Origin of the sequence: Bradyrhizobium sp. 45 (assembly GCF_023073155.1) — a bacterium.
GTDB lineage: Bacteria > Pseudomonadota > Alphaproteobacteria > Rhizobiales > Xanthobacteraceae > Bradyrhizobium > Bradyrhizobium canariense_D.
This window is the reverse complement of sequence record NZ_JADPIX010000143.1, coordinates 56,654-114,008: the sequence shown is the minus strand read 5'-3', so window position 1 is coordinate 114,008 and position 57,355 is coordinate 56,654. Positions and strand designations below refer to the sequence as shown.

General features: G+C 63.8%; 51 protein-coding genes (2 of these 51 cut by a window edge). 20 read left to right on the top strand and 31 right to left on the bottom strand.

Translation table 11 applies throughout. The annotated features are described in order from the left end of the window. The 5 genes in view from IVB42_RS33075 to IVB42_RS33055 are tightly spaced (at most 45 nt apart) and all read right to left on the bottom strand, a layout consistent with a single transcriptional unit that may run on beyond the window. Positions 1-1,171, bottom strand: partial view of a cytochrome P450 gene (locus IVB42_RS33075; protein ID WP_247454653.1) — the start only. It extends 2,063 nt beyond the left edge of the window; 1,171 of the gene's 3,234 nt are visible here — the first part of the coding sequence; the start codon lies at positions 1,169-1,171; its stop codon lies beyond the left edge, outside the window. A 45-nt stretch (positions 1,172-1,216) separates the two neighbouring features. After that, a complete protein-coding gene (locus IVB42_RS33070; RefSeq protein ID WP_247394399.1) occupies positions 1,217-2,212 on the bottom strand; it encodes an alpha/beta hydrolase in 996 nt (331 codons plus the stop codon). A 10-nt stretch (positions 2,213-2,222) separates the two neighbouring features. Next, positions 2,223-3,773: a wax ester/triacylglycerol synthase family O-acyltransferase gene (locus IVB42_RS33065; protein WP_247394401.1), complete on the bottom strand. Its 1,551-nt coding sequence runs from the start codon at positions 3,771-3,773 to the stop codon at positions 2,223-2,225. Positions 3,774-3,818: 45 nt separating this feature from the next. Then, positions 3,819-4,619, bottom strand: a complete 801-nt coding sequence (locus IVB42_RS33060) for an alpha/beta hydrolase (protein ID WP_247394404.1) — start codon at positions 4,617-4,619, stop codon at positions 3,819-3,821. After that, positions 4,619-4,876 (bottom strand): DUF6489 family protein, encoded by a 258-nt coding sequence (locus IVB42_RS33055; protein WP_007593837.1) that lies wholly within the window; start codon positions 4,874-4,876, stop codon positions 4,619-4,621. The genes IVB42_RS33060 and IVB42_RS33055 overlap by 1 nt, the downstream gene beginning before the upstream one ends. A gap of 304 nt (positions 4,877-5,180) precedes the next feature. Between IVB42_RS33055 and IVB42_RS33050 the strand changes: the two genes are divergently transcribed. The 12 genes from IVB42_RS33050 to IVB42_RS32995 all read left to right on the top strand — a co-directional run bounded on the left by IVB42_RS33050 (position 5,181) and on the right by IVB42_RS32995 (position 18,997). Then, positions 5,181-6,776 (top strand): ABC transporter substrate-binding protein, encoded by a 1,596-nt coding sequence (locus IVB42_RS33050; RefSeq protein ID WP_247394407.1) that lies wholly within the window; start codon positions 5,181-5,183, stop codon positions 6,774-6,776. 104 nt (positions 6,777-6,880) lie between these two features. Further along, positions 6,881-7,861 carry an ABC transporter permease gene (locus IVB42_RS33045; RefSeq protein WP_085362290.1) on the top strand — a complete coding sequence of 327 codons (981 nt, stop codon included), beginning with the start codon at positions 6,881-6,883 and terminating at the stop codon, positions 7,859-7,861. A gap of 10 nt (positions 7,862-7,871) precedes the next feature. Continuing rightward, positions 7,872-8,843, top strand: a complete 972-nt coding sequence (locus IVB42_RS33040) for an ABC transporter permease (RefSeq protein ID WP_018457036.1) — start codon at positions 7,872-7,874, stop codon at positions 8,841-8,843. 88 nt (positions 8,844-8,931) lie between these two features. Next, positions 8,932-9,918, top strand: a complete 987-nt coding sequence (locus IVB42_RS33035; RefSeq protein WP_247394409.1) for an ABC transporter ATP-binding protein — start codon at positions 8,932-8,934, stop codon at positions 9,916-9,918. Beyond that, positions 9,915-10,904: an oligopeptide/dipeptide ABC transporter ATP-binding protein gene (locus IVB42_RS33030; protein WP_018457038.1), complete on the top strand. Its 990-nt coding sequence runs from the start codon at positions 9,915-9,917 to the stop codon at positions 10,902-10,904. Before IVB42_RS33035 ends, IVB42_RS33030 begins: the two co-directional genes overlap by 4 nt. 81 nt (positions 10,905-10,985) lie before the next feature. Continuing rightward, a complete protein-coding gene (locus tag IVB42_RS33025; RefSeq protein ID WP_247394411.1) occupies positions 10,986-12,791 on the top strand; it encodes a gamma-glutamyltransferase family protein in 1,806 nt (601 codons plus the stop codon). 9 nt (positions 12,792-12,800) lie between these two features. Beyond that, the gene (locus tag IVB42_RS33020) at positions 12,801-13,511 is read left to right on the top strand and encodes a DUF1028 domain-containing protein (protein WP_085362288.1); all 711 of its coding nucleotides are present in this window, start codon (positions 12,801-12,803) and stop codon (positions 13,509-13,511) included. Beyond that, a complete protein-coding gene (locus IVB42_RS33015; protein WP_085362287.1) occupies positions 13,508-14,497 on the top strand; it encodes an ABC transporter ATP-binding protein in 990 nt (329 codons plus the stop codon). Before IVB42_RS33020 ends, IVB42_RS33015 begins: the two co-directional genes overlap by 4 nt. Continuing rightward, positions 14,497-15,597, top strand: coding sequence for a dipeptide ABC transporter ATP-binding protein (locus IVB42_RS33010; protein WP_247394414.1), 1,101 nt, complete (start codon positions 14,497-14,499; stop codon positions 15,595-15,597). Before IVB42_RS33015 ends, IVB42_RS33010 begins: the two co-directional genes overlap by 1 nt. A 23-nt stretch (positions 15,598-15,620) precedes the next feature. Beyond that, positions 15,621-17,132, top strand: coding sequence for an ABC transporter substrate-binding protein (locus IVB42_RS33005; RefSeq protein WP_247394416.1), 1,512 nt, complete (start codon positions 15,621-15,623; stop codon positions 17,130-17,132). A 31-nt stretch (positions 17,133-17,163) separates the two neighbouring features. After that, positions 17,164-18,105: an ABC transporter permease gene (locus IVB42_RS33000; protein ID WP_247394418.1), complete on the top strand. Its 942-nt coding sequence runs from the start codon at positions 17,164-17,166 to the stop codon at positions 18,103-18,105. Between the two features lie 4 nt (positions 18,106-18,109). After that, positions 18,110-18,997 (top strand): ABC transporter permease, encoded by an 888-nt coding sequence (locus tag IVB42_RS32995; RefSeq protein WP_085352146.1) that lies wholly within the window; start codon positions 18,110-18,112, stop codon positions 18,995-18,997. Here IVB42_RS32995 and IVB42_RS32990 read toward each other — a convergent pair. The 9 genes from IVB42_RS32990 to IVB42_RS32950 form a co-directional block, all read right to left on the bottom strand. Continuing rightward, the gene (locus IVB42_RS32990) at positions 18,994-19,740 is read right to left on the bottom strand and encodes a hypothetical protein (RefSeq protein ID WP_085352145.1); all 747 of its coding nucleotides are present in this window, start codon (positions 19,738-19,740) and stop codon (positions 18,994-18,996) included. The two genes, IVB42_RS32995 and IVB42_RS32990, sit on opposite strands and share 4 nt — an antisense overlap. Before the next feature lie 9 nt (positions 19,741-19,749). Next, positions 19,750-21,000, bottom strand: coding sequence for an adenylate/guanylate cyclase domain-containing protein (locus IVB42_RS32985; protein WP_018457047.1), 1,251 nt, complete (start codon positions 20,998-21,000; stop codon positions 19,750-19,752). Then, positions 20,997-21,386: a response regulator gene (locus IVB42_RS32980; RefSeq protein WP_018457048.1), complete on the bottom strand. Its 390-nt coding sequence runs from the start codon at positions 21,384-21,386 to the stop codon at positions 20,997-20,999. Before IVB42_RS32980 ends, IVB42_RS32985 begins: the two co-directional genes overlap by 4 nt. Continuing rightward, positions 21,383-23,980, bottom strand: coding sequence for an ATP-binding protein (locus IVB42_RS32975; protein ID WP_247300240.1), 2,598 nt, complete (start codon positions 23,978-23,980; stop codon positions 21,383-21,385). The genes IVB42_RS32980 and IVB42_RS32975 overlap by 4 nt, the downstream gene beginning before the upstream one ends. Positions 23,981-24,121: 141 nt before the next feature. Then, on the bottom strand, positions 24,122-27,217 hold the full coding sequence (locus tag IVB42_RS32970; protein ID WP_026233289.1) for a MexW/MexI family multidrug efflux RND transporter permease subunit: 3,096 nt from the start codon (positions 27,215-27,217) through the stop codon (positions 24,122-24,124). Positions 27,218-27,293: 76 nt separating this feature from the next. Next, complete coding sequence (locus IVB42_RS32965; protein ID WP_018457051.1) at positions 27,294-28,487, bottom strand: efflux RND transporter periplasmic adaptor subunit; 1,194 nt, start codon at positions 28,485-28,487, stop codon at positions 27,294-27,296. Position 28,488: 1 nt separating this feature from the next. Next, positions 28,489-29,190 carry a TetR/AcrR family transcriptional regulator gene (locus tag IVB42_RS32960; RefSeq protein ID WP_085352143.1) on the bottom strand — a complete coding sequence of 234 codons (702 nt, stop codon included), beginning with the start codon at positions 29,188-29,190 and terminating at the stop codon, positions 28,489-28,491. Between the two features lie 89 nt (positions 29,191-29,279). Then, positions 29,280-29,870 (bottom strand): thiamine pyrophosphate-dependent enzyme, encoded by a 591-nt coding sequence (locus IVB42_RS32955; protein WP_247394422.1) that lies wholly within the window; start codon positions 29,868-29,870, stop codon positions 29,280-29,282. Then, positions 29,867-30,421: a phosphonopyruvate decarboxylase gene (locus IVB42_RS32950; protein WP_247394424.1), complete on the bottom strand. Its 555-nt coding sequence runs from the start codon at positions 30,419-30,421 to the stop codon at positions 29,867-29,869. The genes IVB42_RS32955 and IVB42_RS32950 overlap by 4 nt, the downstream gene beginning before the upstream one ends. 107 nt (positions 30,422-30,528) lie before the next feature. Here IVB42_RS32950 and IVB42_RS32945 point away from each other — a divergent pair, with 107 nt between their 5' ends. Next, positions 30,529-31,749, top strand: coding sequence for a cytochrome P450 (locus IVB42_RS32945; RefSeq protein WP_204510601.1), 1,221 nt, complete (start codon positions 30,529-30,531; stop codon positions 31,747-31,749). Between the two features lie 136 nt (positions 31,750-31,885). Here the strand turns inward: IVB42_RS32945 and IVB42_RS32940 are convergent, their stop codons facing one another. The 9 genes from IVB42_RS32940 to IVB42_RS32900 form a co-directional block, all read right to left on the bottom strand. Continuing rightward, a complete protein-coding gene (locus tag IVB42_RS32940) occupies positions 31,886-32,749 on the bottom strand; it encodes a sugar phosphate isomerase/epimerase family protein (protein ID WP_247394426.1) in 864 nt (287 codons plus the stop codon). After that, positions 32,749-33,939, bottom strand: coding sequence for a dihydrodipicolinate synthase family protein (locus tag IVB42_RS32935; RefSeq protein ID WP_247394429.1), 1,191 nt, complete (start codon positions 33,937-33,939; stop codon positions 32,749-32,751). The genes IVB42_RS32940 and IVB42_RS32935 overlap by 1 nt, the downstream gene beginning before the upstream one ends. A 10-nt stretch (positions 33,940-33,949) precedes the next feature. Beyond that, the gene (locus IVB42_RS32930) at positions 33,950-35,101 is read right to left on the bottom strand and encodes a Gfo/Idh/MocA family oxidoreductase (protein WP_247394657.1); all 1,152 of its coding nucleotides are present in this window, start codon (positions 35,099-35,101) and stop codon (positions 33,950-33,952) included. Further along, positions 35,098-36,495 carry a hypothetical protein gene (locus IVB42_RS32925; RefSeq protein WP_247300248.1) on the bottom strand — a complete coding sequence of 466 codons (1,398 nt, stop codon included), beginning with the start codon at positions 36,493-36,495 and terminating at the stop codon, positions 35,098-35,100. The genes IVB42_RS32930 and IVB42_RS32925 overlap by 4 nt, the downstream gene beginning before the upstream one ends. A 4-nt stretch (positions 36,496-36,499) precedes the next feature. Continuing rightward, on the bottom strand, positions 36,500-37,348 hold the full coding sequence (locus tag IVB42_RS32920) for an ABC transporter ATP-binding protein (RefSeq protein ID WP_247394446.1): 849 nt from the start codon (positions 37,346-37,348) through the stop codon (positions 36,500-36,502). Next, positions 37,345-38,337 carry an ABC transporter substrate-binding protein gene (locus IVB42_RS32915; RefSeq protein ID WP_204510597.1) on the bottom strand — a complete coding sequence of 331 codons (993 nt, stop codon included), beginning with the start codon at positions 38,335-38,337 and terminating at the stop codon, positions 37,345-37,347. The genes IVB42_RS32920 and IVB42_RS32915 overlap by 4 nt, the downstream gene beginning before the upstream one ends. Positions 38,338-38,399: 62 nt before the next feature. Then, a complete protein-coding gene (locus tag IVB42_RS32910; protein WP_007593901.1) occupies positions 38,400-39,209 on the bottom strand; it encodes an ABC transporter permease in 810 nt (269 codons plus the stop codon). A gap of 289 nt (positions 39,210-39,498) precedes the next feature. Next, entirely contained in the window at positions 39,499-40,158 is a 660-nt protein-coding gene (locus tag IVB42_RS32905) for a TetR/AcrR family transcriptional regulator (RefSeq protein WP_018457063.1), read from the bottom strand. A 221-nt stretch (positions 40,159-40,379) separates the two neighbouring features. After that, positions 40,380-41,228, bottom strand: a complete 849-nt coding sequence (locus IVB42_RS32900; protein WP_247394449.1) for a VOC family protein — start codon at positions 41,226-41,228, stop codon at positions 40,380-40,382. Between the two features lie 210 nt (positions 41,229-41,438). Here IVB42_RS32900 and IVB42_RS32895 point away from each other — a divergent pair, with 210 nt between their 5' ends. Together IVB42_RS32895 and IVB42_RS32890 are read left to right on the top strand one after the other, a co-directional pair. Next, positions 41,439-42,332, top strand: coding sequence for a sugar kinase (locus tag IVB42_RS32895; protein ID WP_247394452.1), 894 nt, complete (start codon positions 41,439-41,441; stop codon positions 42,330-42,332). Positions 42,333-42,350: 18 nt separating this feature from the next. Continuing rightward, complete coding sequence (locus IVB42_RS32890) at positions 42,351-43,268, top strand: ribokinase (RefSeq protein ID WP_018457065.1); 918 nt, start codon at positions 42,351-42,353, stop codon at positions 43,266-43,268. Here IVB42_RS32890 and IVB42_RS32885 read toward each other — a convergent pair whose 3' ends face one another. Then, entirely contained in the window at positions 43,269-44,489 is a 1,221-nt protein-coding gene (locus IVB42_RS32885; protein WP_247394455.1) for an FAD-dependent oxidoreductase, read from the bottom strand. Between the two features lie 225 nt (positions 44,490-44,714). Here IVB42_RS32885 and IVB42_RS32880 point away from each other — a divergent pair, with 225 nt between their 5' ends. Next, positions 44,715-45,509, top strand: a complete 795-nt coding sequence (locus tag IVB42_RS32880) for an enoyl-CoA hydratase/isomerase family protein (RefSeq protein ID WP_018457067.1) — start codon at positions 44,715-44,717, stop codon at positions 45,507-45,509. 17 nt (positions 45,510-45,526) lie between these two features. Here IVB42_RS32880 and IVB42_RS32875 read toward each other — a convergent pair whose 3' ends face one another. The 4 genes from IVB42_RS32875 to IVB42_RS32860 all read right to left on the bottom strand — a co-directional run bounded on the left by IVB42_RS32875 (position 45,527) and on the right by IVB42_RS32860 (position 50,395). Continuing rightward, positions 45,527-46,867, bottom strand: a complete 1,341-nt coding sequence (locus tag IVB42_RS32875; RefSeq protein WP_026233292.1) for a TRAP transporter large permease — start codon at positions 46,865-46,867, stop codon at positions 45,527-45,529. Further along, positions 46,864-47,445, bottom strand: a complete 582-nt coding sequence (locus IVB42_RS32870; RefSeq protein ID WP_085362278.1) for a TRAP transporter small permease — start codon at positions 47,443-47,445, stop codon at positions 46,864-46,866. The genes IVB42_RS32875 and IVB42_RS32870 overlap by 4 nt, the downstream gene beginning before the upstream one ends. Before the next feature lie 149 nt (positions 47,446-47,594). Continuing rightward, complete coding sequence (locus IVB42_RS32865) at positions 47,595-48,602, bottom strand: TRAP transporter substrate-binding protein (RefSeq protein ID WP_247394458.1); 1,008 nt, start codon at positions 48,600-48,602, stop codon at positions 47,595-47,597. A 62-nt stretch (positions 48,603-48,664) separates the two neighbouring features. Then, complete coding sequence (locus tag IVB42_RS32860; protein ID WP_247394460.1) at positions 48,665-50,395, bottom strand: IlvD/Edd family dehydratase; 1,731 nt, start codon at positions 50,393-50,395, stop codon at positions 48,665-48,667. Between the two features lie 176 nt (positions 50,396-50,571). Between IVB42_RS32860 and IVB42_RS32855 the strand changes: the two genes are divergently transcribed. Next, positions 50,572-51,273 (top strand): GntR family transcriptional regulator, encoded by a 702-nt coding sequence (locus tag IVB42_RS32855; protein WP_085352224.1) that lies wholly within the window; start codon positions 50,572-50,574, stop codon positions 51,271-51,273. Positions 51,274-51,454: 181 nt separating this feature from the next. Next, positions 51,455-51,871 carry a DUF1236 domain-containing protein gene (locus tag IVB42_RS32850; protein ID WP_026233295.1) on the top strand — a complete coding sequence of 139 codons (417 nt, stop codon included), beginning with the start codon at positions 51,455-51,457 and terminating at the stop codon, positions 51,869-51,871. Between the two features lie 66 nt (positions 51,872-51,937). Here the strand turns inward: IVB42_RS32850 and IVB42_RS32845 are convergent, their stop codons facing one another. Next, positions 51,938-52,351, bottom strand: a complete 414-nt coding sequence (locus IVB42_RS32845) for a hypothetical protein (RefSeq protein WP_018457074.1) — start codon at positions 52,349-52,351, stop codon at positions 51,938-51,940. Positions 52,352-52,651: 300 nt separating this feature from the next. On the opposite strand from IVB42_RS32845, the gene IVB42_RS32840 reads away from it, so the two are divergent. After that, positions 52,652-53,923 carry an MFS transporter gene (locus IVB42_RS32840; RefSeq protein WP_085362273.1) on the top strand — a complete coding sequence of 424 codons (1,272 nt, stop codon included), beginning with the start codon at positions 52,652-52,654 and terminating at the stop codon, positions 53,921-53,923. A 38-nt stretch (positions 53,924-53,961) separates the two neighbouring features. Here IVB42_RS32840 and IVB42_RS32835 read toward each other — a convergent pair whose 3' ends face one another. After that, complete coding sequence (locus IVB42_RS32835; RefSeq protein WP_247394463.1) at positions 53,962-54,783, bottom strand: NAD(P)-dependent oxidoreductase; 822 nt, start codon at positions 54,781-54,783, stop codon at positions 53,962-53,964. A gap of 89 nt (positions 54,784-54,872) precedes the next feature. On the opposite strand from IVB42_RS32835, the gene IVB42_RS32830 reads away from it, so the two are divergent. Beyond that, on the top strand, positions 54,873-55,841 hold the full coding sequence (locus IVB42_RS32830) for an SMP-30/gluconolactonase/LRE family protein (protein ID WP_247394466.1): 969 nt from the start codon (positions 54,873-54,875) through the stop codon (positions 55,839-55,841). A 173-nt stretch (positions 55,842-56,014) separates the two neighbouring features. Here IVB42_RS32830 and IVB42_RS32825 read toward each other — a convergent pair whose 3' ends face one another. Further along, positions 56,015-57,355 carry the 3' portion of an aldehyde dehydrogenase family protein gene (locus IVB42_RS32825; protein ID WP_018457078.1) on the bottom strand. The gene runs 90 nt beyond the window's last position, so the window shows 1,341 of its 1,431 coding nt (coding positions 91-1,431); the start codon falls outside the window, past its right edge — the gene reads right to left on this strand; it ends in the stop codon at positions 56,015-56,017.

The following is a 57,355-nucleotide window of genomic DNA, read 5'->3' as shown; positions in this document are numbered from 1 at the left end:
TGAAATTCTCCGGATCGAACGCATCCGGGTTGGGACCCCAGACAGAGGGATCGCGATGCAGCGCGGTCACCAGGATGGTGGTGAACGTGCCCTTCCTGAGCTTGTACTTGCCGCCGCCGATAGCCTCGTCGTTCAGTGGGGAGATGCCATAGGCCGGCGCCGGCGGCCATAGCCGCAGCGCCTCCTTGAGGATCTGCGTGATATAAGTGAGCTGCGTGACCTGTTGATAGGTCGGACGCACGTCGACATTGGGACCGAGGACGCGGTCGACCTCGTCATAGGCTTTTTTGAGAATGTCGGGGTGCTTGAGCAACGCATAGAGCGCGCAGGACAACAGGCCGCTGGTGGTCTCGTGGCCTGCGATCAGGAACGTGTTGATCTGGTAGCGGATGTTGACGTCGTCGAGCTGCTCGCCGGTCGAGCGATCGACGCCCGTCATCATCGCCGCAAGCATATCCTTCTTGTCGTCGGTCGCCTCGCCTCCCTTGCGGCGCTCCGCAATGATCTCGTCGACCATCCTGTTCATGAAGTCGACATCTTCAGCCATGGTCTTGCGCCGCTTCTGCATCCAGAGCTGCTCGAACGGCAGGCCGCGCGTCATCATGATGGTTTCGAGCGAGCGCACCAGCGACTCGACGAAGGGGTGGTAATCGCGCCGGTAGAACGAATTGAAGCGGTAGTCGAAGCCGCACAGGCCGATGGTATCCAGCGTCAGCGCCGTCATGTCGTGGACGACGTCGATCTCGTCGTCGGCGTTGAGCCGTTCCCATTTGCCCACGAGCTGCTCCGCGATGTCGACCATGCTCGGGTGATAGGACTGCATGGCGCGGTTGCCGAAAGGCTGGAGCAGGATGTTGTGCGCCTTGCTCCAGTTCGGCTCCCTGGTGTCGGCCGTGAACAAGCCGTCGCCGCCGACCGCGCGCACCCGCCGCAGGGCACCGCGCACCGTCTTGTCGAAACGCTTCTCGTCGGAGAGCTCGTCGACGAGATCGTGGCCGGAGACGACCACGATCGGCGAGCCCATCATGTCGAGCCAGAAGATCGGCCCCAGCTCCTTGGCAAGCCGGGTCAGATGCTGCACCGGTGCGGCCGAATCCAGCGACAGCATGTTGCCGACCACCGGCTTGGTCGGCGGCTGCGGGATCGGGTCCAGACGGTTCTTCGATGACATTAAAAGTGCTTCCCCTGCCTCGGTATTCAACGCCGTCGTTGCGAGCTAGCCAAACCGCCTTCTACGCCATTCGATCAGCTTGGCGCTGACTTCCTCCGGCTTCTCCTGCTGCGTCCAATGGCCGCTGTCGCGGACCAGATATTTTTCCAGATCGGGGATCAGCTTGTCCATGCCATCGGCGGAAGACGGCGGCAACACCGCGTCGTTCTCGGCCATGATCATCAGCGACGGCACGCGCACCGTATGATCGAGCCCTTCGGCGCGCATCCAGTTGCGGGACATATTGCGGTACCAGTTGATGCCGCCGGTGAAGCCCGTCCTGGTGAAATTGTCCACGAACACCTTTTTCTCTTCCGGCGACAGGATCGGCGTGCGAGGATCGTGCTTCGCATCGTAGCCCGCGATCATCTGCGGAAATGCCAGGTTCAGTCGCGGGGAGGCACCGACACCCGCGACGACTTCCTCCGCCGGAGCATCTGCCGGGCGCGCTACGGGCTTGCGCATGAAGGCATCGAAGGTCTGCTCGACGCGACTGCCAAAGATCTTGTCGGGCTCACGCGCGGGATCCTGGAACTGCACGATATACATCTTTTCGCCGAAGCGCGCGCGCAGGAGCTCGATCGGATCGGCCCAGGCGCGGTTGGTATGAGGCGTATTGATGCCGACCACGCCGGCGACCCGGTCGATGTGCCGGAGTGGCATCTGCCAGACGATAAAACCGCCCCAGTCATGGCCGACGAAGATCGCCTTATCGATCTGAAGATGGTCGAGCAGGCCGATCAGATCGCCGGTCAGGTGCTCGATGTCGTAGTCCTCGACCGGCTCTGGCCGGTCGGTCGCGCCGTAGCCGCGCTGGTCCGGCGCGATCACGCGGATGCCGGCCTCGCTCAGCACCTTGATCTGGTGGCGCCAGGAAAATGCGAGTTCGGGCCAGCCATGGCACAGCACCATCGGCGGCTTGTCTGTAACCGGGCCCGCCTCGTAATAGCCCATGCGGATTCCGTTCGTCTGTACGAACTTGAGCGGTGGCATTTCAATCATCGGAACATTCCTACTCAGCGGCGCCCTTGATGTCCGCCGCGGGCGAAGCATAGGCAGCCTCGAGCGCGGCGAATTCTTCCGGCAGCATGTCGCACATCACCTCCACGTGCGGAATGATGTTGGCGCCGACGATGAAGCCGAAATCGAGCTGGTCGCGATAGCTCTGCACGGTGATGTTGAGCGCCTGTCCGTGCGTCGAGATCGATACCGGGAAGATGTGCAACAGCTCCGCGCCCGCGGCGTAGAGCGTCTGCCGCGGCCCCGGCACGTTGGACACCGTAATGTTCGCAGCCGGCGGCAACACATTCGACAAGTCGGAGCGGCTGTAGAGCAGCGCCATGATCTGCACGACAATCGGCGCGCCCAGCATCGAGATATTGGAGATCTGCGGCATCAGAGCCCGCAGCGGATGCGACATCTCCTTGGACTTGGTCGATTGCGCGATAATGGCTTCCAGGCGTGCCTTGGGATCGTCGATGTTGGTTGCGATCGAGCAGATCATGCCGAACACCTGGTTGTTGGCGTCGGTGTTGCCCTCCTCGCGCAGCGAGATCGGTACGGCAGCGGTCAAGGACTTCGCCGGCAGCGTTCCATGTTGCTGCAGGTAGCGCCGGACCACCCCGGAAGCGAGCGCCAGCACGACGTCGTTGAGTTTGCCGCCGGCCTGCTTGGCCAGCGCCTTGGATCGCGACAGCGAAATCGAGACACCGGCGAAGCTGCGCTCGGACGAGATCGATTTGTTGAGCATGGTCGGCGGCGAGACCATGCTGGCGAGGCTCTCGCGCGATTTTGGATCGGATATCTTGCCGAGCACGTCCGAGACGCTCTTGACCATGGTTGGGATGTTGCCGGCAAAGCGCACCGCACTCTCGATCTGGTACATCGCATTGTCGAACAGGATCGAACCGATATCGCTCTTGCCGGTGCGTGGCAGCTGCAGATTCTTCGCGGCCGCCGATGCATCGAGCGGCTGGGTGAAAAGCTGCTGGTAGGAATCGACCAGGTTCGCTGCGATGTCGCGCGGCTCCTGCCCGGGCTTCGCTCCCGCGGTCGGCGGATCGACCTTCCGCGGGATCGGCGAGATGTCGTAGATCATGTTGGTCAGCGCCGCACCGGCGCCGCCGTCGATGGCGGCATGATGCATCTTGGAATAGAGCCCGACCTCGTTGTCCTTCATGCCCTCGAACACGTAGAACTCCCAGAGCGGGCGGGCACGGTTCAAGAGCTTGGCGTGCATCCAGCCCACGATGCGTTCGAGCGTAGCGCGGTCGCGCGGCTGCGGCAGGCTGGCGCGGAAGATGTGACGGTCAATGTCGAACTGATCGTCCTCGATCCAGGAGGGATGATCGATATCGAGCGGCGCCTTCTCCAGCCGCGCTTTGAGGATCGGCGCGATGTGCAGGCGCGAGACGATCATCGCCTTGAAATCTTCGAAGAAGTCGCCCTTGTAGTCGTCCGGCAGACGAAAGATCGCCATGCTCCCGACATGCATCGGCATTTCCGGCGTTTCCAGATAGAGAAACGACGCGTCCAGCGACGACAGCTTCTTACCGTCAGCCATAGTTCCCTCCCGAATTTGACGGGCGCCCTTAGGCGGCGCTTCTCGTCAGGCCGATACTGCCTGTTCCGGCGGGGCATATGCAATGGCAAACGGCCCTGCCCTGTCAAATGGCCAGAACTCTCCCTCCGGTTGCGCAAGACGGTCCGCCACGGCCCACAGCGCCGCGGGATTCACCCCAAGCCCGATATGGCTCGCCAGGTGCACCTCGATGTTCTCGGCACGGTCGGAGGGACGCAGCAGGCAGGTCCGCCAGTTCACAATCCCATCGGCGCGCGAATAGATCGACGTCGCTGGCACCGGAAGATCGCCGGCGACCGCCACGCGCAGCTCGGCGAAATCCTCGACACGCTCGCCGGACATCATCTCGTAGAGCCGCGTCGCATTGGTCGCCCGTATGTCATTGGCAAAAGGGCTGCCGAGCGTGATGGCATTGCGGACCATGTCGGGCGCCTGGAGCGCGAGATCGCGCGCATAGACGCCGCCGAGACTCCATCCGACCAGGCTGACCTTGCGGCCGCTCGCAGCATGGATTTCGGCGAGACGGGCGCGCAACGAATCCCGCATCCGTCCGAACCCGCCGAAATTTCGGCCCATCCGCCAGGCATGTGCCTCATAGCCAAGCTCGCTGAGATAGCGCCGCATCGGCGCCATCGAGAGATCGCTGGCGAGGAAGCCAGGCAGCGCCAGCACCGGATGGCCGTCGCCTTTTGGCGCCCGCATCAGGACCGGCGACAGCAGCAGGCTGGCGTTGAGTTCGAGCAACCCACGGGCTTCGGCGAGCAGCAAAGCAAGGCCCGGCGGACGAAGCCGGCCTGAGGTCTGCGGCCCGTCCGGACCGGGCGGCATTATTTCTTCTTATCGCCGCTGCGCGTGCCGCCGAGGCCGGCCATGGTGACGAACATGTCCTGAAATCGCTCGGCAAGCTTTGGATCGAAGGTGAACCAGCTCTGGATCAGCGATTCCGGCGAGACCTTGTCGATGTTGCTCAGAACCTGCTGCTGCAGCTTGTCCATGACCGCCGTCTGCATTGGTGCCAGGTCGGGCAATCCGATGAACTGACGGGCTTCGAGGGGGGTACAGTCGATTTCGATGTTAACTTTCATGTCCCCTCCAGATGAGATTCGAGCGGCCTACTGCAGTATCGCCGCGAGGCGGTGTACAACGCAAGCGACCTGAAGCCGGTGGCGGCGCTCCGGCTTCCCCGATCGGCGGATATGGTCAATCAAAATCGGCCGCGGCCGCGCCCGTCCTCCCGTCATGCCGGTCAGCATTGCTGCACAGCGGTGCAACTTGGCGCGTTCCTTGCTGGAATGACGCTTGCACGGGTCGAGAACTCTGGGCAACATGGTTCGATCAGCCCCGCCGAACAATCAAAAATGACGGTGCGGGCGAGTGGAGAGGTCAAGAATGTCAGTCGGACGAAGTCTGTTTGCGGCGACGCTCGCCAGTATGCTTGCGTTGGCGGTCTCGCCGGCGTCGAGCCAGACGCTGCGCTACGCCAACCAGGGCGATCTCAAGTCGCTTGATCCGTATTCGCTGAACGAGTCCACCACGCACGCTCATCTCGGTCACGTCTATCAAGGCCTCACCGCGCGCGACAAGGACCTGAAGATCATCCCGGCGCTGGCTGAGAGCTGGGAGACACCGGAGCCGACCCGCTGGCGCTTCCATTTGCGCAAGGGCGTCAAATTTCATAACGGCGACCCCTTCACCGCCGACGACGTGCTGTTCTCCGCCGATCGCGTCCGCAACAAGAACTCGAACATGCAGACCCGGCTGGCGCCCAACGTCAAGGTCGTCAAGGTCGACGACTACACCGTCGATTTCGTCCTGCCCTCGCCCAATCCCATTCTGCATTCGTCGTGGGATGTCTGGTACATCATGGACAAGAAATGGGCTGAGGAGAACAAAGCGGTCGAGCCGACGCCGGTGTCCGCGACCTCTCCGAGCTATGCCTCGCTTCACGAGAACGGCACCGGTCCCTTCATCATCGAAAGCCATCAGCCCGGTGTGAAGACCGTGTTCAAGGCCAATCCCAACTACTGGGGCAAGATGGAAGGTAATCTGAAGGAGATTATCTTCACCCCGATCTCGTCCGATGCCACCCGCGTCGCCGCGCTGCTCTCGGGTGAAGTGGACGTGATCGAGCCGGTGCCGATCCAGGACATCTCCCGCGTCGATGCGAGCCCGAATGCCCAGGTGCTGAAGGCCCCTGAGTTGCGCACCATCTTCATCGGATTCGATCAGACGCGTGACGAGCTGCTCTACTCCAACATCAAGGGCAAGAACCCGTTCAAGGATGTCAAGGTCCGCGAAGCCTTCTACAAAGCCATCGACATCGAGCTGATCAAGACGCGGGTGATGCGCGGGCTGTCCACGCCCTCGGCGCTGATGATCGCTCCGGAATTGTTCGTGCTGTCCAAGGAGTTCACCCGGCCGAAGTTCGATCCAGATGGTGCCAAGAAGCTCCTGGCCGAGGCCGGGTACCCCGAAGGCTTCGAGGTCACCATGGATTGCCCGAACGATCGGTACGTCAACGACGCGGCGATCTGCCAGGCCGTCGTGGGCATGCTTGCCCGCATCGGCGTCAAGATCAATCTGCTGGCGCAGCCCAAGGCGCAATACTTCGCCAAGGTGTTGAAGCAGGGCGGCTATCAGACCTCGTTCTACATGCTGGGCTGGACGCCGAGCACGATGGACTCCCATAACGTGCTCTACGACATCATGGGCTGTCGCGACGATGCGAAATCATCGCGCGGCGAGGCCAATCTCGGCGGCTATTGCAACAAGGAATTCGACGCCATCACCGACAAGGTGCTGGTCGAAACCGAGACCACAAAGCGCAACCAGCTGATCAAGCAAGCGTATGAGATCAGCATCAAGGACTGGGCTTATATTCCGCTGCACCAGCAGGCGCTGGCCTGGGGCGTATCGAAAAAGGTCAACCTGCCGCAGCGCGCCGACAATCTGGTCATGTTCCACTGGGCGACCAAGAAGGAATAGCGTCAGTTGAACACAAGGTCCCGGCAGCGTCAGGCTACCGGGACCTTTCCTTTTTCGGCTGACAAAGACGTCGGCCAGACGCACACTCAAGGAAAGTGGAAGGCATGCTCGCTTTCACTCTTCGCCGGGCCGTTCAGGCCATCGGCGTCATGTTCGCCGTCGGCATCATCGCGTTCTCGATGTTCCGCTTCGCCGGCGACCCCATCAACCAGATCGTCTCGCTTGATACGCCGGCGGCCGAACGCGCCGCCGTGCGCAAGTCGCTGGGCCTCGATGATCCCGTGCCGGTGCAGTTCGTGCGCTATTTCGCCGATGCGGCGCAATTCAAGTTCGGCGTCTCCTATCAATTCCGCCAGCCGGTCTCGACGCTGTTGATGGAGCGTATGCCGGCAACGCTGGAACTTGCGATCTGCGCGACCGTATTTGCAATGATCTCCGGCATCCTGATGGGCGTCTATTCGGCGCTCAGGCGCGACACCCTGCTCGCCAAATTATTCCAGGCGGTTTCGCTGATTGGCATCTCGCTGCCGACTTTCCTGATCGGCATCCTTCTGATCTACCTGTTCGCAGTGACGTTGGGCTGGTTGCCCTCGTTCGGCCGGGGCGAAGTCGTCAAGCTGGGTTGGTGGACCACGGGCCTGCTCACATTGTCGGGCCTGAAGGCGCTGATCATGCCCTCGATCACGCTCGGCCTGTTCCAGATGACCCTGATCATGCGGCTGGTGCGCGCGGAGATGCTGGAAGTGCTTCGGACAGATTATATCCGCTTTGCCCGCGCCCGCGGGCTGACAACCCGTGCCATTCATTTCGGCCACGCGCTGAAGAACACGCTGATTCCGGTGATCACGGTAGCCGGCCTGCAGTTTGGCTCGGTTATTGCATTTTCGATCATCACCGAAACCGTGTTCCAATGGCCCGGCATGGGACTTCTGTTCGTACAGGCCGTGCAAAACGTCGATATCCCGATTATGGCCGCCTACTTGCTGATGGTCTCACTGATTTTCGTCACCATCAATCTGGTGGTCGACATCCTCTACACCGTCGTCGATCCGCGCCTGCGCGCGACCGTCGGCCGCGCCACATAAGGCAGCCTGTATGTCCGAAGTGGTCGCCTCTCATCCCGACAAGCCGAGCACGCTGCCGACGCATGCCGCCCGCAGCTGGTTCAGTCGCGCACTCAACAGCGACATCTTCTATTCGTTTCGCCGATCCAAGCTGACCATGGTGGCGGCAGTCATTACCGTGCTGTTCTTCCTGCTCGCGATCTTTGCCTCCGCGCTCGCGGTGCAGGACCCGTTCGATCCGGCACAGCTCCAATTGATGAATTCCCGGATCTCACCGCTCTGGACCGCCGAGGGGCAGAGCCCGTTCCTGCTCGGCACCGACGAGCAGGGCCGCGACGTGTTCTCCGCCATTCTCTACGGGCTGCGCATCTCGCTCGCCGTCGGCGTGGCCGGCGTGATCTTCGCCGGCGCGCTCGGCATCGCGCTTGGCCTGGTCGCCGGCTATTTCGGGGGCGCGGTGGACGGCGTGATCATGCGGATCGCCGACGTGCAACTCACTTTTCCCGCCATCCTGATCGCGCTGCTGGTCAACGGCATCGCCAAATCGATCCTCGGCAACCGGCTGGATGCAACCAGCATGCTGGTGGTGCTGGTGATCTCGATTGGCCTGAGTTTCTGGGTCGGGTATGCCCGCACGGTGCGCGGTTCCGTGATGGTCGAGAAGAACAAGGATTACGTGGCGGCCGCGCAATTGATCGGCCTTCCCGCACCAAAGATCATGTTCCGCCATGTGCTGCCAAACACGATGGGTCCGATCCTGGTCATCGCCACGATCAACCTTGCGCTCGCCATCATCACCGAGGCAACGCTGTCCTTCCTTGGCGTCGGCCTGCCCGACACAATGCCCTCGCTCGGCACGTTGATCCGCATCGGCAACAACTACCTGTTCGCGGGCGAATGGTGGATTGTGGCCTTCCCTGGTATCGCGCTCGCTGCCCTGATCCTGTCGATCAACCTGCTCGGCGACTGGCTGCGCGACGCGCTCAACCCGAAGCTCCGATGAACAACATTTCGATGAGCAAGACTCGGATGAGCGAGACTTGGATGAGCATGATTCGGATGAGCAAAACCTGGATGAGAGCGTCTCGCTCATGACCGACCCCATCCTCTCCGTGCGTAATCTTCAGGTCGAGTTCGCCTCCCGCCGCGGCACGCTACGCGCCATCGATGGCGTCTCCTTAGACATCGCCAAGGGCGAGGTACTCGGCGTGGTCGGCGAATCCGGCGCCGGCAAGTCCGTCACGGGCTTGGCTGTGATCGGCCTGATCGATCCGCCGGGCCGCATCGCCGGCGGCGAGATTCGCCTTGCGGGCCTGCGCATCGACAATTTGCCGGCAGAGGAGCTGCGCCGTATCCGGGGAAAACGGATCGGCATGATCTTCCAGGACCCCCTCACCTCGCTCAATCCGCTCTACCGCGTCGGCGACCAGCTTATCGAGACGATCAGAACGCATCTGAACCTGTCCGAGACCGCCGCCCGCCGCCGAGCCATCGACCTGCTCGCCGAAGTTGGAATCCCGGCTCCGGAAAAGCGCATCGACGGCTATCCGCACGAATTCTCCGGTGGCATGCGCCAGCGCGTGGTGATTGCGCTCGCGATCTGCGCCGAACCGGAGCTGATCATCGCCGACGAGCCGACCACCGCGCTCGACGTTTCCGTGCAGGCGCAGATCATCTCGCTGATCAAGCGTCTCGGCCGCGATCACGGCACTGCGGTGATGCTGGTGACCCACGACATGGGCGTGATCGCCGAGACCTCCGACCGGGTCGCGGTGATGTATGCCGGCCGCGTCGCCGAGATCGGTCCGGTGCAGGACGTGGTCAGGAACCCGCTGCACCCCTACGCCAAGGGCCTGATGGGAGCGATCCCGACGCTTGCCGGCGACGACAAGCGTCTGGTGCAGATCCCCGGCTCCATGCCGCGCCTGTCGGCGATCCCGCGCGGCTGTTCGTTCAATCCGCGCTGCGCATTCGCATTCGACCGATGCCGCGTGGAGAGGCCGGAGCCGCTGCCGCGCGGCACGCAAGCCGTCGCCTGCCATCTCTATGACGGCGTGCCGGCGGAGAGCGCGGCATGAGCGCTCCCTTCATCCAGGCCACGAATCTGCGCCGCGTCTTCGACGTCTCGAAACCCTGGCTCAACCGCATGCTCGAAGGCGGGCAGCTCGAATATCTCAAGGCCGTCGATGGCGTCACCTTCGACATCAGGAAGGGCGAGACCTTTGCACTGGTCGGCGAATCCGGCTCGGGCAAGACCACGGTGGCGCGGATGGTCGTCGGCTTGCTGCCGCCAAGCTCCGGCAACGTCTTGATCGACGGCATCTCAATGACCGATCCGCGGCAGGCCCAGGCGCGGCGGAAACTGCGCCGCCGCATCCAGATGATCTTTCAGGATCCCTATGCGAGCCTGAACCCACGCTTCCGAGTCGACGCCATCATCTCCGAGCCAATCCGCGCGTTCGACCTGATCGAGGGCGAGCGCGACATCCAGGCGCGGGTCGGAGAGCTTCTCACCCTCGTCGGCCTGCATCCCGACGACAGGTTGAAATTTCCGCACGAATTCTCGGGCGGCCAGCGTCAGCGCATCGCGATCGCGCGCGCGCTCGCCTCCGACGCGGAGTTTATCGTCTGCGACGAGCCGACCTCCGCGCTTGACGTCTCCGTGCAGGCGCAGATCCTGAACCTGATGCGCGACCTCCAGGACAAGTTCGGCTTGACCTACATGTTCATCAGCCACAACCTCGCCGTCGTCCGCCACATGGCGAGCCGCGTCGGTGTGATGTATCTCGGCCGCATCGTCGAGATCGCGGAAGGGCGCGAGCTGTTTGCCCATCCGCGCATGCCCTATACCAAGATGCTGCTTGGCGCCGTGCCTGATCTTGCCATGAGCGGCCGCCAGCGCATCCCCGTGAAGGGCGAGATCCCGAACCCGATCAACCCGCCGTCCGGGTGCGCCTTTAATCCGCGCTGCCCGCTGGCGTTCGATCTCTGCCGTAGGGAAGCACCTGAATTGATCGACGGCGTCGCCTGCCACGCGGTCAACACCGCGCCGGTACCGGCGTGACGCGCGCGTGCCATGCAGCCTGCGCATTTGGCGGCGGCCTGGCCCTGTGATCAATTGCGCGCGCCGCAAATGAGGTAGTCCATGGCCAGCATCGTCAATCCCGATCCCTTCACGACACGCCCCGAGATCGAAGGCACCTTCGGGGTCGTTGCGACCACGCACTGGATCGCGACCGCTATCGGGATGGCCATTCTGGAAAAGGGCGGCAATGCCTTTGACGCCGGCGTCGCCACCGCTTTCACGCTCCAGGTGGTCGAGCCGCATCTGAACGGCCCCGGCGGCGACGTTCCGATCATCGTGCACGACGTGAAGCGCGGCCGCACCGAGGTGATCTGCGGCCAGGGCCCGGCACCGGCCCGCGCCACCATCGCGCATTACAAGAGCGAAGGCCTCGACATGGTGCCCGGCACCGGCCTGCTCGCGGCCTGCGTCCCCGGCACCTTCGAATCCTGGATGATGCTGCTCCGTGACTACGGCACGATGCGCGTGCGCGATGTGCTGGAGCCCGCGATCTCCTATGCGCGCGACGGCTATCCGCTGGTCGAGCGCGCCTGCGCCACGATCCAGACCGTCGAGCAATTATTCCGCACGCACTGGCCGACATCGGCCGCCGTCTATCTCCCGAACGGCGAAGTGCCAAAGCCCGGCACGCTCTTCACCAACAAGACACTTGCGGCGACCTATGCGCGAATCCTGAGCGAGGCCGAAAGCGGCGGCGGCGGCCGCGATGCCGAGATCGAGCGCGCACGCAAGGCTTGGTCGCAGGGCTTCGTCGCGGAAGCCATCGACAAATTCTGCCGGACGCAGGACGTGATGGACGTCAGCGGCTCGCCGCATCGCGGTGTGCTGTCGGCCGACGACATGGCGCGCTGGCAGCCGACGGTCGAGGCTCCGCTCACCTACGATTATGGCCGCTACACGGTCTGCAAGGCCGGGGTCTGGAGCCAGGGTCCCGTGACGCTGCAGCAACTCGCGCTGCTGAAGGGCTTTGCCCTCGATGGGCTCGATCCGACCGGACCGGAGTTCATCCATCTCCAGATCGAATGCGCAAAACTCGCCTTTGCCGATCGCGAAAAATTCTACGGCGACCCCAAGTTCAGCGAAATCCCGATCGCAACGCTGCTGTCAGATGCCTATAACGACGAACGTCGTAAGTTGGTTACCGAGAAAGCTTCGCTCGATCTCCGGCCCGGCACGGTCGAGGGCCTTGGCGGCGTGGTCAAGCTGCGCCGAGCTGAGGGCCAGCGCGAGGCCGTCGGCGCGCTCGGCGCCGGCGAGCCGACCGTGGGGCGCTTCGGCGAGGTGCACGGCGACACCGTGCATTTCGACATCATTGACAAGGTCGGCAACATGGTCTCCTCGACGCCGTCGGGAGGCTGGCTGCAATCCTCGCCTGTCATTCCCGAGCTGGGTTTCTGCCTCGGCAGCCGCGCACAAATGTTCGATTTGGAGGAGAACCAACCGAGCTCGCTCGCGCCGGGCAAACGGCCCCGCACCACGCTGTCGCCGACCATGGCACTGCGCGACGGCGAGCCTTATCTCGCCTGGGGCTCGCCCGGCGGCGACCAGCAGGACCAGTGGATCACGCAGTTTTTCCTCCGACACGTCCACTGCAATCTCAATCTCCAGGAGTCGATCGACGCGCCGGCCTGGCATTCCGAGCATTTCCCGATCTCGTTCTGGCCCCGCACCGCGCGCCCCGGCGTGCTCGTGATCGAGAACCGCGTGCCGAAGGCGACGATCGAGAACCTGCGTGAGCGCGGACATATCGTCGAGGTCGGTCCGGACTGGTCCGAAGGCCGCCTCACCGCGGCCTCGCGCGTCGGTCCGCGCCGCCGCGCCGCCGCCAATCCGCGCGGCATGCAGGGCTACGCCGCAGGACGCTAAAGGCAGCACATGACCTGGTCGATCATCGCGCGCGATTCTGCTACCGGCCAGTTTGGCATCGCCGTTGCCACGCGCTTCTTCGCCGTCGGCGCGCGTGTCCCCTACATCGCGGCGGGCCTTGGCGCCATCGCGACGCAGGCTTTCGTCAATCCTTATTACGGTATCGACGGCGTCAAGCTGCTGCGTGAGGGCCTCAACGCGCACGACGTGCTGGCCGCCCTGCTCGCGACCGACGACGGCCGCGAGAGCCGCCAGATTCACATCATGGACGCCAGCGGCGCGATTGCCGCGCATACCGGGCGCGACTGCGTGGATTGGTGCGGGCACATTGCGGGCAGCGGCTTCTCGATCGCCGGCAACATGCTCGCGGGCGCCGACGTGCTCGACGAGACCGCAAAAACCTATATCGCCAATGACAGCCTGCCCTTCCCGCGCCGCCTGCTTGCCGCGCTGCGCGCGGGCGAGGCCGCTGGCGGCGACAAGCGCGGCAAGCAGTCCGCCGCGCTCCTGATCCACGGCGAGGAGGAATGGCCGGCGCTGGACCTGCGCGCCGACGATCATCCCGATCCGCTCGGCGAGCTCGAGCGGCTCGAGCGCGTCAGCCACGAACTCTGGGTCCACTTCCGCGTTTCCATGCCAACCCGGCAGAACCCTGCCGGCAACACCGATCGCAGCGTCATCGACGCCAGCATCGCCGCAGCGCGCGCAATACGCTCATGAACCCGAGCCCCCTCATCGAGATCAGCGATCTGCGCATTCGTTTTCACGGCGACGACGGCCGCGTCACCCATGCGGTCGACAGCGTCGATCTCAGCGTCGCCAATGGCGCGACGCTCGGCCTCGTCGGCGAATCCGGCTGCGGCAAGAGCGTGACGTCGCTGGCGATCATGGGCCTGCTGCCGAAGCAGAGCGCGGAGATCTCCGGCGCGATCCGCTTCGACGGTTTCGACCTGCTTAAGACGTCGGACCAGACGCTGCGGGACCTCCGCGGCAACCGGCTCGCGATGATCTTTCAGGAGCCGATGACCTCGCTCAATCCGAGCTTCACCATCGGCGACCAGATCATCGAGACGATTTTGCGCCACCGCGGCGGTTCGCGCAGGAGTGCGCGCGAGCGGGCGATCGATCTGCTGCGTCGCGTCCACATCCCCTCGCCCGAGCGGCGGATCGACGAATATCCGCACAAGCTCTCCGGCGGCATGCGCCAGCGCGTCATGATCGCGATGGCGCTCGCCTGCGACCCGCGGCTGCTGATCGCGGACGAGCCGACCACCGCGCTCGATGTCACGCTGCAGGCGCAGATCCTGGAGCTGATGCGCGAATTGAAGGCGGCGAGCGGCGCTGCCATCATCCTGATCACCCACGATCTCGGCGTCGTCGCCGAAGTCTGCGACGAGGTCGCGGTGATGTATGCCGGCGAGATCGTCGAGCGCGCGCCGGTGGACGAGCTGTTCTCAGCGCCGCAGCATCCCTACACCGTCGGCCTGCTCGGCTCGATCCCGCGGCTTGACCATCGCGCCGACCAGCTCGCCACGATCGAGGGCATGGTCCCGAACATGATGCAGCCGCCCGCGGGATGCCGCTTCGCCGCACGCTGCCCCTTCGTGCTGGACGCCTGCACCAAGGCGCCGCCCCCGCTGCTCGAAGTCAGCCCCGGCCACCTCTCGCGCTGCCTGCGCGCCCCGCTCGAACGTCTGGTGTCGTGATGGCTCTGCTCGAGGTTCAGGGTCTGCTCAAGCATTTCGTCGCCGAGCGTTCGCTGTTCGGCCGGGCGCTGGCGCATGTCAAAGCCGTCGATGGCGTTTCCTTCTCGCTCGATGCCGGCAAGACGCTAGCGCTGGTCGGTGAATCCGGCTGCGGCAAATCCACCGTTAGCCGCCTGGTGCTGCGGCTGATCGAGCCGGATGCAGGCACGATCCGTTTCGAAGGCCGCGATCTGCTCTCGCTCGACGCCGGCGCACTGCGCGCCTTTCGCCGCGAGGCGCAGATCATCTTCCAGGACCCCTACGCCTCGCTCAATCCGCGCATGACCGTCGGCCAGATCCTGACCGAGCCGCTGGCGCTGCACAATCTGGTGCCGCCCGCCCGGCGGCGCGAACGCGTCGAGGAGATCCTGCGGCTGGTCGGGCTGGAGCCGCGGCTGGCGCGTCGTTACCCGCACGAGTTTTCCGGCGGCCAGCGCCAGCGTATCGCCATCGCCCGCGCGCTCGCGGTCGAGCCGAAATTGATCATCTGCGATGAGCCGGTCTCGGCGCTCGACGTCTCGATCCGCTCGCAGATCCTCAATCTGCTGCGCGAGCTGCAGGACCGGCTCGGGCTGGCCTACATTTTCGTCTCGCACGACCTCGCGGTGGTCAAGCACATCGCCGACCACGTGGCGGTGATGAATCTCGGCCAGATCGTCGAGACGGCGGCGGCGGACGCGCTGTTTGCCGCACCGCGTCATCCCTACAGCCGGGCTCTATTGTCCGCGATTCCCGTGCCTAAACCGCGGGCAAAGCGCAGCCGCATTGTGCTGCAGGGCGAAATCCCCAGCGCGCTCAATCCGCCGCCGGGATGCCGCTTCCACACCCGCTGCCCCTACGTGGTCGACCGTTGCCGCAACGAAATGCCTCAGCTCGTGCAGGATGGCATCGGACATGCAACGGCATGCCACCGAACGTCGGGACTGCCGTCGTCCGAGGCGATCGTCCCAACGGACGGCGGCTTCTCCCCGGTTCTCGAAAAATTGGTCGCCGCCTTCAGCGGCGGCCCGGAAGCAGTCCGCGGCAGCGGGGTTAGTTCATTGGGGACGAACCCGGCATAGCCGTAAAACAGAGGTTGAGAGCGATGAGTCCTATGCGTTTGGCACTCCTGGCGTCGGCATTGCTGACGTCGCTCGTAGGCGCGGCCCAAGCCCAGACCACACTTCGCATCGGCATCGCCGAGGATCCTGACATCCTCGATCCCAGCATCGGCCGCACCTATGTCGGCCGCATCGTGTTCTCCGCCTTCTGCGACAAGCTGTTCGACATCGACGAGAAGCTCAACATCGTGCCGCAGCTCGCGCTGTCGCATCAGACCTCGCCCGACGGCAAGGAGATGACGATCAAGCTCCGGCCCAACGTGAAATTCCACGACGGCGAGCCGCTCGACGCGGAAGCCGCAAAGTTCTCGATCGAGCGTCACATGACGCTGCCGACCTCGTTCCGCAAGTCCGAGCTCGCCAGCGTCGACCATGTCGAAATCGTAGACCCTCTGACCATCAAGCTGGTGCTTAAGACACCTTACTCCCCGCTGATCGCCCAGCTGACCGACCGCTCCGGCATGATGGTGTCGCCGAAGGCTGCCAAGGAGGCCGGCGACAAGTTCGGCCTGCATCCGGTCTGCGCCGGTCCCTACAAGTTCGTCGAGCGCGTGCAGCAGGACCGCATGGTCTTCGAAAAATTCGCCGACTATTGGAACAAGGACAACATCCATATCGACCGGGTGGTCTTCCTGCCGATCGTTGACGCCACGGTGCGCCTTGCCAACCTGAAGTCCGGCGGACTCGATCTGATCGAGCGCGTGCTCGCCACCGACATCAAGGACGTGCGTGCGGATTCGCGGCTCGTGCTGTCGACGGCACCGGAGCTCGGCTATTACGGCCTGACCGTCAATATCGGCAACGACAAAGCAAAGGGGCCGCTCAGCCAGTCGGCGAAAGTACGCCAAGCGCTCGATCTGTCGATCGATCGCGAAGCTCTCAACCAAGTTGTCTTTAACGGCGAGTTCACCCCAGGCAATCAATGGGTCAGCCCGACACATCCCTATTACCAGAAGGCGTTCCCGGTCCACGGCCGCGACGTCGCGAAGGCCAAGGCGCTGCTGAAGGAAGCGGGCATCACCTCGCCGGTGACCGTCGACTACATGATCCCCAAGGGCGCGGAGAACGAAGCGGTTGCCCAGGTGATCCAGTCGATGGCGGCGGAAGCGGGCTTCGACATCAAGATCCGCGCGGTCGAATTCGCGACCACCTTCAAGCAGGCCCAGGCCGGCGAGTTCCAGATCTTCCAGATCAACTGGAGCGGCCGCATCGATCCCGACGGCAACTCCTACATCTTCATGCGCAGCAAGGCACCGCAGAACGATGGCGTCTATTCGAACCCGGAAGCCGACAAGCTGATGGAAGACGGCCGGCTGACCGCCAAATTCGATGAGCGCAAGGCGATCTACGAAAAGCTGACCGGGATCGTGCTCAACGATTTGCCGATCATCTACATCTACCACCGCACGCTTCTGATTGCGCACACGACCAAGCTCCAGGGCTATAAGCAGATGCCAGATGGCCTCGTGCGCGTGGTCGGGCTGAAGTTCAAGTGAGCGTGGCCTCGCCTGACACGCGGCCGGCGCCATGCTGAACTTCCTCGCCCGCCGCATCGCGCAGATCGTGCCGACACTGTTCTTCGTGTCGGTGCTGATCTTCTCGCTCCAGCAATTGTTGCCAGGTGATCCAGCGCTGGTGATGGCCGGTGAGGAGCGCGATCCCGCCGTGATCGAGCAGATCCGCCAGCAATACCGGCTCAATCAGCCGATCCCCGTGCAGTACGTTTATTGGCTCAAGGGCGTTCTATCAGGCAATTTCGGTGAATCGCTGCGCAACAAGATGCCGGTGCGCGAGCTGATCGCGCAGAAGCTGCCGGTGACGCTCCAGCTCGGCTCGATGGCAATGTTGATCGCGCTCTTGATCGGCATTCCCGCCGGCATCGTCTCCGCCGTGAAAAGGGGCACCGTCTGGGATTATGGTGCCAATTTGTTCGCGCTGTGGGGCATCTCGACGCCGAATTTCTGGCTCGGCATCATGCTGATCTTCCTGTTCTCGATCGAACTCGGCTGGCTGCCGGCGTCCGGCTACGTGCCGTTGACTGAGAACTGGCGCGCGAGCCTCGCCGCCACCATCATGCCGGCCTTCGTGCTCGGCAACGCAATTTCCGCGGTCCTAATGCGGCACACCCGGAGCGCCATGCTGCAGGTGCTGGAAAGCGACTATGTCCGCACCGCGCGCGCCAAGGGATTGTCCGAACGCTCGGTCATCCTCAAGCACGCCATGCGCAACGCACTCACGCCAATCATTACGCTCGGCGCGCTCGAGCTCGGCACGCTCTTGTCGGGCGCGGTTCTGACTGAGCAGATCTTCTCCATTCCGGGCTTCGGCAAACTGATCGTGGACGCCGTGTTCAACCGCGACTACGCGGTGGTACAGGGCGTCGTGCTGGTGACGGCGACGGTCTACATCACACTGAACCTGGTTGCCGATGTCGCCTACATCCTCGTCAATCCGCGGCTACGGGGCTAGACTCATGACCGATGCCGCCCTGCCCGCTGCTCCCATCGCGCAAGCTGACGAGCTGGACAGCCCGGCGCGTCGCGCCCGGCGGCGCCTGTTCAAACGCAAGGCCGCAGTGTTCGGACTTGTCATGATCAGTTTGTTCGTCGGCTTCGCGGCTCTCGCGCCGCTCGTCGTTCCCTACGATCCCATCGCGACGAGCTGGAGCCTGGTTCGCAAGCCGCCCACGACGGCGCACTGGTTCGGCACCGACGAGCTCGGTCGCGACATCCTGAGCCGCGTCGTCTACGGCGCCCGCGCCTCGCTGCTCGCCGGCCTCACCTCGGTGGCGATCGCTCTGGGCGTCGGCGTTCCGCTCGGCCTGCTTGCCGGCTATCGCGGCGGCTTCGTCGATGCACTGATCAGCCGGATGACTGACGCGATGCTGGCCTGCCCATTCCTGATCCTGGCGATCGCACTCGCCGCATTCCTCGGTCCGAGCCTTGGCAACGCCATGATCGCGATCGGCATCTCGGCAACCCCGATTTTCATCCGCCTGACCCGCGGCCAGGTGCTGGTTGTCAAGGCTGAGGACTATGTCGAGGCGGCGCGCGCGCTCGGCAATCCGCCGTGGCGGATCGCGTTCTCGCACATCCTTCCGAACATCCTGCCGGCGCTCCTAGTGCAGGCGACGCTGTCGATTGCGGCCGCCATTATCGCCGAAGCCGCGCTGTCCTTCCTTGGCCTCGGCCAGCAGCCGCCGGCGCCATCCTGGGGCAGCATGCTCAACGCAGCGCAGCGCTTCCTGACCCAGGCGCCGTGGATGGCGATCTGGCCGGGGCTTGCGATCTTCCTCGTGGTGCTGTCGCTGAACCTGCTCGGCGACGGCCTGCGCGACGCGCTCGATCCACGCCAGCGCTAGATCACGACCTCGCGCATCACGCGGCGGCAATCCATCTCGTATTCGAGATCGACCACCGGCGGCCGGGCATAGTGCCAGGTCAGGCCGGACCGCAACGCCCCGCGGCGGACGAGTTCGTCGACCAGCGCGTGGTGGAAGTCGTGCACGGAATAGGCCTGCACGCCGGTCGTGTCCTTCCAGCCGAAGCCGAAGGCCGTCATCCTGTTCTCCATCTGGGACGTCGTCGTGAAGCGCACCTTCTCGCGAAGGCCTTCCGGGCTGAGGTCGCGGTAGCGCACGGTGCGCTCGACATAGGTTCCGCCGCCCTCGCGCGCCTCGGCGCCGCCGGAAATCACGAAGCTCGGCGTCTTCGAGCTTGTCGGCCGCGTGAAGGAGAACGCGTAGAACGACGGCTCGGCCGGTGGATCGATCTCTGGACAGACATTGCTGCGCGCCACCGGATTGGTGGTGCCGTCGAAGATGCCCCATTCGGACAACGTCTTCACATAGTGCAGGTTGAACGCGCGAAAACCTTCTTCGCTGAAGGCCGCGGGCGAGCGCAGTTCGCAAGCGCAGAAGGCCGTCAGCGGCCGCCCCGCCTCCTGGATATGCTTCGCGGCAAGCGCAAAGCCTTCGGCGAGCGGCACCAGCCGGTCGAAGCGGACGCGCTCGATCTCATAGCCGTCGTCCGCGGCCGCACCGGCCGAATACTGGAATACGGACGGAATGAAACGATAGTTGCCGGCGGAGAATTCACCAATCATGTCGGACTCCTATTCCAGTTGCATGCGAATGCCCTTGTCGCCGTTAAGCAGGCGCTTCAGGTGAAAGCCGGCCAGGGAATCGCCGGCATGCATGCCGACCAGCGCCGCGAAAGCCGGCATGGCGGCGGCATCCCCGGCTTCCATCTTGGCAAAAGCTTCGGAATACAGCGCCGTTTCCGGCGCAGCGAATTGGGCCGGCGTCAGCGGCTCGAACGCGCGCAACGCTTCGCTGCGTCCGCGCAGCATTAGCTCCCCGACGGGACGACCTCGAAAATTCTCAGCCGCCTCGGCGATGCCGGCACTGACGCAAATCCGCGTGCCCAGATGCTTGTTCGCGGCTTCCAGTCGCGCCGCGATGTTGATGGAGTCGCCATACGCGGTGTAGTCGAAAAACCGGTTGCCGCCGAAATTTCCGACCAGTGCCGGCCCGGCGTGAATGCCGATGCGGGTGGTGCCGAAATTCACCCCTCTCGGCTTCCAGCGCGCGGAAAAATCCTCCGCCCAGGCGTCGAGCTCGTGCGCGCAGGCAACCGCACGCGTCGCATAATCGGGCTGATCTCCGGGCGCATTGAAGAGCACCTGGATTGCATCGCCGATGATCTTGGCAACCGTCCCCTCATGCGTGAAGACGATTTCGGTCATGCCGCCGACATATTCGTTGAGAAGCGCGCCCAGCGTCTCCGGCGGCGCACTCTCGACCAGCGAGGTGAAGCCCGTTATATCCGTGAAGATGGTCGCGATATCGCGCCACTGCACTTCGATTCCCTCGCTCTCACCGCCGGCCGCCAGACGCTTGGCGAGCTCGGGCGAGAAATGACGCGAGAGCGCGGCGTGAGCGCGCTCGGCTTCCGTCTGGCGGCGCCGCACCTCCCGCAGCATCTCGATATGGCGGATGGTCTTCTCGATCGTCATCTCCAGGTCGGCGAAATCGATCGGTTTGGTCAGAAAGTCGAACGCGCCGCGGTTCATCGCAGTGCGAATGTTGCTCATATCGCCATAGGCCGACAAGATGATGGTGGACTTCTTGTCGTCCGCTTCCTGGAGCTTCGCCAGCAGCGACAACCCATCCATCCTTGGCATGTTGATGTCGGAGACCACCATGTCGACATGCGGATTCTGCTCGAGCGATTGCAACGCCTCGACGCCGTCTCGCGCGAACATGATGGTCACCGACCCATCGCGAATCTGCTTGCGGAATTTTTGCAGGACCAACGCCTCGAGATCCGGCTCGTCGTCGACGAAGAGGATGGTCGCGGTCATGCGGCTTTCTCGAGCCTTGTGTCGATTTCCTGCCGCAGCAGCGCGAAATCGATCGGCTTGGTGAGGAGTGCGACCGCGCCGCGCTCGATCGCCTTCCGGCGCGTCTCGGCGTCGCCATAGGCGGTGATCATGATGACGGGAACGTCCGGATGCGCAAGACGCACCTTCGGCAGCATGTCGAGCCCGCTCATGCCGGGCATGTTGATGTCGGACAAAATCAGGATCAACGAGGGATCGCGCACCTCGGCGGCGAGCTTCAGCGCATCGGGTGCCGACGACGCGAATTCCATCTGGAAGCGGCCGGCGCGCAAATCGCGCCGAAACTGCTGCCGGAACAGCGCCTCGACGTCGGGCTCGTCATCGACGACCAGGATGTAAACGTTCAAGTCTTGCCTCCGGAAGTGCCGTCCGCCGCCATTACGCGCGGCAGGGTGATGATGAATTCGGTGAATACGCCTGGTGCGGTGTTCACGTCGATCGTGCCGCCGTGCTGTTTCACCACGATGTCATGGCTCATGGAAAGGCCGAGCCCGGTGCCCTCGCCGGCCGGCTTGGTGGTGAAGAAGGGATTGAACATCTTCTCCTTCACCTCGGACGGGATCCCGGTGCCGTTGTCGCGAATGCGGATTTCGACCCTGTCGCCGAGCGTTCTGGTTGCTGCGCGCAGGGTGGGCTCGAAGGCGTCTGCGGCGCTCTCCTTGCGCTGGGCAGTGGCGTAGAAGCCATTCGAGATCAGATTGAGGACGACTCGCGTAATTTCCTGCGGATAGATATCGACCATGCCTGCGGCGGGGTCGAAGCCGCGCTCTATCGTGACGTTGAAGCCAGGCTTCTCGGCTCGCGCGCCGTGATAGGCGAGGTTGAGGCTTTCCTCGACGATGGCATTGATGTCCGCCGGACGGCGCTCGCCGGAGCCCTCGCGCGAATGCAGGAGCATGTTCCTGACGATGGAATCGGCGCGCTTGCCGTGCTGCACCACCTTTTCGAGGTTGCTCCTGAGCATGCCAGTCAGCTCGTCGACCTCCGCCTTCGTCTTGCCGTCGAGCGAGGCCGCCTGCAGCGCCTCGTTGAGCTCGTCGATCAACTCGGTCGACACCGCCGAGAAATTGTTGACGAAATTGAGTGGGTTCTTGATCTCGTGCGCGATTCCCGCCGTGAGCTGGCCGAGCGACGCGAGCTTCTCGGTCTGGACCAGGCGGTCCTGCGCGGTGCGAAGATCGTCGAGGGATTGCGACAGCTCCGTCGTGCGCTTGCGCAATTCGTTCAGCAGTCGCGTATTCTCGATGGCGATGACGGCTTGCTTCGTGAAGTTCTCAACCAACGCGATTTGCTTGTCGGTGAACGGCCGGACCTCCTTGCGATAAACCGCGACGGTTCCGATCAGCTCGCTTTCCCTCATCATGGGCACGATTACGATCGTACGGGCGCCGGCGACGTCTGAGATTCCACGAATGGTCGGACCTCCGGCAAGATAGGCCGGAGTTTGTTGCACATCGTGAACGTGGACGACTTGACGTGTTCTGACGACCACGGCAAGCGCGCTCTCCGGATGGGGACGGATCGCCATATCTTTCCGCGAAGCCGCGAACGCAGGCGGCACATTGTAGTCCGCAGCAATTGTGAAATTCTCTCCATCCCACAAATTCATGACGCCGAAACTCGCGCCACAGACTCGTGTGGCATTCTCGAGCATCTTGTGGAACACCGGTGCGAGTTCGCCCGGAGACGAACTGATGACCTGCAACACTTCCGACGTCGCCGTCTGCTGCTCGAGCGACTCGGTCAACTCGGCGGTTCTCACCTCGACCTTCTTCTCCAGGTCCGCATAGGATTCCTGCAGGCGCTCGCCCATGTCATTGAACTGGTCCGCGAGCCCCTCCAGTTCGTCTCCGGTTCGGATCGAGATGCGCTGGGAGAAATCGCCACTGCCGATGCGCTCGGCACCGCTGCGCAGCGCCTGGATCGGCCCGACCATGCGGCGCGCGAGGAATATCCCGGCAAGCACCGCGAAGATCGACGCCGCGAGCAGCACGAATGCAAGCCGTTCCAACGCGGCATAGAGCGTCGCATAGGCCTCCTCGACCGGGAGCTCGACGAACATGGTCCAGTGCAGCGGCGCGATCGGGGCCGACGCGGTCAGCACCGTCTGTCCCTGGAGATTGCGCGCTTCGGAAAGCGGGTCGAACGCGGCGCTGCCTCCGGCAAGCGCGGCGCGCACCTGGGTGAGACCAGACATGTCGGTGTTGCGCAGGACCAGGCTGATATCGGGGTGCGCGATCAGGCGTCCCTCCGGACCCACCACGTAGGCGTGTCCGTGCTCGCCGACCTTGATCTGGGACACGACGTCCCAGATCAGCTTGAGATTGACCTCCGCGATAGTGACGCCGGCATCCTTGCGCGACCCAGCCTGCGCCAGGGTCATATACGGCTCGGACTCCCTGCGGAAATAGACCGGACCGTAATAGACCTTGTGCGCGACCGCCTCGGTAAACTTCGGATCCTCCGACAGGTCGATCCCGCTGTCGGTCGCGTCCATGGCAAGCCGCGAGACCCGCAGCCGCTCCTTGCCGGTCGCATCGACCTGCGCGAGCTCGGTGACCGCAGGGACCTGGCGCAGCAGCCGCAGCGCATCGAAGCGGCGCTGCTCGAGCGACCCCACCGACCAGGGCAGCTGCGTGGTCCAGCCGAGCTGGCTCTCGATCTCCTTGACGAACTGACCGATCTTGGCAGCGGCCGCCTCGGCCTGTTCATGCTGAACCCGGATCAGCGCGGCCTTGTGCTCGCCATAATAAAAGACGACCTCGAACAGGCCGTTGGCCAGCAGCGCGATCGCGACGACGGCCACGAACAACGCGACATATTTGGCGAACAGCCGCGTCCTGATCCCCTGCCCCGGCATCGTACCGGACGCGACGCCATCCCCCGCGGCGCTCGGCAGCGTCCGTGCTTGCGGGGTGTCGGGATGGAGGGGAAGGCTCATCCCGCTGAACCTAGCAAGAAGACCGGACCTTGTCTCTCGCGAGCGCGGGAAAGCCTGATGGCAGCCGGGCCCCCGAGGCAAATAGAAAAGGGCGGCAGCGGATTGGCCGCTGCCGCCCTCGGGTTCGCTTTATCGGTGGCCTCAGGTCGGCCGCAGCGCCTTGGCGTTGAGGTCGAGGTCGTTGACCTGCTTGTTCCGCTCGGAATCGGCCGCCGCGCGATGGTCGGTCGCCAGCACCACGTAGACCGCCGGCAACACGAACAGCGTGAACAACGTGCCGATCGACATGCCGGCCACGACCACCAGACCGATCGAGAAGCGGCTGGCGGCCCCTGCGCCGGTCGCGGTCAGGAGCGGGATCAGGCCCGTCACCATCGCGGCCGTGGTCATGAGGATCGGCCGCAGACGAATACGGGCCGACATTTCGATGGCGGAGCGGCGATCGAGCCGCTCGTTGATCTGGAGCTCGTTGGCGAACTCCACCATCAGGATGCCGTGCTTGGTGATCAGGCCCACCAAGGTCAGCAGGCCGACCTGGGTGTAGATGTTCATGGTCGCCACGCCGAAGAACAGCGGGATCAGTGCGCCAACGATCGCCATTGGCACCGAGATCATGATGACCAGCGGATCGCGCAAGCTCTCGAACTGCGCCGCCAGCACCAGGAAGATGATGATCAGCGCGAAGCCGAAGGTGATCGCGAGCTGGTTGCCTTCCTGCACATACTGTCTGCTGTCAGCCAGATAAGCATGGCTGAAGCCTTGCGGCAGGTTTTTGGCCTCGCTCTCGAGGAAGTCGACCGCCGCACCGACGGTCACGCCGGGCATCGGCACGGCCGAGAAGGTCGCTGAATTGAGCTGATTGTAATGTGTCAGCGAATTCGGCTCGGTCTTGGTCTCGATCGACACAACCGTCGAGAGCGGAAGCTGCTGGCCGGTATTGGTGGTCACGTAGTAGCCGGCGAGCGATTCCGGCGAGAGCCGCTGGCCGCGCGGCACCTGCGGGATAACTTGATAGGAACGGCCCTCGAGGTTGAAGCGGTTGATGTAGTTGCCGCCGAGCAGCACCGCGAGCGTGCTGCCGAGGTTCTGCATGTTGACGCCGAGATCCTGCGCCTTGGTGCGGTTGATCGTCACCTTCACGTTCGGCTGGTTGTAGGCAAGATCACTGTCGGAGACGATGAACATTCCGCTCTTGCGGGCGGCGGCCTTCAGCTTCTCCATCTGTTCGTAGACAGTCTGGAAGCTGGCGGTGGAGTTGATCACCATCTGCACCGGGAGGCCGCCCGGACCGCCCGGCAGCGGCGGCAGGTTGAAAGCGAACGCCTGCACGCCCTCGATCTTGGAAAGCTCGGCCTGCACCAGCGACTTCAGCTGGATCGACGAGCGCTTGCGCTCCTCCCAGGGCTTGAGCAGCATGCCGGCGATACCGCCCTGCGGGCCGTTGATGCCGTTCAGCACGAAGCGCAGATCGGTCTCGGGGAATTTCTGGAATTCCTTGTCGAGCTTCTCGCCGTAAAAATCGACGTAGTCGATATTGGCGTATTTCGGCGCCTTGGTCACCGCGAACACGATACCCTGGTCTTCCTCAGGCGCCAGCTCCTTCGACGTGTGCATGTAAAGGAAGCCGACGAGCCCGAGGATGGTCACCGCAAACAGGCCGGTGATGGCCTTGTAGTCGAGCGAGCGGTCGAGCCTGCGCCCGTACCACCGCGTCAGCGCGCCAAACACCTTGTTGACGAACTTGGCGAAGCGCCCCTCTTCCGTGTTCTTCAGCAGCACCGAGCACATCATCGGCGAGAGCGTCAGCGCGATCACGCCGGACACGATCACCGAGCCCGCAAGTGTGAAGGCGAATTCGCGGAACAGCGAGCCGGTCAGACCGCCGAGGAAACCGATCGGCGCGTACACGGCTGCGAGCGTGATGGTCATCGAGACGACGGGACCCACGATTTCGCGCGCGCCTTCCAGCGACGCCTGGACCGGCGTTTTCCCTTCCTCCAGATGACGATGGATGTTTTCCACCACGACGATGGCGTCGTCGACCACGAGGCCGATCGCCAGCACCATCGCGAGCAGGGTCAACAGGTTGAAGCTGAAGCCCAGCGCCAGCATCAGCGTGCAGACGCCGATCATCGACAACGGGATGGTGACAACGGGAATGATGACCGAACGGAACGACGCCAGGAACAGGAAGATCACCACGATCACGATGATCACGGCTTCACCCAGTGTCTTCTCGACCTCGTCGATCGAGGATTGGATGAACTTGGTCGAATCGTAGGCGACCTTCATCTTCATCGACGGTGGCAGATTGCGCTCCAGCTCGGGGAATAGCGCCCGCACGCCCTTGACCAGCGTCAGCGGGTTGCCCTGCGGCGTCGCCTGCACACCGATGAAGATGGCGTGCTCGCCGTTGAAGGCGACGCTCGCGTCCGTGCTTTGGGCCGCAAGTTCGACGGTGGCGATGTCCTCCATCCGCACGAAGCCGCCGTCCTTGGCCTTGACGATCATCTTCTTGAACTGGTTGACGTCGGTCAGGCCCGTATTCGTCGATACGTTCGAGACGATGAGATAACCCTTGGTCTGCCCCGCCGCTGACTGGAAGTTGTTGGCAGTGATCGCGGTCGCGACATCCGCAGGCGACACGTTGCGGCCGGCCATCTTGAGAGGATCAAGCCACAGCCGCATCGCAAAGGTCTGGCCGCCGAGAATGTCGGCGGAGGCGACGCCGTCGACGGTCGACAGCACCGGTTGCACAACGCGCGTCAGGTAGTCGGAGATCGCCGAGCCCGACAGCTCTTCGGACGAGAATCCGAGATACATCACGGCCGTGGTCTGGCCCGTGGTCTTGGTGACGATGGGATCGTTGGATTCCTTCGGAATCAGGTATTTGACCGAGTTCGTCTTGGCCAGAACCTCGGTCAGCGCCTGGTTCGGATCGAAGTTCAGCTTGATGTAGACCTGGATCGTCGAGGTGCCGAGCACCGAGGACGAGGTGATGTAATCGACACCTTCGGCGGAGGCGACCGCCTGCTCGATCGGCGTGGTGATGAAGCCCTGGATCAGGTCCGCGGACGCGCCCGGATAGACGGTCGTGATGTTGATGACCGTGTTCGACAGCTTCGGATATTGCCGGATCGGCAGCGTCGTCGCCGCGCGCAGGCCGATCAGCAGGATCAGCAGGCTGACGACGACCGACAGGACCGGGCGTTTGATGAAAATATCAGTAAAGCGCATCGCGGCGATCTCGATTTCTTTGACTTGCAAAGCGCGTGACCCGGCCGTGCCGGATCATGCTGCAACGTGTACGATGTCAGTAGCGCGGCGGCTGCGCCGGGATCTGCGGAGCCGGGTCGGTCGAAATCGACACCGCCGCGCCCGATTGCAGCTTGAGCTGGCCGACGGCGACGACCTTGTCGCCCGGCTTCACGCCCTTGACGATTTCGACGCGGCCTTCGACCCGGTTGCCGGTCTGCACGAAAGTGCGCACCGCGCTCAGGCTGGTCTTGCCGTCGGCTTCCTTCTTCTCGGTGATCACGAACACCGAGTCGCCGTACAGCGTGTAGTCGACCGCCGTCTCCGGCACGGTGACTACGGCCGGCTTGTCCGGCAGCACCACCGTGGTGGTCACGAACATGCCGGGCTTCAGGATCTTCTCCGGATTAGCGATGGTCGCCTGCACGCGGATGTTACGGGTGTCGGTCGAGATCTGCGGCTCGATCGTGGTGATTTTGGCGTCGAAGGTGCGGCCGGGATAGGCGTCGACCTTCAGCCGGACCGGTTGACCGACCTTGAGGCTGCCCGAGTCCTTTTCCGTCACCGTGAAGTTGGCCCACAGCTCCGACAGATCCGTCAGCGAAACGATGGCCGTGCCGGCGGTCAGATACTGGCCGACCTCGACCTTGCGGACGCCGAGATCGCCGGAAAACGGCGCGCGGACCAGCTTCTGCGAGATCAACGCTTCGGTCTTGGCGATACCCGCCTGCGCCTGATCGTACGCGGCCTGCGCGGTGTCGACGGTTGCCTGCGGCCCGAACTGGCGCGACGCCAGTTGCTTGGCGCGATCGAGCGACAGCTGTGCGACGGTGGCCTGCGCCTTGTAATTGGCGAGGTCGCCCTGCTCCGGCGCGTCGAACATCTGCACGAGCGGTGTGCCGGCCTCGACATGCGTGCCCGGCTCGAACTTGATCTCGGTGACACGGCCGTTGACGTCGGCGCTGACGTCGACCTGGTGCACGGCGGCGAGACCACCGACGGCGGTCAACAGGTTCGGCACCACCTCGGACTTCGCCTCGGCGGCGCTGACCGCGACCGGCGGCGGCTTGTTGTTGGCGAAGAACTGCTTGATCATCTGGCCGCGGAAATAATTGAACCAGACGAGGCCACCGACGAGCACGGCCAGAAGCGTGCCGACGACGATGAACCAGAGCACCGGCCGGACCGGACGCTTGGGAGCCTTGTTGTCGATCGGTTCGCCCGAAATCTTGTGTTCGGTCACGATGTTCATGTCATGCACTTTCTGCAATCGCCGTCTTGCCCGCACAACTGGCCTGATCGCGGCCCAAATGCGAAACAATTGCGGCGTCGTTAAGTCCGATACCCCTCAGGAGAAACTCACAGAGCTGCCGCTCGAGGTCGTTCGCCTTGCCGTAAGCGAGACACGGCGTGGCCGGCAGCCTGGTCAGCGCAGCCGTCATCACGGTGTGATGCGCAAACCAGAACAGGTTGAGCGGTTCGCCGTTGTATGGCCGCGCGTCCCCCGCGGCAACCGCACGCTCGAGCGAGGCGACGAAGGCCGCCCCGATCAGCGCCTCGATCTTGGCATATAGCAACCGGGCAAATTCGCCATCCTCCAAATGACTCGTGGTCATCAGTCGCAGGCGCTGGGCCTCTTCCTGGTCAGGGCCATCGGCGATGTGCATGAAATGCCCGACCATGCCGCGGATCACTTCGACCAACGTAGCGGTCGACGGCTCACGTTCGAGCAGCTCCATGAGCGCCGGGTCCGCCTCGCATTCATCGCTGAGAATTTCGGCGTAAAGCGCGGCCTTGGACGGGAAATGCTTGAACAGCAGCGCTTCGGAAATGGCAGCGGCGGCCGCCACGCTCTTGGTCGTGGTGCCGGTATAGCCGTGTCGGGCAAAGCAACGCTTTGCGGCGCCGAGGATCAATTGACGCCTCAGGTCGCTCGTCATACGCAATGAGCTCATGCTAGTGAGTAAGCACTCACCCACGCAAAAGTCAAGCCGAATGGTGCGATGCAACCTACAAGAATCGTCTCTTAGAGGTATCCCAAGTTCTAAATCGGGCGCAAGCCGAGGTCGCCGCGGATCCGGTTGAGAATGTAAGTCCCATCCCGGCTGGGCAAAATCCGCTCCAGATTGGCGCTGTCGATCTTCACATTGGCAAAGCGCGGCCCGGCCGTGACGTCGTGGACGGCTTTGGCGAAGGCCTCGACCTCGGCCATGGTCGTCACAGACCGGCTATCCCCGATGCCGCAGGCCCGGGCGACGCCGACCAGGTCGGCGGCCGCGGCCGTGTGGCTGGTCTGACCGCCGGTCTCACCATAGGCCTCGTTGTCGAGCACCGCGATCGAGAGATTGGACGGCTTTTGCAGACCGATAGTGGCAAGGCTGCCCATGCCCATCAGCATCTCGCCGTCGCCGGTGATGACCAGCACCGGCAATTTTGGCTGCGCCAGAGCGAGGCCCAGGCCGATCATCGCCGCCCCGCCCATGCCGCCCCAGAGGTAGAAACTGCGCGCATGGTCGCCGGCTGCGCACATGTCGTTGGTGGAGGCGCCGAGGCCGCCGATCGCAACCACGTCCTTGCGGTCCGCGAGAAGCGTGGACACCACCTGACGGCGGTCGAGGAGATTGGCCTTGCTCATTTGGTGAAAACCTTGGCGCCGATCAGGCGCTGCGACAGCAGGACGGCGGTGGGCGTGAGCGCGTTATAGGCCTGCGCGGCCGCCGCCTCGAGCACGGCCGGCACCTCTGCTGCGGTCGAAGCCCGCAGCACCTTGACGCCCGAGAGTTCGAACACGCCCTGCGTGGTCGATCCCATCGGCACCTGCCATGGATTGAACTCGCCCCACTCGCCACGCATCGTCACCAGCGTGAGGAAGGGAAAGCGCAGGATCGGGATCAGCGAGAGCATGTTAATGCAATTGCCGACCCCGCTCGACTGCATCAACAGCACGCCGCGCTGGCCCCCCGTCCAGGCGCCGGCGAGAAGCGCCACGCCCTCCTCCTCCGTCGTGAGCGGAATGCCGCGCATCGTGGACGATGCCAGCACGCGCTGGATCAGCTTTGAATGGCCGGCGTCGGGCACGTAGGGCACCTGCCGAACGTCGAAGCGTTGCAAGGTCGCGAAAATATCGTCGGGCCACTGTGTGCTGGACTCGACGGCCGTGTCGGCAGCGTCAGCGCGGGCGTGCATTTTCCTGTCCGGTCGGCTTGCAAATCGCGGCTCGACTGTAGACGGTGAACCGAGCCGCTCAAAAGAGCGAATACAGCATATCGGACTCAACCGGCGAGTATGGCGGCATGAACGCAAGTGCGAATGAACTGGCGGCCAGTTTCGATCTGGAACAGCTGACGGCGGAATTCTACGACAATCCCTACCCGACCTATCGTGCACTGCGGGAGAACGAGCCGGTCAAGCGCCTGCGCAACGGCACCGTGTTCCTGACCCGCTATGACGACCTCGTTACGACCTACAAGAACACAAAATCGTTCAGCTCGGACAAGAAGCGCGAGTTCGCGCCGAAATACGGCGACACCCCGCTCTACGAGCACCACACCACGAGCCTCGTCTTCAACGATCCGCCGGCGCATACCCGCGTGCGGCGTCTGATCATGGGCGCGCTGTCGCCGCGCGCGATCGCGGGGATGGAGCCTGACATCATCAAGCTGGTCGACGGCCTGCTTGACGCCATTGCCGCCAAAGGTGATTGCGAGCTGATCGAGGACTTCGCCGCCTCGATCCCGATCGAGGTGATCGGCAATCTGCTTGACGTGCCCCATGACGAGCGCGCGCCGCTGCGCGACTGGTCGCTGGCGATCCTGGGCGCCCTCGAACCGGTGGTGTCACCTGAAGTGGCTGCCCGCGGCAACAAGGCGGTGACGGACTTCCTCGCCTACCTCCGAACGCTGGTCGCGCGCCGGCGCGAAAGGCCCGGCAACCCCGAGCGCGACGTGCTGACGCGCCTGATACAGGGTGAAGACAACGGCGAGCGGCTGACCGAGAAGGAGCTGCTGCACAACTGCATCTTCCTGCTCAATGCCGGCCACGAGACCACCACCAACCTGATCGGCAACGGCCTCGTGGCGCTCGACCGGAATCCGGATCAGAAGCGGCGGCTGATCGACAATCCTGAGCTGATCAAGACTGCGGTCGAAGAGATGCTGCGCTACGAGAGCTCGAACCAGCTCGGCAACCGCATGACCACGGAGCGGGTCGAACTCGGCGGCGTCATGCTCGAAGCCGGCACATCCATCACCCTCTGTATCGGCGCTGCCAACCGTGACCCCGCACAGTTTCCGGACCCGGAGAGATTCGACATCGCGCGCACGCCGAACCGGCATCTCGCCTTCGCCACCGGCGCGCATCAATGCGCCGGCATGGCGCTGGCACGATTGGAAGGCGCCATCGCGGTCTCACGCTTCTTGGCGCGCTTCCCGAACTATGCCGTGAGCGGACGGCCGGTCAGGGGTGGACGGGTGCGGTTCCGCGGCTTTTTGAGCGTGCCCTGCGCGATCGGCTGAGGCCTCAAACGAAAAAACGCGAAAACAACCCCATGCACAGTAGAAGGTTACCGGCGCGGGATGGGCCAGCGATTCCGCGCAACCATTTGACATCTCAGGCCATCAGCGCCGCCGCGCGCAACAATTGCCGGAAGGCCTAAACCACCGTCTTGTGCCGCGCGATGCAGGTTTGCAGCACCTCGTCCAACGGTTTACCCCACCAGTCGTTGGAGAAGATTTCGATCTCCGAATAGCCGGCAAAGCCCTGCGCTTCGACCGCTTCGCGCACCGATTTGATGTCGATCACGCCGTCGCCCATCATGCCGCGGTCGTTGAGAATGTCCCTGGTCGGCACCAGCCAGTCGCAGACATGGAAGGCGAGCAGGCGATCTTGGCCGGCGCGGGCGATCTGCCCCATCAGCTCCGGATCCCACCAAATGTGATAGACGTCGAGCGCGACGCCGAGCATGCCGCTGCGATCAGGGTCGAGCCGGTCGCAGATGTCGAGCGCCTGCTTCGTCGTGTTGACGCAGGCGCGGTCGGCCGCATAAGCCGGATGCAGCGGCTCGATCGCCAGCGGCAGCTTGGCCTGTTTGGCATAGTCGAGCATTTCGGCGAGCGCCTCCTCGACCTGCGTCCGCGCGCCGGCGATGTCCTTCGACGCCTCGCTGCCCGGCCGCGAATATTGCGGCAGGCCGCCGACGACGAGCACGACGCAGGGGGCGCCCAGTGCCTTGGCTTCATCGACGCAGCGCCGGTTGTCGTCTTGCACCTCGCCGCGGCGCGCTGCGTCGGAGGTGAACATGCCGCCACGGCAATAGCCCGATAGGTCGAGACCGGCATCGCGCACCGCACGCGCGGCACGATCGAGACCGACGGTTGCGACCTGGTCGCGCCAGGGGTCGATGGCGCGGATACCGTGCTTGGCACAGGCGTCGATGATCTCGACGAGATCACCCTGTTTCCGGATTGTCGCCGTGTTGAGCGACAGCCAACGATGGTCGGACGAGAAATCACGCATCAGGATTCGATTCCGTGCGTTGAGAGCACCGCCTGCATCCGCCGCGTCGCCAGCTCCGGATCGGCGAGCAGTCCGGCCTTGTCGGCCAGCCGGAACAGTTCGGCCAGATGCAGCGTCGAGCGCGTGCTCTCCTGCCCGCCGACCATGGTGAAGTGGTCCTGGTGGCCGTTGAGATAGGCCATGAAAACCACGCCGGTCTTGTAGAACCGCGTCGGCGCCTTGAAGATGTGCCGCGACAGCGGCACCGTCGGCCCCAGCACGTCGTGGAAGCCGGCTTCGTCACCCGCTGCCAGGCGCGACAAGGCGTAGGACGCCGCCGGCGCGATCGCGTCAAAAATGCCGAGCAGCGCGTGCGAAAAGCCTTCGACGTCGCCGGCGATCAGCTCCGCATAATTGAAATCGTCGCCCGTATACATCTTGATGCGCTTGTCGAGACGACGGCGCATGTCGATCTCACGCTGCTTGTCGAGCAGCGATACCTTGACACCGTCGACCTTGGCGGCGTTGCCGTTGATGATGGCGACCGCAATATCCATCGCCTTGTCGAGATCGTTGGTGCCCCAATATCCCGTCAGCGCCGGATCGAACATGTCGCCGAGCCAGTGGATGATCACGGGCTCGCGAACCTGCGACAGCACGCGATCATAGACCTTTGCGTAATCGTCGGCATTACGGCCAAGCTTCGCCAGCGCGCGCGACGCCATCAAGATGATGCGGCCGCCGACCTTCTCGACCGCCGATGTCTGCTCCTCATAGGCGCGGATCACGTCGTCCATATTTCTGGCGTCCTCCACCGCGAGATGGTCGGTGCCCGCTCCGGAAAACACCAGCGCGTTGCGACGCTTGGCGGCAGACACCGAGCGCGTGATCAGCTCCAGCGAGGTCGGCCAGTCCAGCCCCATGCCGCGTTGCGCGGTGTCCATGGCTTCCGCAACGCCAAGCCCGAGGTCCCAGACGTGCTCGCGGAAGGCGATAGTCTTGTCCCAGTCGACAGCGGCGGAGAGCCACGGGTCGTTGTCGGCAAAGGGATCGGTCACGGTATGGACGGCCGAGAACGCGATGCGGCTCAGCGGCCCCTCGAGCTTTGCCGGAAACGTTCGCGAGGCCGCGAGCCTGTAGGTCTCGATCGAGCGATCGGCCTTCGGCAGCTTGAGCGACAGGGACGACATCGGCTGGACGGGCTTATTCATGTGTCCCTCCTCAGACCTTGATCGGCGCGACATCGATCCAGCGCCGCTCCTTCCAGCTCTTCAGCGCGCATTCGGCGAGCTGCACGCCCTTGACGCCCTCGAGCAGCGTGAACTTGTAGGGCGCATCCTCATAGACGTGGCGGATGAACATCTCCCACTGCTCCTTGAAGCCGTTGTCGTAGGTGACGTTGTCAGGCAGCTTCTGCCAGTCGCCGTAAAAATCGTGCAGCCGCTTCTCGTCGGGATTCCACACCGGTCGGGGCGTCGCCTGCCGTGTCTGGATCATGCAGTCGGAAAGGCCGGCGACGGCCGAGCCGAGCGTGCCGTCGACCTGGAAGGTGACGAGATCGTCGCGATAGACGCGCGTCACCCAGGACATGTTGATGTGGGCGATGGCGCCGCCCTTGAGCTGGAACGTGGCATAGGCGGAGTCGTCGGCGGTCGCCTTGTACTTCTTGCCCTGCTCGTCGAAACGCTCGGGGATGTCGGTGTTGCCGATGCAGCTCACGCTCTCGACCTCGCCAAAGAGATTGTCGAGCACGTAGCGCCAGTGGCAAACCATGTCGAGGATGATGCCGCCGCCATCCTCGTCGCGGTAATTCCATGACGGCCGCTGCGCCTCCTGCCAGCCGCCTTCGAACACCCAATAGCCGAACTCGCCGCGCACCGAGAGGATGCGGCCGAAGAAGCCGGAGTCGCGCAGGAAAGCAATCTTCTTCAGGCCGGGCAGGAACAGCTTGTCCTGCACCGTGCCGTGCTTGATGCCCTTGGAATTGGCGAGCTTGACGACCTCGAGCGCCGCCTCGAAATTCGTCGCAATCGGCTTCTCGCAATAGACATGCTTGCCGGCATTGATGGCCTGGGTCAAAAGGCCCGGCCGTGCCTGCGTGGTCGCGGCATCGAAAAACATGGTGTCGTTCTTGTCGGCGAGGGCCGCATCGAGGTCGGTGGTCCAGCGCGGGATGTTGTAGCGCTTGGCGAGCCCCTCGACCTTCTCGGCGCTGCGGCCGACCAGGATCGGATCGGGCATCACGCGGTCGCCGTTCTTCAAGCGCACGCCGCCCTGCTCCCGGATCGCGACGATCGAGCGGATCAGATGTTGGTTGAGGCCCATGCGGCCGGTAACGCCGTTCATGATGAGGCCGAGGCGTTGGGTGGTCATGCCGATTGCTCCTGCAGTGATTTGGGCTGTTCGAGCGGGCGTAGCGCCGACCAGTCCGGATGGACCGACGTCGCAAATCCCGTTGCATTGAGCGATCCCGTGAGGAGATCGCCGTTGTGAATAGAGAGGCGGATGCCCTGCCCGGCATCCGCGTAGAGATCGGGATGCGCGACGGCGCAAACCTGGGCCTCCGCGGCGGGCGTATCACCGAAGCCATCGACGTAATGGTGGCCGTTACGTTCGGCATGGGTGATGCCGATGAAGGCACCGAGCGCAAGGTCCTGCTGCACGGCGACGCCCGCCTGGCAGGTCAGGTCCTCGCCGGTCACGAAGAATCTTTCGCCGGCCACGCTCCATTTCGCCGCGCGCGTCGCGTTGACGATGGACTTGTAAAGCCCTTTGCACGATTTCGACGAGATGCCGTGATAGCCAAGCGCCCGTGCCGCAGGAAACGTATCGTAGGAATCGTCGGCTTCGTCGATGATGAAACCGCGCGCAGCGAGAGAGCCGAGCGGCGACAGCCTCGTAACATCGCGCGGCATTGGCTGCTCGATATAGAGCAGCCTGGATGAAATCGATCGCAGCGCAGTGTCATGGTCGAGCCGGCCGATGAGTTCATGCAAGGCTGCGAGATCGGCATATTGCTCGTTGGCATCGAGCGTCAGGTTGTAGTCACGGTCCAGCGCATCGAGCTCCTTGCCGATGCGCGCCAGCCGCGCTGCATCGGCGACGGGGTCCCCCGATAGCTTCAGCTTGAAGTATCTTGCCCCGGAGTTCTCGCGGGCATCGGCCACCCCGCCCTCGCCTTCAACGGTGTCGTCGAGGCCGACGGTATGCCTGATGGCAACACGCGGCAGCGGCTTCCGGCCGGATAGAAACGTCGTGAGATCCGTCTCCTTCAGGTCGGGCGAAAGCCGCGCGTCGATGCCGGCGATGTTGCCGGCCATGCCGTCGAAAAAATTGGTCTCGGCAGCGCGGAGCAGCGCATCGAGGATCGCTTTGTCGATTTCGGCGGGGCCGTAAGCCGCCGCAAGCGCCGGAATGTTCTTTTTCGCACATGTCGCGACCTGGGCACCGATGCACGAGGCATGCAGATCGAATGCCGTCAAAAACCCGGTTCGCGCGAGATAAAGCCCCCGCGCGATCTCCAGCGCGCGGCGCAAATCATCGACAGTCTGCGCCGGCGACAGTTCCGGCCGCTTGTCGAACCATTTCGGCACCAGCAGCTCGGCGCTGGCACCGACCGCGCTTCCCCGGCCCTCCACCTCGATCTCGACCCGCACGAACAGCTGCGGCGTCGCGTTGATCGTGATCGCGCCAAAGCGGAACGGCCGCGCGAACTGCACGGGACGTTCGAAGAACGCGATATCTCGCAGCTTCAGACGCGGCGCCATGGCTTTAGTCCAGCGAACCTTGCGAGAAGAAATGCTTGCGTATGCGCTGTACGAGTTCGGTGAACACAGGGTCGGCCATCACGTCGAGCGAGCGCGGGCGCGGCAGCGGGACGTCGTAGATCGCGGCGACCGCGCCGGGCCGCTCGGTCATGACCAGCACGCGATCGGCGAGGAACACGGCCTCGGGGATCGAATGCGTGATCAGCAGCACCGTCTTTCTGGTCTCGCGCTGGATCCGCATCAGCTCGACATTCATGCGCTCGCGCGTCAACGCGTCGAGGGCGCCGAACGGCTCGTCCATCAGCATGATCCTGGGATCATGCACCAGCGCGCGGCAGATCGAGGCGCGCTGCTGCATGCCCCCGGAGAGCTGCCACGGCAGCTTCTTCTCGAAGCCTTCGAGCCCGACCAGCTTCAACAGCGCCTTGGCGCGGTCGAGATATGTCTGCCGCGGCAGCCGCTTCATGTCGATCGGCAGCATCACGTTGGACAGGATGTTGCGCCATGGCAGCAGCAGCGCGTTCTGGAACACGATGCCGACATTGCCGTGCGGCGTCGTCACCGTCTCACCCTCGACCAGGATCTCGCCCGTCGTCGGCGGCAGCAGTCCCGAGATCAGCTTGAGCAGCGTGGACTTGCCGCAGCCGGATGGGCCGACCACGACGAAGAACTCGCCGTCGTTGATGTGAAAGTCGAGCGGCCGCAACGACGGCACATCGCCGTCGCGCGTCCTATAGGTCTTCGACACGCCGGACAGTTTGATGCCCGACGCATCGCCCGCAGCCCGGTCGCTCACCAGTCTCAGATGCGCGGCCGGTTGCAGGGTTTCACTCAGGGCTGTCGCGGGTTTCACGAACCGCTCTTCGGCAGATAGTCGTTGGTATAGAACGCCTTCGGGTTCTCCTTGGCCTTGGCATCGAGCCCGCCATATTCGACCATCAGATTGACGCTGTCGGTCATGTTCTGGTCGGTGACCTGGAACGGCCGCTTGCTCTTGGTCTCAGCAGTCCGGTAGAGCGGAATGGTTAGCTCAAAACCCTGCGTCAGCGTGTCGATCTTGCCGCCCTTGGGGTTGGCATCGAGGATCGACTGTGCCGCGGCCTTCGGCTCCTTCTCGGCGGCTTCGACCGCTTTCGTCGTCGCCGACATGAAGCGGCGGACGAGGTCGGCATTGGCTTTCACATAGTCAGTGTTGGCGATGATCCCCGAGGAGACCATGTTGATGCCGTAGTCGGCGAACTTGATCGGATAGACGTCCTTGCCAGTGGCGTCCTTGATCTTCATCGACTGGTCCATGACGTAGCCGAGCAAGAGGTCAGCCTGGCCGTTGATGACCGCGTTGAGCTTGGTCTGGCCATCGCCCGCCACCGTCTGGAAGTCGCTTTCCTTCAGGCCGGTCTTCTTCAGGAACAGCGGCCAGATCTGCGTCATGGAATCGGCCGGCGTGATCGCCACCGTCTTGCCCTTGATGTCCTCGGGCTTCCTGATGTTCTTGTCGACGAAACCCATCGCGGACATCGGGCTGGTCTGGAGCAGCACGCCGGTCGCGACCACCGGGGCGCCCTTGATCGCGGCGCGCATCATGGTGGGCACGTCGACATAGCCGAAATCGGCGGTCTTGGCGGCCACCGCCTGCGTGGTCGCAGCCGAGCCGCGGCCTTCCTGGATCTCGAGGTCGATGCCTTCGGCGGCGTAGATGCCCTTGGCCTTGCCGTAATAAAACGGCGCGTGCTCGCCATAGACGTACCAGTTGAGCATCAGCACGACCTTGTCGGCCGCTTGCGCCGGCATGGCTGCGAACACCATCAGCGCCGCCGAGACAGCTCCTATCCACCGCTTCATCGTCACTCTCCCTTATCGTTGTTGCGCCGGCCTTTGGCGGCCGTTCGTTGCTTTGGTTGCTGTTAAGAGGCGAAAATCACGTCCTCGCGCTGGCTGACATGCCAGGGAATGACCAGCTTCTCGATCCGGTCCACGATCCAGAACAGGATGACGCCGAGCAGCGCGAGGATCACGAGCGCTGCGAACATCGTGGGCAGGTCGAAGGTGCCGATCGAGCGCTGCATCACATAGCCGATGCCGGAATTGGAGCCGACGAACTCGCCGACGACGGCGCCGACCACGGCGAGCGTCACTGACACTTTGAGGCCGGAGAAGATCGCGGGCAGCGCATGCGGCAGGTTCACCGCGCAAAACACCTGGAAGCGGCTGCCCTGCATGGCGCGGGCGAGATCGACCATATCTGGATCGACCGATTTGAAGCCCTGCACGGCGGAGACCACCACCGGAAAGAAGCCGAGCAGGAAAGCCGAAATCACTTTCGGAATGATGCCGAAGCCAAACCAGACTACGAACAGCGGCGCGATCGCGATCTTCGGCACGGATTGCGAGAACACCAGCAGCGGATAGACGTAGCTCTCCACCGTCTTGGAGCCCGCGATCAGCATCGCGATGGGGATGCCAAACAACGCCGAGAGCGCGAAACCGCAGACGGTGGCATAAGTCGTCGGCCAGGACTGGCGCAACAGTTCCGGCCAATCGGTGCGCAGCACCGCAATGACATCGCCCGGCGACGGGATCTGGTAGGCGGGAATCTTGAACAGCCGGATGGCGAGATCCCAGGCCACGACGATGAACACCAGGAACAAAAACGGCCGAATCCAGGCCGCATTCAGCATCTTGGACACCGCACTCTGCGGCTTCAGCTCAGCCACGTCTCACTCCCGGCAGTCTTGTTCGTTGGGCGAGAAATTAACCCGTTGGGTAAATACTGTCCAGCGGTTTTCCTGCGACGTTTTGGGCGGGTTCCGGGTGGCTTGAGGGACGCGTCGGCAGCGCCACGTCTTCGGTGTCATTCCCCGCGAGGCGGGGAATCCAGTACGCCGCGACCCGTCGGCTCAACCAAAACCGTCTCGGAGTACTGGATCGTCCGGTCAAGCCGGACGATGACGGCTGAGTTCGGAGAAGCGCCGATAATCCATCGAGCTGTAGCGAGTTACACCGCTAAACCGTCTGCGCCACCGCGGCGCGCGACTTCGGCGCCTTCGTCATAGCTAGCAGTGCGGCCGACTGCCCCGTCAGCGCTGCCAGCACGAGGCCGACCATGTGGTCCAGCCGCTCGTCCTTGGCGTCCTTGGCCAGCAAATCGCGACCGAAGATCACGCTAAGCGTCGCCGAGTTCGACAGATAGAAGAAGCAGAGTCCCGCGATCGAGATATAGAGCTGGACAGGATCGACCGCGACCTTGAAGTCGCCGCCGGACACACCGCGCCGCACCACGGTGCCGATCATCTCGACGAAGGGCGAGTGCATCGACTTCACCTTGGTCGATTTCTTGAGATGCTTTGCGCGCGCGAGATTCTCGGTCTGGAGCAGCGACAGGAATTCGGGATTGCGCAGGAAATAATTCCAGGTGAACTCAATCAGGCGGCGGATGGCCTCGGGCGGATCGAGATGTTCGAGATCGAGCCCGCGCTCCTCGCTGCGGATCTTGTCATAGGCGCCTTCGAGCACCGCGAGATAGAGCTCGTCCTTGTTGCCGACGTGATAATACAGCATCCGTTTGTTGGCGCCGGCGTTGGCCGCGATGCGGTCGACGCGCGCACCGGCAAGCCCGTGCGCCGAGAATTCCTGCTTGGCGGCTTCGAGAATGCGCAGCCGCATCCCCTCGGGATCGCGCTGCCATTTCAGAGTTCGCTTTGCCGCTGCTTTCGCCAAACCGGTTGCTCGCTGGGTGCTATCAGGATGCCGTGTAACACGCGCTCGGCCCGCCGCATAGTTTCGTCATTGCGAGCGTAGCGACCCAATCCAGACTGCCACCACGGAGGCAGTCTGGGTTGCTTCGTCGCAAGAGCTCCTCGCAATGACGAGGGGAGGACTGAACCTCAATCCACCGGCTTCGACGAGCGCTCCAGCAGGACCGTCTGGGTGCCGCAGGTGCCGGTCCGCACCGTCATCACCCGCGTGCCCGGCTTGCGGCCGTTGCGCACGTCGCTCACGTCGAGGCCGGCGGCAATCAGGCGGGCGCGCGTGGCGTCGATATCGGCCACCCGCCAGCTCAGGCCCCAGAGGCGGTCATGCAGGGAATCGCCGCCCGCAACGGGGCGGCGCACCACCTCGACGACGAGATCGCCGCAGCGGAAGAACATCAGCTGGCCCCAATCCTGGTGCGAGCGGTCAAGCGCCAGATCGAGCCCGAGCCGCGCGCCATAGAGCGCGGCGGCGCGATCGGAGTCTTCGGTCATGATCACGACGTGGTCGAGCGCATCGATCGGCGCGATATCGGTCGCCGGCGAAAGCGGACGCTCATCAGCCAGTTCGAGGAAGAACATGCGCACGCCGCGCGTGAGCTCCGTGGCGGCGCGCGTCCGCTTCCAGTGCAGAACCGCACCGCTCTCCGCATCGCTGCTTTCGACCTCGGCGACCGGATCCGGCTTGAGCGCCACCCGCTCCAGCCGCCGGTGCATTTTTCTCATGTCCGCGACACGAAAGCACAGGCTGGCGAGCACGCCTTCCTGGTCGTCGAGCAGCGCGCGCATGCGGTCGGCGGCCACGCTGAAGCCGTTCGGCGCCATCAATTCGATCGTCATGTTCGCAAGAGTGAACAACACCCGGTCGGCGCCCTCGCCCGAGTTCTGCCAGGCCGGCGCGCGCCCGAGCAGCGTCTGATAGGCCGCCTTGGCCGCACCGATATCCCTGACCAGTGCGACGACGTGATCGAGGCCGGTGATCATGCTTCCCCCTGTTGAGCGGCCCGGAACCGTGGACCGAGAGAGGGCGTTTGTCCGGGCTTGGCATTGCCCGGTGATGGTCGTATTCCGGCCGCATGCCGACCTCAAGCACTCCCAGCGGCGGTTTTGCGAATAATTTCAGCGGTCCCGCGACGGAACCGGTGTTACAGTAAGCACGCCGGCCGGGACCACAAAGCGCATCACGGACAAGCAATGCAGGCTCTCTTCATCGGACAGACCTATATCGACGTCGTCTTCATCACCGACCACATGCCGACGGGCGACGAGAAGCACGTGGCCTCCGACTACGCGGTTTCCTTCGGCGGCAATGCGGTGACCGCGGCGTTCTGCTGCGCCAAGCTCGGCATCGTGCCCGATCTGATCGCCACCGCGGCCAATGACTGGCTCGGCCGCATGTTCATGGACATGTGCACGAAATATGCGATTTCGCTCCATGGGCGGAAGGTCAATCAGTCCTCGCTGTCCTTCATCATGCCCAAGGACGGCAAGCGCGCCATCGTCCGCTGCCGCGACGACGACCACATCCATCCCTTCCCGATGCTCAATCTCGGCGGCTGCCGCGCGCTGCATGTCGACGGCCATCAGCCCGATGCCGCGATCCACTACGCAAAAGTCTGCCGCGAGGCCGGCATCTTGACCTCGCTCGACGGTGGCGGCCTGCGCACCAACACGCATGAGCTATTGGAATTCATCGACGTCGCGATCGTCGCCGAGCGCCTGTGCGAGCAGATGGATCTGACGCCGGAAAAGATGCTGGACTATCTCAAGAGCCGCGGCTGCAAGATCGGCGGCATCACCATGGGCGAGAAGGGCCTGCTCTGGTACGACGAGACCGGAACGGTGCAGGTGATGCCGGCGATGCCGATTCCGCGCGAGCGCGTGATCGACACCAACGGCGCCGGCGACGTCTTCCATGGCGCCTATGTCTATTCCTATCTCGCCCATCCCGGCAAAAGCTGGCGCGAGCATTTCGATTTTGCCCGGGCAGCCTCGACCTTCAAGATCCAGCGTCTTGGCAACGAAGCTGGCCTGCCGACTCTTGTCGACATCGCCAAGGTCAGGCACGAGTTCGAGGTCAGGGTCTAGCGCTCGCAGGGGTCTCTCATGGGGCGCGTCTTCGTCGCCGGCAGCATCAACATGGATGTGGTGGCGACAGCCGATCGCCATCCCAGGGTCGGCGAGACCGTCGCCGGCAAGCAGGTGCTGTATTTTCCGGGCGGCAAGGGCGCCAACCAGGCGGTGGCGGCGTCGCGGCTTGGCGCGCGGACCACGCTGATCGGCCGGCTGGGCAAGGATTCGTTCGGCGGTGAGCTGAGGACGTTCCTCGGCGCGCAAGGCATCGATCTCGGCGCGATCCGAGAGACGGCCGAGGCGCACACAGGCACGGCCATCATCACGGTGGCGGAGGCCGACAACACCATCGTCGTCATTCCCGGCAGCAATGCGCTTGTCGGCGTCGATGACGTCGCGGCCGTCCCGCTGGCCAAGGGCGACGTCGCGGTCAGCCAATTCGAGATCCCGCTGCCGACGATCGCCGCGTTCTTCCGGCGGGCTCGCGACATTGGCGCCACGACGCTGCTCAATCCGGCTCCGGCACAAACCATGTCGAGCGAATTGCTCGCGCTGATCGACATCCTCGTGCTGAACGAGACCGAGCTCGGCCTCCTCGCCGGCGTGGAGTTGTCCGACAGTGACGAGGCCGCGCGGATCCTCGACGTCGCACGAAAACTTCAGGCGCGCGAGGACCAGACCATCTGCGTGACCCTCGGCAAGCGCGGCGTGCTGGCGCTCGCGGGACGCGAGGAGATTTCGGTGCAAGGCCGCGTGGTGAAGGCGGTCGACACCACGGGCGCAGGCGATTGTTTTGTGGGAGCACTCGCGGCGCAACTCGCCGACGGCGTCGACTTGCGCGCAGCACTCGCCTTCGCCAATGCGGCCGCCTCGATCTCCGTGCAGCGCATGGGCGCGGGGCCGTCGATGCCGACGGCCGCGGAAGTCGCCGCCGTCCTCAATGCGAACTGATCACGCCAGCGCGCCCTTCAGGTCGAAACTTTCGTCGGCGGCCTGCTCCGGCGTGATCGAGCGATCCAGGCCGAACAGGCGGCGGCCGAACATGTGGTCGCCGGCACGGTTGATCGATTCGATGCCGAGCAGATTGTCGCCCTTGTAGCAGAACGCCGAGAATGCCTTCCTGGTGGGATCGCCGCGCAGGACGACGCGGTCGTAGCCGGTGGTGAGGCCCGCGATCTGGAGCTTGTCCTCGCCCTGGTCGCTCCAGAACCAGGGATGGCTGTCATAGGCCTTGCGGTCGCCAGTCAGCCGCGCCGCGAGGCAGCGCGCGTGATCGGTGGCATTCTGCACCGATTCCAGCCGCTGCGATCCGCCGAAGCGCGGGCTGTTGAACAGCGCGCAATCGCCGATCGCCGAGATTTCAGGATCGGCCGTCGAGAGATATTCGTCGACGATGATCCCGGCCGCGACCGGCAGCCCCGCCTCCGCCGCAAGCTCGATGTTCGGCAGCACGCCGACGCCGACCACGACAAGATCCGCCGGCAAATGCCTTCCGTCGCTCAAGGAGACGCCGGTGACCTTGCCGTCCTCCGCCCCGATCGCGGTTGCTTGCACGCCGAGGTGGATGCGGATGCCGGCCTCGCGATGCCGCGCCTGAAAATACTCCGACACCTCAGCCGTCACCGCGCGCGCCATCACGCGCGGGGCGAGTTCGAGCACGTCGACCTCTAGCCCCTTGATGCGCGCGGTGGCCGCGAATTCGAGGCCGATGAAGCCGGCGCCGATCACCACGACCCGCGTCTTTGACGGCATGATCTGCCGCAGCGCCTCGCTGTCGTCGAGGATGCGCAGATATTTCACGTCGGGAAGGTTCGCATTGGGCAGATCGAGCAGCCGGTTGCGGGCGCCGGTCGCCAGCACGAGGTGGCCGTAGGGCAGCGGCCTGCCCGAGGCGAGCAGCACCTTGCGCCCCGCGCGGTCGATCGACACGGCGCGGCCCGCGACCAGCTCGATGCTCTGGTCCTGGTAGAATTTCCCCGGCCGGAACATCAGGCTCTCCGGCCCGGCGGTCCCCTTGATGTAAGCCTTGGACAAAGGCGGCCGCTGATAGGGCAGATGCGCCTCGTCGTTGATCAGGCAGATAGCAGCGGAAAATCCCGCCTGACGCAGCGATGCCGCCACCTGGTAGCCGCCATGGCCGGCACCGATAATGACCACCGGACCGTCCGTCATTGGACAGCCCATTTCCGCAAGACACGAGCGTCACCCATGTCGTCTCCTCTCGCGCTGATTTTGGCTTGCTTGCCCAGGAGGAGCCGGCGCTCGTGTCCGTCCCTGACGAAGGCAGGTCCATTTGAACCTATCGTTCCGGCTTGCGCAAGGGCGCCTGCCGGGGATTGTCACCCCTCGCCTTCTGCGATTTAGTCGCACGAACGACCTCATGCCGGGGATTTCAAGATGCCAGCTCCCGTCTCCCAGCCCGACGATCCCGCCTTGCTGCGGATCGACGGGCCGATCGCGACCATCACGCTCAACCGGCCCGCCGCGTTCAACTCGATCAATCTGGCGATTGCACAACAGCTCGAACAGCTCGCGGCTTACATTGAGGGCGCCGACGACATCAGGGTCGTGGTCCTCGAAGGCGAAGGCCGCGCCTTCTCGGCTGGCGGCGATCTGCAGACGATCGGCGCCGCCGCCGAAGCGGGCACGGTGACGCCGGTCGTCGGCGAGCTGTTGAAGCACTATCACGCCTTCATCGAGATCCTCCGGCGCATGCCGAAGGTCTCGCTGTCCAGCGTGCACGGCTCGGCGGCCGGCGCCGGCATGGGCCTCGCCTTCGTCACCGATCTCTGCATCGCCGCGGAGGATGCCAAATTCACGCCGGCCTATGCCAAGATCGGCGTCTCGCCGGATGGCGGATCTACGGTCGGCATCGTCAACACGGTCGGCTCCCGCCGCGCGCTGCAGATTTTCCTGGCCGAGGATAATTTTACCGCGCAGCAGGCCCATGAATGGGGTCTGGTTGCGAAGCTCGTTCCCGCCGCCGAGTTGAAGGCGGCAACGCGAACCCTCGCCGAGCGGCTGGCGCAGAACCCGCTCGCCGCGATTGCCGGCACCAAGTCGCTGGTCTACCAGGCCGCCACGACCCCGGTGAAGCAGCAGCTCGACGCCGAGGAGCACAAGATCATCATGGCGATGAACACTGCGGAGTTTCGAACCGCCGTGAAGAAATTCACCAGCAAGAGCAAGTAGCGTTCACTCGAGCAGGCTTACTTGGGACAGATATAGCCCGTGCCCGCCGGCGACTTGAAGCATCCGACCGATTCCGGCAGCACTTTCTGCGGCAGCCACAGCACCACACTCGGGAAATAGATCGCAAACGCGATCGTCCCGAGGAACACCAGATAGATCGGCAAAGCGGCGCGTAGCGCCTTTGCGAAACTGACGCCGACGAATTTCGAGGCCATCAGCAGCACCAAGCCGTAAGGCGGCGTGATCAGGCCGAAGGCGAGCGTGGCGATCAGCACCACGCCCATATGCACGGCGTTGATGTCGCCGGCTTCCGTCAGTGTGTTGACCAGCGGCATGAAAATGATGATGGTCGGCACCGGCTCGATGAAATCGCCGACGACCGTGAACAGCAGCACCATCAGCAGCATGATCAGATGCGGGTCGTTGCCGGCGAGCGAGGTGATGACTTCGGCGATGTAGCTTGCACCGCGCAAATAGGCGAGCATCCAGCCGAACGCATTGGCGGCGCCGATCGTGATCAGCGGCAGCGAGAAGATCAGGCCGGCGAGACAGAAATCGTACGGAATCTTCCTGATATGCCCGCGGTTGAGCGCTGGGATCACGACGACGACAATCCAGACCACGGCGACGACACCGGCTTCCGTCGGCGTGAACCAGCCGGTCAGGATGCCCCCCAACAGGATCACCGGAATCATCAGCGGCAGCGCCGCATCGCCGGCCGCGAACACCACCTGCCGCAGCGGCGCGCGCGGCTTGCGCAGGCCGGACGGGCCGAAGAAATAGCAATAGATCATCAACCCGAAGCCGATCATCAGGCCCGGCACGACGCCTGCCATGAACAGGCCGGCGATCGAGACATTGCCGACGGCGCCATAGACCACCGCGGTGATGCTCGGCGGCACCAGCGCCGCGATGGTCGATGCGGATGCGATGATCGCGGCGATGAAGGCGGGCTCGTAACCCTCGCGCTTCATCGGGCCGCCCAGAGCGCGGCTCATCACAGCGACGTCGGCCGTGGTCGAGCCCGACATTTCCGAGAAGAACATGCTGAAGACGACCACGACCTGCGACAGGCCGCCTCTGATGTGGCCAACGAGGGACACCGAGAGGTTGGCTATTCGAACCACCACATTGGCCGAGCTCATGAGCTCGCCGACCAGCAGGAAGAACGGGATCGCCAGCAGCGCCTCGGAATCGACGCCGTCGAAGATTTTCTGGATGATTGCGGCGAGCGAGACGTCCGACAGCAGCGCGCCGATGAAGACACCGGCCATCAGCGAGAACGGCACGGGCACGCCGAGATAGCCGAACGACAGGAAGCAGACCGTCATCAACGCCAGAACAAGGGGTGCGCTCACGGCTGCGCCCTCATCTGCGCGTCGGTGATAACAGGCGCCCCGTCATCCTCTTCGGGCGGCTCGGGGTGGTCAAAGCCGTTGCGCAGACCGTTGACGAGCTGCTCGATGGTGAACAGGCCGACCAGCACGCCCGACAGCGGGATGATCGCGTAGAGCGAGGCGATCGGCGTGCCCGACGGCAGGCGAAAACTGCCGAAGCCGCGAAGATAGTTCTGATATCCGTACAAGATCAGGCCGAAGGCGACGCCGAGCACCACGATCCGGATGATGACTTCGACGATCAGACGCGGCGTGCCGTGCATCGCCTCGGAGATCGCGGTGAGATAGAGGTGGTCGTTGCGCCGGGTCGCGGCCGCGGTGCCGACGAAAATCGCATAGATGAACAGCGTCGAGGTCACTTCCTGGAGCCAGAGCCAGGGATGGCCGATGGTACGGGTGACGATGTCGGCGGTCACCGACAGCGAGAAGCCGAAGCAGAGCACGCCGCAGAGGATCATCAAGGCGAGCTCGAGCCAGTCCAGCCCGCGCCATTTGAGGTGCCGTTGGCGTTGCACCAGCAGTTTGTCGGCGATTGTCATCACTATCCCCGTCGTCCCGGCGAAAGCCGCGACCCATATCCCCAGCTGCGTGTGGTCAAAGCAAGCTGGCGGCTATCCTGCCCCAAGCTCCGCCGCGGCGTATGGGTCCCGGCTTTCGCCGGGACGACGCGGAGGCAACGGTACGCGGCCTAGTTGATCGAGCGGATCAAATCCTTGATCTTCTCGGCGTGCGGGCCGAGCTCCTTGGCGAGCTTGTCGAGATAGGGATCGGCGATCGCCGTGAAGGTCTTCTTGTCGACGTTGTCGACGATCTTCACGCCCATCTTCTTCAGCTTCTCTGCCGCGGTGCGTTCGAGGTCGAAGGCCTTCTGCGGCTCCTTGGAGCTGACCTCGTTCCCCGCCGCCTGCACCCATTGCTTCTGCTCCGCCGACAGGCTCTGCCAGAGCTTGTCGGAGATGAACACCAACGCGTTGTTGGCCTCGTGCTCGGTGATGTTCAGGACCGGGGCGACCTCGTAGTGCTTGTTGACGAGGTAGACATTGATGCTGTTCTCGGCGACGTCGACGACGCCGGTCTGCAGGCTCGTGTAGACGCTGCCGAACGGCATGTGCACGGTCTGGGCGCCGTAGGCCGGGAACATGGTGTCCTCGGTCGCAGTCGCCTGCACCCGGATCTTCAGGCCCTTGATGTCGCCGACATTGTGGATCTCCTTCTTGGAGTACATGTGGCGCACGCCCTGCGACCCCGTCGCGATCACATGCAGGCCCTGCGTGGTCTCGTCGATCATGGTCTTGAGCGCCTCGAACACTTTTGGATCGGCCAGACCCTTGACCACGTGGTTCTCGTCGCGGAACAGGAAGTGCAACGACATCACGCCCGCTTGCGGCGAGATCGTCGCGGTGTTCGCCGAGGAGATGATCGAGAACTCGACGTCGCCCGCCTTCACGAGCTGGAGCACCTGCGGCTCCTGCCCGAGCTGCGCGCCCGGATATTGATCGATGATCATGGTGCCTTTGCTCAATTCCTTGAGCTTTTCGGCAAAGAGGTCGCCCGCGATAGAGTAGCCGGTATTGCGCGGCTGGTCGTAGGCGAAGCGATAATGCTTCACCTCCTGCGCAGATGCGCCCGTGACGAACAGGATTGCGGCCGTTGCCGCCAGCCGATGTAAGAATCTTGGCATGGATCGTGCGATCATCGTTTCCCCCTGTTTTAACGCCCGCCGCTTTAGCGGTCTGGGCTACGCTTCCGGGTGGTTGGTCACCCTCTCTTAGTTTTCTGCTCAGTCTTCTTCCCAGTCCTCTGCATGAAATCGAAATCGCAGCCCTCGTCGGCCTGCATGATGGTCTCGTTGAACAGCCACGCATAGCCGCGCCGCGCCTCATCCGGCGCAGCCGCGGGCTTCAATGCCGTACGCCGCCGTTCCAGCTCGGTAGCATCCACCAGAAGCTCGATGCTGCGCTTGGCGACGTCGAGTCGGATCATGTCGCCGTTCTTCACCAGCGCCAGCGGGCCGCCGACGGCGGATTCCGGAGTGATGTGCAGCACGATGGTGCCGAATGCGGTGCCGCTCATGCGCGCATCCGAAATGCGCACCATGTCCTTGGTCCCAGCGCGCGCGAGCTTCTTCGGGATCGGCAGATAGCCCGCCTCCGGCATGCCGGGCGCGCCCTTAGGACCGGCGTTGCGCAGCACCAGCACGTCATCGGCCGTGACGTCGAGATCGGGATCGTCCACCCGCAGCGTCATATCCTCGACCGATTCGAACACCACCGCACGGCCCGTGTGTTGCAGCAGCTTTGGGCTCGCGGCGGATTGCTTGATAACCGCGCCGCGCGGCGCGAGATTACCGTGCAGCACGGCGAGGCCACCTTCCTTCTTGATCGGATTGTCCCGCGGACGGATCGCGTCCTGGCCGGGCACGTCTTCCGCGTTCGCCGCGATATCGCGCAGCGTCTGGCCGGTGATCGTCTTGGCATCGAGATCGACGAGATCGCCGAGTTGCGCCAGCAGTTTCGGCACGCCGCCGGCGTGATGGAAATGCTCCATGTAATGCTCGCCGGACGGCTTGAGATCGACCAGCACCGGCACCTCGCGGCCGATCTGGTCGAACACCCCGAGGTCGAGCCGGTGTGGCGAACGATGTGCCATCGCGGTCAAATGGATCAGGCCGTTGGTCGAGCCGCCGATCGCCTGGAGCACGACCTGGGCATTCTTAAAAGATGCCGGCGTCAGCACCTCGCTCGGCTTCGGACCTTTGGTCTTGGCCATCTCGGCGGCCACCCTGCCGCTCGCCTCGGCAAGGCGAAAGCGCTCCGCATGCGGGGCGGGAATCGTCGCGCTCATCGGCAGCGACAGGCCCATGGCCTCGATCATGCAGGCCATGGTGGAGGCGGTGCCCATCACCATGCAGGTGCCGACCGACGGCGCAAGGCGGCCGTTCACCGCCTCGATCTCGACATCATCCATTTCGCCGGCGCGATACTTGCCCCAGAGGCGACGGCAATCGGTGCAGGCGCCCAGCACCTCGCCCTTGTGATGACCAACCACCATGGGGCCAACGGGGATGACCACCGTCGGCAGGTCGGCGCTGATCGCCGCCATCACCTGCGCAGGAAGAGTCTTGTCGCAGCCGCCGATGACGATCACCGAATCCATCGGCTGCGCGCGGATCATCTCCTCGGTGTCCATCGCCATCAGATTGCGCAGATACATCGAGGTCGGATGCGCAAAACTCTCCGCGATCGAGATCGTCGGGAACACGAACGGCATCGCGCCCGACAGCATCACGCCGCGCTTGGCGGCCTCGATGATCTGCGGGACGTTGCCGTGGCAGGGATTGTAGTCGCTATAGGTGTTGGTGATGCCGACGATCGGACGCTCCAGCGCGTCGTCGGAATAGCCCATGGCCTTGATGAACGCCTTGCGCAGGAACAGCGAGAAGCCGGCATCGCCATAGCTCGTCAGCCCTTTGCGCAACCCACTCGTCATCATACCACTCCCATTACCGGGTCATTGTCCTACAGACTGCCCCTTGATTGTCAATAAGACAGACGTCAAACCTGCCATTTACCCGAGTTGCGCGCTGGTGGGAGACCAGATTATTGACAATCAGGGCCTTCCCTGCTCCACAGGACGAACCGGCCAAGCGCCGGGAGGCCGAGGGCATGTCCGACATTCACATCGCAGACGCCACGATGGTCCGGCGCGACGATCCGGACGACATCGTCGCGCGGCTCGAAGAGGACATCATCTTCGGCCGACTTGCGCCAGGCGCGCGCCTCACAGAGGACGCGCTGATGTCGGCTTACGGCACTTCGCGCCATTTCGTGCGGCAGGCCTTGGTGGATGCGGAGCGCCGGGGCATCGTCCGCCGCGAGAAGAATGTCGGCGCCACCGTGCGGTTCTATTCGGCCGAAGAGGTCCGGCAGATCTACGAGGTCCGGGAGATGCTGACCCGGCAGGCGGCGCTGATGATCCCCCTGCCCGCACAACAAGGCCTGATCGACGAGCTCTCTGCATTGCAGCGGCAATATTGCGCGAGAGCGGATTTGCAGGACCTGCGCGGTATCCACGAGGCCAACGACGCCTTCCACCTCGCGCTGTTCTCGGCCTGCGGCAATCCCTATCTGGTGCGCTCGCTGCAGGACTACATGAACCTGACGCTGCCGATGCGCGCCAAGAACCTCGCCGACCGAGACGGCCTCGCGCAATCAAGGCGCCAGCACGAGCTGATGATCGAGCTATTGAAAGGCCGTGACAGCTGGGCGCTGGCCCAGCTGTGCGTCGATCATATGCAGTTCAGCAAGTCGGACTATCTGGCGCGGATTGGGGGTGAGCAAGCCGAACAGCAGGGCCCGCGTTCATAGATGGGAGACGTTCGCTTCGCGCGGTGGTGCAGTTCACGCGATACGGGCGCGCTGGATTGCCCGCAATTGCAGGCCGCACGAGCCCATTTCGGGCAATAACGCCCGCAGTCCACAACTTCTGGGGAACCTATGGTCGGCTTGGTACTTGGTCTTGCACCAATCCCCCACCATAGGAGCTGCCATGATTTGCCGTTTAGTCGGAGCCGCCGCTGTTGCCGTCGCCGTCCTGCTTCCCGTAACGACCCAGGCCCAGGGCGTTCCCGGAGGCGTCGAACGCGGTGCGCGGGATGGTGAGCGAGCGGCAGGGCCTGTCGGTGCAGTTGTGGGTGGCGTCGTCGGCGGCGTCGTTGGCGGCGTGGCGGGAGTCCTTGGTGTCGATCAACGTCCTCGCTTTCACTCCTACGTCGTCGAACAGCGGCGGCCCTCATATCAGTACCGCGAAGATGTGAGAGTCGGGGCGGTTCTTCCGGAAGAGGGCGTGACCTATTACGAGGTGCCGCCCGAGTACGGCGCCCGTGAGTATCGTTACACGGTGGTGAACGGTCGCACGGTTCTGGTCGAACCGCGAACCCACCGGATCGTTGAGATCGTCGAATAACAACCAAGGGCCGTCTTTCGAGACGGCCCTTTCGTTTGCGCAGATCTGAATCCCTCAAGTCCCGGTTCAGTACCGCCTCAGCAGACCGCGATCCACGCTGGCATCGCCATAGTCGGCGCAGGCTCTCTTCGGGTTTCTGATCAGATCGGTCCGGACGCGCCTGAACGTTTTGCCGGCAGCGTCGGACACTTCGGGGCGGAATTTACCGGGATCGGAGCTCTCGCCATCGCGGGCCTTGATGGCTGCAGCATAGGCGTCGATCATCGCCATCGCGGCATCCGTGCTGCCGAGAAGTCGGGCGCCGAGCTGTACACTGCCGGCACCATTGACCTCGTAGCCGACACATCGTTGTTCGAGCACCGCGGATGCGGTGACGAGCTGGTCGAGAAACGTCGCCTCGGCGTCGCCGAGCATCGCGGCTCGCGCCGGTCCCGACATGAACAGCGTGAGCAGTACGGCGGCTGGCAATTCGATTTTCATTGTCCTGACTCGCGCTGCCGCCGTTGAGCCGTGATCGAGGCACCGATTGCCGAATTGCGGTCTCGCAAAATCGAGAGCCAGACGGCCAGAGCAACGTTGATCTGGATCAATGGCCGGAACGGCCAAAGCGAGGCTCAGGCCTTTGCGTCGCTCGCCCAGTGTGAATCGAGGCACCGCGCTGGGACGGACACTAAAACTGCTTGTCAAGCCATCGAAATTTCGCAGAGCCGGAAATAAATATGGGCCGGGCTCCGGCGCCACGTCGCGCGTCCTCCTCCACTCCCTCCCAAATGAAATGCCATGACCGAACAAACCCTGACGGAGCCGATCGCCGAGCGGCAAGCGCCATCCCGAGGCTTTTCGCGCTACCAGGCGATCCTCGTTGCGCTGCTGGCGCTGGTCCAGTTCACGATCATCATCGATTTCATGATCATGTCGCCGCTCGGCGCCATCATGATGCCGGCGCTCGATATTTCGGCCGCTCAGTTCGGCGTGGCGGTCTCGGCCTATGCGTTCAGCGCGGGGATTTCCGGTATCCTGGCGGCCGGCTTTGCCGACCGGTTTGATCGCAAGCGGCTGCTGTTGTTCTTCTACGCCGGCTTCACCCTTGGCACGATGCTGTGCGCGATCGCGCCCAACTATCATCTGTTGCTGCTGGGGCGGATCGTGACCGGCCTGTTCGGCGGCGTGATCGGCTCGGTCGTGCTCGCCATCGTCACCGATTTGTTCACGCTGCAATTGCGCGGCCGCGTCATGGGTTTCGTGCAAACCGCCTTCGCGGCAAGCCAGGTGCTGGGCATCCCGGCCGGTCTTTTCCTCGCCAACCAGTGGAACTGGCACGTCGCGTTCGGCGCGCTGGTCGGACTGTCGGTGATCGGGATGACCGCAGTGATGCTCCTGATGAAGCCGGTGAACGGCCATCTCGGGCTGAAGCAGGATCGAAATCCGTTCCGGCATCTGATCGCCACGGTCTCGCAGCCGCGTTATTGGATGGCGTTTTCGGTAACGACCCTGCTGGCGACCGGCGGCTACATGCTGATGCCGTTCGGCAGCGCCTACACCGTGCACAATCTCGGCATCGACATCGTGCATCTGCCGACGATCTATCTCGTCTCCGGCCTGTTCAGCATTGTCATCGGCCCGCTGGTGGGACGCGCGAGCGATGCCTTCGGCAAATACCCCACCTTCGTCTTCGGCAGCGCCATGTCCATCGTGATGGTGCTGATCTACACCCATCTCGGCGAGGTGAGCCTGACGGTCGCGATCCTGGTCAACGTCCTGATGTTCGTCGGCATCTTCTCCCGCATGATTCCTTCGCAGGCGTTGATTTCGGCAATCCCCGAGCCGGCGCAACGCGGCTCCTTCAGCGCGGTCGGCGCGTCGCTGCAACAGCTCTCCGGCGGGCTCGGCTCCGTGCTCGCCGCCGCACTCATCGCGCAGGACGCCGACGGTACGCTCCGGCATTTCGACCGGCTGGGATACGTCGTCGTGACGACGGCGGTGATTTCCCTGATCCTGATGTACTTTGTACAGAGGCCCATCGCGGCCCAGGCCGGCAAACGCGTTGTTTAGCGCGTCGATTCCGACGCCCTGGATTTGCGAATGCGCTCCTACCGCTTGGTCCAATCGATGATGCGACTTGTGTCGCCGTCGAACTCGTTGCTGCAGAACGCGCCGCCCTGATAGTGATCGCCGACCGGATCGGGCTTCAGCTTGGCCTGCTCGGCCATCGCATGTGCCACATGATCCTCGGAGCGCCCCGTCGGACGGTAACCGAACTCGTAGGCGCGGTGGTTGTCCCACCACGCGCGTTCGTTCAGGGACACGCCGTAGAAGATCTCGAAATGAATATCGGGATGCTCGAGCCCGATCTGGCAGAGCTGCACCAGATCTTCCGGCTTCAGCCAGATCGAGATCCGGCGAAGGTCCAGCGGCACGTCGCCGAAATTGCCAATGCGAAGGCAAGTCACCTTCATTCCATGCTTGTCGGCATAGAGCGCGCCGACCGCTTCGCCGAACACCTTGCTGACGCCGTAGCGGCCGTCGGGGCGCGGGGTCACGTCGGTGCCGATCTTGTGGTGGCGCGGATAGAATCCGACGGCATGGTTCGAGGAGGCGAACACCACGCGCTTGACGCCCTTGCGATACGCGGCCTCGAACAGATTGTAGCCGCCGATGATGTTGGCCTGGAGGATGTCGTTCCAGGGACCTTCGACCGAATAGCCGCCGAAATGGATGATGCCGTCGACGCCCTCGCAGATCGCCTCGCACTGCGCCAGGTCAGAGAGGTCCGCCGCCTTGAATTGCTCGTTGGGGCCGAGATCGGCCGGCGGGCGGATGTCGCTGAGCAGCAGGTCGGGATAGATCGGCGGCAGCAATGTCCGCAGCCGCGTACCGATTCCACCCGAAGCTCCCGTCATCAAGATGCGCATGTCATTCCTCGTCTTTGGCGACCGATTTGCCGTCACGTGTCTCTAATGATAGCTGGATTGTCCAGAGGGAACGAAACGAGAGAACCGACATGAATGAGGCATCGTCCCACACTCAAGGCTGGCGGCCCGCGACCTATTACCCCGATCCCGCGATAAAAGCACTGGACGCCCGCTTCGAAAAATACTGGCTGAAACTGTCGGCGGTGGAGCGGCTGACGACCGGCCTGCGCTGGGCCGAGGGTCCGGTGTGGTTCGGCGACGGGCGCTATCTCCTGTGCAGCGACATTCCGAACCAGCGCATCGTCAAATGGGAAGAGGAGACCGGCGCCGTCAGCGTGTTCCGCAAGCCCTCCAATTTCGCCAACGGCAACACCAGGGATCGGCAGGGCCGGCTCGTCACATGCGAGCATGGCGGGCGACGCGTCACCCGCACCGAATATGACGGCAGCATCACCGTGCTGATGGACTCGTTCGGCGGCAAGAAGCTCAACTCGCCGAACGACGTCGTGGTGAAATCCGACAGTGCGGTTTGGTTCACCGATCCCACCTTCGGCCTGCTCGGCAATTACGAGGGCTACAAGGCCGAGCCCGAGATCGAGCCGAACGTCTACAGGTTCGATCCCGCGACCGGCAAGGCGACCATCGTTGCCGAAGGCGTGCTCGGGCCCAACGGCCTGTGCTTCTCGCCGGACGAGAAAATCCTCTACGTCGTGGAATCACGCGGCGTGCCGAACCGCAAGATCCTCGCCTATGACGTCTCGGCGGACGGCACCACGATCTCGAACAAGCGCGTCCACATCGACGCCGGCCCGGGCACGCCCGACGGCATGCGCTGCGACATCGACGGCAATCTCTGGTGCGGCTGGGGCATGGGCGATCCCGAGCTCGACGGCGTGGTGGTGTTCGCGCCCGACGGCGTCATGATCGGCCGCATCGCGCTGCCCGAACGCTGCGCCAATCTCTGCTTCGGCGGCGTCAAGCGCAACCGCCTGTTCATGGCCGCGAGCCAGTCGATCTACGCGTTGTATGTGAACACGCAGGGCGCGGTCGGGGGATAGTTTTTCCTCCGTCACGCCTCTCGTCATTGCGAGCGGAGCGAAGCAATCCAGAATCTTTCCGCGGAGGCAGCCTGGAATGCTTCGTCGCTTCGCTCCTCGCAATGACGAAAGATAGAACAAAAACGCCGGAGCGGTTACCCGCTCCGGCGTCATGTTTACCCAGGCGCTAACGCCTACGCCGCGTTGAAGCCGGCGACGGCCTTCACTTCGAGGAAGTCCTCGAGGCCGTACTTGCCCCACTCGCGGCCGTTGCCGGACTGCTTGTAGCCGCCGAACGGCGCGGAGCGATCGTTGGGCACGCCCTGCAGATTGACGTTGCCGGCGCGGATCTGACGGCCGACGCGCTTGGCGTCCTCGACGGACGCGCCCGTGACGTAGCCCGCAAGCCCATAGGGCGTGTCGTTGGCGATGTGCACCGCCTCGGCTTCGTCCTTGGCGCCGATGATGGTCAACACCGGTCCGAAGATCTCTTCACGCGCAATCGTCATGTCGGGGGTGACGTCGGCGAAGATGGTCGGACGGACATAGAAGCCTTTGTTGACGCCCTCGGGCAGGCCCGGGCCGCCCGAGACGAGCGTTGCGCCCTCGTCGATGCCCTTCTTGATCAGGCCCTGGATCTTGTCCCACTGGCCGCGGTTGACCACGGGACCGATGGTGGTGCCTTCGGCGCGCGGATCGCCCGCCTTGGTCTTGTCGGCGACGGCCTTCGCGATCGCGGCGACTTCCTTCATCTTCGAGGCCGGCACGATCATGCGCGAGGGCGCGTTGCAGGACTGGCCGGAGTTGTTGAACATGTGCATCACGCCGCCGGTCACCGCCTTCGTGAGGTCGGCGCCTTCGAGGATGACGTTCGGCGACTTGCCGCCGAGCTCCTGGCTGACGCGCTTCACGGTCGGTGCCGCACGCTTGGCCACGTCGATGCCGGCGCGGGTCGAGCCGGTGAAGGAGATCATGTCGATATCGGGGTGCTCGCTCATGGCGGCGCCGACCTCGGGACCGAGACCGTTGACGAGGTTGAACACGCCCTTCGGCACGCCGGCTTCATGGAGGATTTCCGCGAAGATCAGCGCCGAGGTCGGGGTGAACTCCGATGGCTTCAGGATCATGGTGCAGCCAGCGGCGAGTGCGGGCGCGACCTTGCAGGCGATCTGGTTGAGCGGCCAGTTCCAGGGCGTGATCATGCCGACCACGCCGACCGGCTCGCGCAGCACCATGGCGGTGCCGACCGGTTCCTCGAAATGATAGTTCTTGAGCACGTCGAGCGTGGTCATGAGGTGGCCAAGACCGGCGCCGGCCTGCAGCTTCTCCGCCATCGGCAGCGGCGCACCCATTTCGTCGGAGACGGCGGCGCCGATCTCCTTGAGACGGCCCTTGTAGATCTCGATGACCTTGGTGAGCAGCGCGACGCGCTCGTCACGGCTGGTCTGGGAGAACGTCACGAACGCGCGCTTGGCGGCGGCGACGGCTTTGTCAACGTCGGCCTTGGAGCCCAGCGCAACCTCGTACATCGCCTC

Coding starts and splice junctions, on each gene's coding strand:
- IVB42_RS33070 (WP_247394399.1), bottom strand. CDS start 2,212: ATGATTGAAATGCCACCGCTCAAGTTCGTACAGACGAACGGAATCCGC.
- IVB42_RS33065 (WP_247394401.1), bottom strand. CDS start 3,773: ATGGCTGACGGTAAGAAGCTGTCGTCGCTGGACGCGTCGTTTCTCTAT.
- IVB42_RS33060 (WP_247394404.1), bottom strand. CDS start 4,619: ATGCCGCCCGGTCCGGACGGGCCGCAGACCTCAGGCCGGCTTCGTCCG.
- IVB42_RS33055 (WP_007593837.1), bottom strand. CDS start 4,876: ATGAAAGTTAACATCGAAATCGACTGTACCCCCCTCGAAGCCCGTCAG.
- IVB42_RS33050 (WP_247394407.1), top strand. CDS start 5,181: ATGTCAGTCGGACGAAGTCTGTTTGCGGCGACGCTCGCCAGTATGCTT.
- IVB42_RS33045 (WP_085362290.1), top strand. CDS start 6,881: ATGCTCGCTTTCACTCTTCGCCGGGCCGTTCAGGCCATCGGCGTCATG.
- IVB42_RS33040 (WP_018457036.1), top strand. CDS start 7,872: ATGTCCGAAGTGGTCGCCTCTCATCCCGACAAGCCGAGCACGCTGCCG.
- IVB42_RS33035 (WP_247394409.1), top strand. CDS start 8,932: ATGACCGACCCCATCCTCTCCGTGCGTAATCTTCAGGTCGAGTTCGCC.
- IVB42_RS33030 (WP_018457038.1), top strand. CDS start 9,915: ATGAGCGCTCCCTTCATCCAGGCCACGAATCTGCGCCGCGTCTTCGAC.
- IVB42_RS33025 (WP_247394411.1), top strand. CDS start 10,986: ATGGCCAGCATCGTCAATCCCGATCCCTTCACGACACGCCCCGAGATC.
- IVB42_RS33020 (WP_085362288.1), top strand. CDS start 12,801: ATGACCTGGTCGATCATCGCGCGCGATTCTGCTACCGGCCAGTTTGGC.
- IVB42_RS33015 (WP_085362287.1), top strand. CDS start 13,508: ATGAACCCGAGCCCCCTCATCGAGATCAGCGATCTGCGCATTCGTTTT.
- IVB42_RS33010 (WP_247394414.1), top strand. CDS start 14,497: ATGGCTCTGCTCGAGGTTCAGGGTCTGCTCAAGCATTTCGTCGCCGAG.
- IVB42_RS33005 (WP_247394416.1), top strand. CDS start 15,621: ATGAGTCCTATGCGTTTGGCACTCCTGGCGTCGGCATTGCTGACGTCG.
- IVB42_RS33000 (WP_247394418.1), top strand. CDS start 17,164: ATGCTGAACTTCCTCGCCCGCCGCATCGCGCAGATCGTGCCGACACTG.
- IVB42_RS32995 (WP_085352146.1), top strand. CDS start 18,110: ATGACCGATGCCGCCCTGCCCGCTGCTCCCATCGCGCAAGCTGACGAG.
- IVB42_RS32990 (WP_085352145.1), bottom strand. CDS start 19,740: ATGATTGGTGAATTCTCCGCCGGCAACTATCGTTTCATTCCGTCCGTA.
- IVB42_RS32985 (WP_018457047.1), bottom strand. CDS start 21,000: ATGACCGCGACCATCCTCTTCGTCGACGACGAGCCGGATCTCGAGGCG.
- IVB42_RS32975 (WP_247300240.1), bottom strand. CDS start 23,980: ATGAGCCTTCCCCTCCATCCCGACACCCCGCAAGCACGGACGCTGCCG.
- IVB42_RS32970 (WP_026233289.1), bottom strand. CDS start 27,217: ATGCGCTTTACTGATATTTTCATCAAACGCCCGGTCCTGTCGGTCGTC.
- IVB42_RS32965 (WP_018457051.1), bottom strand. CDS start 28,487: ATGAACATCGTGACCGAACACAAGATTTCGGGCGAACCGATCGACAAC.
- IVB42_RS32960 (WP_085352143.1), bottom strand. CDS start 29,190: ATGAGCTCATTGCGTATGACGAGCGACCTGAGGCGTCAATTGATCCTC.
- IVB42_RS32955 (WP_247394422.1), bottom strand. CDS start 29,870: ATGAGCAAGGCCAATCTCCTCGACCGCCGTCAGGTGGTGTCCACGCTT.
- IVB42_RS32950 (WP_247394424.1), bottom strand. CDS start 30,421: ATGCACGCCCGCGCTGACGCTGCCGACACGGCCGTCGAGTCCAGCACA.
- IVB42_RS32945 (WP_204510601.1), top strand. CDS start 30,529: ATGAACGCAAGTGCGAATGAACTGGCGGCCAGTTTCGATCTGGAACAG.
- IVB42_RS32940 (WP_247394426.1), bottom strand. CDS start 32,749: ATGCGTGATTTCTCGTCCGACCATCGTTGGCTGTCGCTCAACACGGCG.
- IVB42_RS32935 (WP_247394429.1), bottom strand. CDS start 33,939: ATGAATAAGCCCGTCCAGCCGATGTCGTCCCTGTCGCTCAAGCTGCCG.
- IVB42_RS32930 (WP_247394657.1), bottom strand. CDS start 35,101: ATGACCACCCAACGCCTCGGCCTCATCATGAACGGCGTTACCGGCCGC.
- IVB42_RS32925 (WP_247300248.1), bottom strand. CDS start 36,495: ATGGCGCCGCGTCTGAAGCTGCGAGATATCGCGTTCTTCGAACGTCCC.
- IVB42_RS32915 (WP_204510597.1), bottom strand. CDS start 38,337: ATGAAGCGGTGGATAGGAGCTGTCTCGGCGGCGCTGATGGTGTTCGCA.
- IVB42_RS32905 (WP_018457063.1), bottom strand. CDS start 40,158: ATGCGGCTGCGCATTCTCGAAGCCGCCAAGCAGGAATTCTCGGCGCAC.
- IVB42_RS32900 (WP_247394449.1), bottom strand. CDS start 41,228: ATGATCACCGGCCTCGATCACGTCGTCGCACTGGTCAGGGATATCGGT.
- IVB42_RS32895 (WP_247394452.1), top strand. CDS start 41,439: ATGCAGGCTCTCTTCATCGGACAGACCTATATCGACGTCGTCTTCATC.
- IVB42_RS32890 (WP_018457065.1), top strand. CDS start 42,351: ATGGGGCGCGTCTTCGTCGCCGGCAGCATCAACATGGATGTGGTGGCG.
- IVB42_RS32885 (WP_247394455.1), bottom strand. CDS start 44,489: ATGACGGACGGTCCGGTGGTCATTATCGGTGCCGGCCATGGCGGCTAC.
- IVB42_RS32880 (WP_018457067.1), top strand. CDS start 44,715: ATGCCAGCTCCCGTCTCCCAGCCCGACGATCCCGCCTTGCTGCGGATC.
- IVB42_RS32870 (WP_085362278.1), bottom strand. CDS start 47,445: ATGACAATCGCCGACAAACTGCTGGTGCAACGCCAACGGCACCTCAAA.
- IVB42_RS32865 (WP_247394458.1), bottom strand. CDS start 48,602: ATGATCGCACGATCCATGCCAAGATTCTTACATCGGCTGGCGGCAACG.
- IVB42_RS32860 (WP_247394460.1), bottom strand. CDS start 50,395: ATGACGAGTGGGTTGCGCAAAGGGCTGACGAGCTATGGCGATGCCGGC.
- IVB42_RS32855 (WP_085352224.1), top strand. CDS start 50,572: ATGTCCGACATTCACATCGCAGACGCCACGATGGTCCGGCGCGACGAT.
- IVB42_RS32850 (WP_026233295.1), top strand. CDS start 51,455: ATGATTTGCCGTTTAGTCGGAGCCGCCGCTGTTGCCGTCGCCGTCCTG.
- IVB42_RS32845 (WP_018457074.1), bottom strand. CDS start 52,351: ATGAAAATCGAATTGCCAGCCGCCGTACTGCTCACGCTGTTCATGTCG.
- IVB42_RS32840 (WP_085362273.1), top strand. CDS start 52,652: ATGACCGAACAAACCCTGACGGAGCCGATCGCCGAGCGGCAAGCGCCA.
- IVB42_RS32835 (WP_247394463.1), bottom strand. CDS start 54,783: ATGCGCATCTTGATGACGGGAGCTTCGGGTGGAATCGGTACGCGGCTG.
- IVB42_RS32830 (WP_247394466.1), top strand. CDS start 54,873: ATGAATGAGGCATCGTCCCACACTCAAGGCTGGCGGCCCGCGACCTAT.